The sequence below is a fragment of the Nocardia sp. NPDC056611 genome (assembly GCF_042792755.1).
Taxonomy (GTDB): domain Bacteria; phylum Actinomycetota; class Actinomycetes; order Mycobacteriales; family Mycobacteriaceae; genus Nocardia.
The window spans coordinates 1410870-1465042 of sequence record NZ_JBHTVV010000002.1 but is presented as its reverse complement, the minus strand read 5'-3'; the positions used below and the strand labels follow the sequence as shown (position 1 = coordinate 1465042).

Annotated in this window: 57 protein-coding genes (1 of these 57 only partly in view); 25 read left to right on the top strand and 32 right to left on the bottom strand. The window is 68.4% G+C overall.

Features of this window, described 5'->3' with window-relative positions; genetic code table 11:
- Positions 1–276 precede the first annotated feature (276 nt).
- Positions 277–1257 (bottom strand): terpene synthase family protein, encoded by a 981-nt coding sequence (locus ACFRAQ_RS15520; protein ID WP_379099645.1) that lies wholly within the window; start codon positions 1255–1257, stop codon positions 277–279.
- A 145-nt stretch (positions 1258–1402) separates the two neighbouring features.
- Positions 1403–1966 (bottom strand): TetR/AcrR family transcriptional regulator, encoded by a 564-nt coding sequence (locus tag ACFRAQ_RS15515; protein ID WP_379099642.1) that lies wholly within the window; start codon positions 1964–1966, stop codon positions 1403–1405.
- A gap of 72 nt (positions 1967–2038) precedes the next feature.
- Here ACFRAQ_RS15515 and ACFRAQ_RS15510 point away from each other — a divergent pair, with 72 nt between their 5' ends.
- Positions 2039–3259: an FAD-dependent monooxygenase gene (locus ACFRAQ_RS15510; RefSeq protein WP_379099639.1), complete on the top strand. Its 1221-nt coding sequence runs from the start codon at positions 2039–2041 to the stop codon at positions 3257–3259.
- Between the two features lie 167 nt (positions 3260–3426).
- Positions 3427–3876 (top strand): nuclear transport factor 2 family protein, encoded by a 450-nt coding sequence (locus ACFRAQ_RS15505; protein WP_379099636.1) that lies wholly within the window; start codon positions 3427–3429, stop codon positions 3874–3876.
- Here the strand turns inward: ACFRAQ_RS15505 and ACFRAQ_RS15500 are convergent.
- Complete coding sequence (locus ACFRAQ_RS15500) at positions 3834–4193, bottom strand: hypothetical protein (protein WP_379099633.1); 360 nt, start codon at positions 4191–4193, stop codon at positions 3834–3836. The genes ACFRAQ_RS15505 and ACFRAQ_RS15500 overlap by 43 nt on opposite strands.
- A gap of 15 nt (positions 4194–4208) precedes the next feature.
- Positions 4209–4772, bottom strand: a complete 564-nt coding sequence (locus ACFRAQ_RS15495) for a hypothetical protein (RefSeq protein ID WP_379099630.1) — start codon at positions 4770–4772, stop codon at positions 4209–4211.
- Positions 4773–4978: 206 nt separating this feature from the next.
- On the opposite strand from ACFRAQ_RS15495, the gene ACFRAQ_RS15490 reads away from it, so the two are divergent.
- From ACFRAQ_RS15490 to ACFRAQ_RS15480, 3 genes are all read left to right on the top strand, one after another.
- Positions 4979–6196 (top strand): transcriptional regulator, encoded by a 1218-nt coding sequence (locus ACFRAQ_RS15490; protein WP_379099627.1) that lies wholly within the window; start codon positions 4979–4981, stop codon positions 6194–6196.
- A 182-nt stretch (positions 6197–6378) separates the two neighbouring features.
- Complete coding sequence (locus tag ACFRAQ_RS15485; RefSeq protein WP_379099625.1) at positions 6379–7896, top strand: aldehyde dehydrogenase family protein; 1518 nt, start codon at positions 6379–6381, stop codon at positions 7894–7896.
- A 13-nt stretch (positions 7897–7909) separates the two neighbouring features.
- Positions 7910–8317, top strand: a complete 408-nt coding sequence (locus ACFRAQ_RS15480; protein WP_357276401.1) for a DUF779 domain-containing protein — start codon at positions 7910–7912, stop codon at positions 8315–8317.
- A 61-nt stretch (positions 8318–8378) separates the two neighbouring features.
- Here ACFRAQ_RS15480 and ACFRAQ_RS15475 read toward each other — a convergent pair whose 3' ends face one another.
- Together ACFRAQ_RS15475 and ACFRAQ_RS15470 are read right to left on the bottom strand one after the other, a co-directional pair.
- Complete coding sequence (locus ACFRAQ_RS15475) at positions 8379–9194, bottom strand: class I SAM-dependent methyltransferase (RefSeq protein WP_379099622.1); 816 nt, start codon at positions 9192–9194, stop codon at positions 8379–8381.
- A 59-nt stretch (positions 9195–9253) separates the two neighbouring features.
- Positions 9254–10807, bottom strand: coding sequence for a succinic semialdehyde dehydrogenase (locus ACFRAQ_RS15470; protein WP_379099620.1), 1554 nt, complete (start codon positions 10805–10807; stop codon positions 9254–9256).
- Positions 10808–10974: 167 nt separating this feature from the next.
- Here ACFRAQ_RS15470 and ACFRAQ_RS15465 point away from each other — a divergent pair, with 167 nt between their 5' ends.
- The gene (locus tag ACFRAQ_RS15465; protein ID WP_379099617.1) at positions 10975–11649 is read left to right on the top strand and encodes a cupin domain-containing protein; all 675 of its coding nucleotides are present in this window, start codon (positions 10975–10977) and stop codon (positions 11647–11649) included.
- Positions 11650–11918: 269 nt separating this feature from the next.
- Here ACFRAQ_RS15465 and ACFRAQ_RS15460 read toward each other — a convergent pair whose 3' ends face one another.
- Complete coding sequence (locus ACFRAQ_RS15460; protein WP_379099614.1) at positions 11919–12407, bottom strand: hypothetical protein; 489 nt, start codon at positions 12405–12407, stop codon at positions 11919–11921.
- A complete protein-coding gene (locus ACFRAQ_RS15455; RefSeq protein WP_379099612.1) occupies positions 12404–13903 on the bottom strand; it encodes an alkaline phosphatase in 1500 nt (499 codons plus the stop codon). The genes ACFRAQ_RS15460 and ACFRAQ_RS15455 overlap by 4 nt, the downstream gene beginning before the upstream one ends.
- Positions 13904–14143: 240 nt before the next feature.
- Between ACFRAQ_RS15455 and ACFRAQ_RS15450 the strand changes: the two genes are divergently transcribed.
- The 5 genes from ACFRAQ_RS15450 to ACFRAQ_RS15430 all read left to right on the top strand — a co-directional run bounded on the left by ACFRAQ_RS15450 (position 14144) and on the right by ACFRAQ_RS15430 (position 20340).
- Entirely contained in the window at positions 14144–16123 is a 1980-nt protein-coding gene (locus tag ACFRAQ_RS15450; RefSeq protein WP_379099609.1) for a nitrate- and nitrite sensing domain-containing protein, read from the top strand.
- 166 nt (positions 16124–16289) lie between these two features.
- Positions 16290–18992 carry a nitrate- and nitrite sensing domain-containing protein gene (locus tag ACFRAQ_RS15445; protein WP_379099607.1) on the top strand — a complete coding sequence of 901 codons (2703 nt, stop codon included), beginning with the start codon at positions 16290–16292 and terminating at the stop codon, positions 18990–18992.
- The gene (locus ACFRAQ_RS15440; RefSeq protein ID WP_040857697.1) at positions 18970–19395 is read left to right on the top strand and encodes a roadblock/LC7 domain-containing protein; all 426 of its coding nucleotides are present in this window, start codon (positions 18970–18972) and stop codon (positions 19393–19395) included. The genes ACFRAQ_RS15445 and ACFRAQ_RS15440 overlap by 23 nt, the downstream gene beginning before the upstream one ends.
- Positions 19392–19769, top strand: a complete 378-nt coding sequence (locus ACFRAQ_RS15435; RefSeq protein WP_357081734.1) for a DUF742 domain-containing protein — start codon at positions 19392–19394, stop codon at positions 19767–19769. Before ACFRAQ_RS15440 ends, ACFRAQ_RS15435 begins: the two co-directional genes overlap by 4 nt.
- On the top strand, positions 19750–20340 hold the full coding sequence (locus ACFRAQ_RS15430; protein ID WP_357081736.1) for an ATP/GTP-binding protein: 591 nt from the start codon (positions 19750–19752) through the stop codon (positions 20338–20340). The genes ACFRAQ_RS15435 and ACFRAQ_RS15430 overlap by 20 nt, the downstream gene beginning before the upstream one ends.
- Positions 20341–20435: 95 nt before the next feature.
- Here ACFRAQ_RS15430 and mtnC read toward each other — a convergent pair whose 3' ends face one another.
- The 3 genes from mtnC to mtnA are packed head-to-tail and all read right to left on the bottom strand — an operon-like array spanning position 20436 to position 23395.
- Positions 20436–21119, bottom strand: a complete 684-nt coding sequence (mtnC, locus tag ACFRAQ_RS15425; RefSeq protein ID WP_379099602.1) for an acireductone synthase — start codon at positions 21117–21119, stop codon at positions 20436–20438.
- On the bottom strand, positions 21116–21694 hold the full coding sequence (locus ACFRAQ_RS15420) for an acireductone dioxygenase (RefSeq protein WP_379099600.1): 579 nt from the start codon (positions 21692–21694) through the stop codon (positions 21116–21118). Before ACFRAQ_RS15420 ends, mtnC begins: the two co-directional genes overlap by 4 nt.
- Before the next feature lie 33 nt (positions 21695–21727).
- Positions 21728–23395, bottom strand: a complete 1668-nt coding sequence (gene mtnA / locus ACFRAQ_RS15415; protein WP_379099597.1) for an S-methyl-5-thioribose-1-phosphate isomerase — start codon at positions 23393–23395, stop codon at positions 21728–21730.
- A 213-nt stretch (positions 23396–23608) separates the two neighbouring features.
- On the opposite strand from mtnA, the gene ACFRAQ_RS15410 reads away from it, so the two are divergent.
- Positions 23609–23893, top strand: coding sequence for a hypothetical protein (locus ACFRAQ_RS15410; protein ID WP_379099595.1), 285 nt, complete (start codon positions 23609–23611; stop codon positions 23891–23893).
- Complete coding sequence (locus tag ACFRAQ_RS15405; RefSeq protein ID WP_357081746.1) at positions 23890–24303, top strand: hypothetical protein; 414 nt, start codon at positions 23890–23892, stop codon at positions 24301–24303. The genes ACFRAQ_RS15410 and ACFRAQ_RS15405 overlap by 4 nt, the downstream gene beginning before the upstream one ends.
- 36 nt (positions 24304–24339) lie before the next feature.
- Here the strand turns inward: ACFRAQ_RS15405 and ACFRAQ_RS15400 are convergent, their stop codons facing one another.
- The gene (locus ACFRAQ_RS15400) at positions 24340–25584 is read right to left on the bottom strand and encodes a KasA/KasB family beta-ketoacyl-ACP synthase (RefSeq protein ID WP_379099591.1); all 1245 of its coding nucleotides are present in this window, start codon (positions 25582–25584) and stop codon (positions 24340–24342) included.
- Between the two features lie 39 nt (positions 25585–25623).
- On the opposite strand from ACFRAQ_RS15400, the gene ACFRAQ_RS15395 reads away from it, so the two are divergent.
- Positions 25624–26205, top strand: coding sequence for a TetR/AcrR family transcriptional regulator (locus ACFRAQ_RS15395; protein WP_379099590.1), 582 nt, complete (start codon positions 25624–25626; stop codon positions 26203–26205).
- Between the two features lie 11 nt (positions 26206–26216).
- On the opposite strand, the gene ACFRAQ_RS15390 is transcribed toward ACFRAQ_RS15395, so the two are convergent.
- From ACFRAQ_RS15390 to ACFRAQ_RS15375, 4 genes are all read right to left on the bottom strand, one after another.
- Positions 26217–27443, bottom strand: coding sequence for an RNA polymerase sigma factor (locus ACFRAQ_RS15390; RefSeq protein ID WP_379099587.1), 1227 nt, complete (start codon positions 27441–27443; stop codon positions 26217–26219).
- Positions 27440–27781, bottom strand: coding sequence for a YciI family protein (locus tag ACFRAQ_RS15385; protein ID WP_379099584.1), 342 nt, complete (start codon positions 27779–27781; stop codon positions 27440–27442). The genes ACFRAQ_RS15390 and ACFRAQ_RS15385 overlap by 4 nt, the downstream gene beginning before the upstream one ends.
- Before the next feature lie 11 nt (positions 27782–27792).
- Positions 27793–28377 carry a dihydrofolate reductase family protein gene (locus tag ACFRAQ_RS15380; protein WP_379099581.1) on the bottom strand — a complete coding sequence of 195 codons (585 nt, stop codon included), beginning with the start codon at positions 28375–28377 and terminating at the stop codon, positions 27793–27795.
- 126 nt (positions 28378–28503) lie between these two features.
- Positions 28504–29037, bottom strand: coding sequence for an NUDIX domain-containing protein (locus ACFRAQ_RS15375; protein ID WP_379099578.1), 534 nt, complete (start codon positions 29035–29037; stop codon positions 28504–28506).
- Positions 29038–29227: 190 nt separating this feature from the next.
- Between ACFRAQ_RS15375 and ACFRAQ_RS15370 the strand changes: the two genes are divergently transcribed.
- Positions 29228–29677, top strand: a complete 450-nt coding sequence (locus ACFRAQ_RS15370) for an SRPBCC family protein (protein WP_379099575.1) — start codon at positions 29228–29230, stop codon at positions 29675–29677.
- A gap of 3 nt (positions 29678–29680) precedes the next feature.
- On the opposite strand, the gene ACFRAQ_RS15365 is transcribed toward ACFRAQ_RS15370, so the two are convergent.
- From ACFRAQ_RS15365 to ACFRAQ_RS15345, 5 genes are all read right to left on the bottom strand, one after another.
- On the bottom strand, positions 29681–29905 hold the full coding sequence (locus tag ACFRAQ_RS15365; RefSeq protein ID WP_357081764.1) for a hypothetical protein: 225 nt from the start codon (positions 29903–29905) through the stop codon (positions 29681–29683).
- A gap of 35 nt (positions 29906–29940) precedes the next feature.
- Positions 29941–30765 carry an HNH endonuclease family protein gene (locus ACFRAQ_RS15360; RefSeq protein ID WP_379099570.1) on the bottom strand — a complete coding sequence of 275 codons (825 nt, stop codon included), beginning with the start codon at positions 30763–30765 and terminating at the stop codon, positions 29941–29943.
- A 218-nt stretch (positions 30766–30983) separates the two neighbouring features.
- Entirely contained in the window at positions 30984–32105 is a 1122-nt protein-coding gene (locus ACFRAQ_RS15355; RefSeq protein ID WP_357081768.1) for a nitronate monooxygenase family protein, read from the bottom strand.
- A gap of 139 nt (positions 32106–32244) precedes the next feature.
- A complete protein-coding gene (locus ACFRAQ_RS15350; RefSeq protein ID WP_379099567.1) occupies positions 32245–32655 on the bottom strand; it encodes an NUDIX domain-containing protein in 411 nt (136 codons plus the stop codon).
- 19 nt (positions 32656–32674) lie between these two features.
- Positions 32675–33625 carry a LysR family transcriptional regulator gene (locus tag ACFRAQ_RS15345; RefSeq protein WP_379099564.1) on the bottom strand — a complete coding sequence of 317 codons (951 nt, stop codon included), beginning with the start codon at positions 33623–33625 and terminating at the stop codon, positions 32675–32677.
- 126 nt (positions 33626–33751) lie between these two features.
- Between ACFRAQ_RS15345 and ACFRAQ_RS15340 the strand changes: the two genes are divergently transcribed.
- Positions 33752–35005: an MFS transporter gene (locus tag ACFRAQ_RS15340; RefSeq protein WP_379099561.1), complete on the top strand. Its 1254-nt coding sequence runs from the start codon at positions 33752–33754 to the stop codon at positions 35003–35005.
- Here the strand turns inward: ACFRAQ_RS15340 and ACFRAQ_RS15335 are convergent.
- Positions 35002–36405, bottom strand: coding sequence for an MFS transporter (locus tag ACFRAQ_RS15335; RefSeq protein ID WP_379099558.1), 1404 nt, complete (start codon positions 36403–36405; stop codon positions 35002–35004). The two genes, ACFRAQ_RS15340 and ACFRAQ_RS15335, sit on opposite strands and share 4 nt — an antisense overlap.
- A gap of 101 nt (positions 36406–36506) precedes the next feature.
- On the opposite strand from ACFRAQ_RS15335, the gene ACFRAQ_RS15330 reads away from it, so the two are divergent.
- Both ACFRAQ_RS15330 and ACFRAQ_RS15325 read left to right on the top strand, forming a co-directional pair.
- Positions 36507–36983: a winged helix-turn-helix transcriptional regulator gene (locus tag ACFRAQ_RS15330; protein ID WP_379099555.1), complete on the top strand. Its 477-nt coding sequence runs from the start codon at positions 36507–36509 to the stop codon at positions 36981–36983.
- Between the two features lie 401 nt (positions 36984–37384).
- Positions 37385–37804, top strand: a complete 420-nt coding sequence (locus tag ACFRAQ_RS15325; RefSeq protein ID WP_379099552.1) for a hypothetical protein — start codon at positions 37385–37387, stop codon at positions 37802–37804.
- A gap of 18 nt (positions 37805–37822) precedes the next feature.
- On the opposite strand, the gene ACFRAQ_RS15320 is transcribed toward ACFRAQ_RS15325, so the two are convergent.
- Together ACFRAQ_RS15320 and ACFRAQ_RS15315 are read right to left on the bottom strand one after the other, a co-directional pair.
- Entirely contained in the window at positions 37823–38911 is a 1089-nt protein-coding gene (locus ACFRAQ_RS15320) for a winged helix DNA-binding domain-containing protein (protein WP_379099550.1), read from the bottom strand.
- Positions 38912–39065: 154 nt separating this feature from the next.
- A complete protein-coding gene (locus ACFRAQ_RS15315; protein WP_379099547.1) occupies positions 39066–40232 on the bottom strand; it encodes a thiolase family protein in 1167 nt (388 codons plus the stop codon).
- A 187-nt stretch (positions 40233–40419) separates the two neighbouring features.
- On the opposite strand from ACFRAQ_RS15315, the gene ACFRAQ_RS15310 reads away from it, so the two are divergent.
- Together ACFRAQ_RS15310 and ACFRAQ_RS15305 are read left to right on the top strand one after the other, a co-directional pair.
- Complete coding sequence (locus ACFRAQ_RS15310; RefSeq protein WP_379100278.1) at positions 40420–41091, top strand: YoaK family protein; 672 nt, start codon at positions 40420–40422, stop codon at positions 41089–41091.
- Between the two features lie 84 nt (positions 41092–41175).
- Positions 41176–41763 carry an HdeD family acid-resistance protein gene (locus ACFRAQ_RS15305; protein WP_379099544.1) on the top strand — a complete coding sequence of 196 codons (588 nt, stop codon included), beginning with the start codon at positions 41176–41178 and terminating at the stop codon, positions 41761–41763.
- Between the two features lie 72 nt (positions 41764–41835).
- On the opposite strand, the gene ACFRAQ_RS15300 is transcribed toward ACFRAQ_RS15305, so the two are convergent.
- Genes ACFRAQ_RS15300 through ACFRAQ_RS15280 form a run of 5 tightly spaced genes read right to left on the bottom strand, consistent with a single transcriptional unit; the run spans position 41836 to position 46840 of the window.
- On the bottom strand, positions 41836–42714 hold the full coding sequence (locus ACFRAQ_RS15300) for a phosphoribulokinase (RefSeq protein WP_379099541.1): 879 nt from the start codon (positions 42712–42714) through the stop codon (positions 41836–41838).
- 46 nt (positions 42715–42760) lie between these two features.
- Positions 42761–43837: a class 1 fructose-bisphosphatase gene (locus ACFRAQ_RS15295; RefSeq protein WP_357276474.1), complete on the bottom strand. Its 1077-nt coding sequence runs from the start codon at positions 43835–43837 to the stop codon at positions 42761–42763.
- 16 nt (positions 43838–43853) lie between these two features.
- Positions 43854–44930: an AAA family ATPase gene (locus tag ACFRAQ_RS15290; RefSeq protein ID WP_379099537.1), complete on the bottom strand. Its 1077-nt coding sequence runs from the start codon at positions 44928–44930 to the stop codon at positions 43854–43856.
- 25 nt (positions 44931–44955) lie between these two features.
- Positions 44956–45378, bottom strand: coding sequence for a ribulose bisphosphate carboxylase small subunit (locus ACFRAQ_RS15285; protein ID WP_357081801.1), 423 nt, complete (start codon positions 45376–45378; stop codon positions 44956–44958).
- A 13-nt stretch (positions 45379–45391) separates the two neighbouring features.
- On the bottom strand, positions 45392–46840 hold the full coding sequence (locus tag ACFRAQ_RS15280; protein WP_379099534.1) for a form I ribulose bisphosphate carboxylase large subunit: 1449 nt from the start codon (positions 46838–46840) through the stop codon (positions 45392–45394).
- A 147-nt stretch (positions 46841–46987) separates the two neighbouring features.
- Between ACFRAQ_RS15280 and ACFRAQ_RS15275 the strand changes: the two genes are divergently transcribed.
- Together ACFRAQ_RS15275 and ACFRAQ_RS15270 are read left to right on the top strand one after the other, a co-directional pair.
- A complete protein-coding gene (locus ACFRAQ_RS15275; RefSeq protein WP_379100276.1) occupies positions 46988–47839 on the top strand; it encodes a LysR family transcriptional regulator in 852 nt (283 codons plus the stop codon).
- 101 nt (positions 47840–47940) lie between these two features.
- Entirely contained in the window at positions 47941–48753 is an 813-nt protein-coding gene (locus ACFRAQ_RS15270; protein WP_379099531.1) for a hypothetical protein, read from the top strand.
- Between the two features lie 49 nt (positions 48754–48802).
- On the opposite strand, the gene ACFRAQ_RS15265 is transcribed toward ACFRAQ_RS15270, so the two are convergent.
- Positions 48803–49051, bottom strand: coding sequence for a hypothetical protein (locus ACFRAQ_RS15265; protein ID WP_379099528.1), 249 nt, complete (start codon positions 49049–49051; stop codon positions 48803–48805).
- A gap of 178 nt (positions 49052–49229) precedes the next feature.
- Between ACFRAQ_RS15265 and ACFRAQ_RS15260 the strand changes: the two genes are divergently transcribed.
- Positions 49230–49715: a polyketide cyclase gene (locus ACFRAQ_RS15260; protein WP_379099525.1), complete on the top strand. Its 486-nt coding sequence runs from the start codon at positions 49230–49232 to the stop codon at positions 49713–49715.
- A gap of 24 nt (positions 49716–49739) precedes the next feature.
- Here ACFRAQ_RS15260 and ACFRAQ_RS15255 read toward each other — a convergent pair whose 3' ends face one another.
- Positions 49740–50465, bottom strand: coding sequence for an MspA family porin (locus tag ACFRAQ_RS15255; protein ID WP_379099522.1), 726 nt, complete (start codon positions 50463–50465; stop codon positions 49740–49742).
- 557 nt (positions 50466–51022) lie between these two features.
- Here ACFRAQ_RS15255 and ACFRAQ_RS15250 point away from each other — a divergent pair.
- Complete coding sequence (locus tag ACFRAQ_RS15250; protein ID WP_379099519.1) at positions 51023–52789, top strand: MFS transporter; 1767 nt, start codon at positions 51023–51025, stop codon at positions 52787–52789.
- A gap of 26 nt (positions 52790–52815) precedes the next feature.
- A complete protein-coding gene (locus ACFRAQ_RS15245; RefSeq protein WP_379099516.1) occupies positions 52816–53250 on the top strand; it encodes a MarR family winged helix-turn-helix transcriptional regulator in 435 nt (144 codons plus the stop codon).
- 29 nt (positions 53251–53279) lie between these two features.
- Here the strand turns inward: ACFRAQ_RS15245 and ACFRAQ_RS15240 are convergent, their stop codons facing one another.
- Positions 53280–54173 carry the 3' portion of an FAD-binding oxidoreductase gene (locus ACFRAQ_RS15240; RefSeq protein ID WP_379099514.1) on the bottom strand. 612 nt of this gene lie beyond the right edge of the window, so 894 of the gene's 1506 nt are visible here — the last part of the coding sequence; the start codon falls outside the window, past its right edge; the stop codon is at positions 53280–53282.

Below are 54173 nucleotides of genomic sequence, written 5' to 3'. Positions count from 1 at the left end.
GCTGCCCGGGCACGGGATTCGTCGTGCCCGGCGTGGGCGGCCACGGCGGGGCGGGACAGGCCCCACCGGCGCTTGCCCTCCCCCTGCGCTCCCACGGTGAAACGGATCGGTTTCGACGCTCGCATAATCGGCCCCGCTCTCTCGGACACGGCTACCGCAGCCACCCGGTGGCAGCTGGGTAGCAATGCTCAGAAGAACCCCATCGTCCCATCGGAAACTGAAACCCGGGGGTTGCCTGCGAATTTCAGTTCGGCAACGGTGCGCCGTTGGGCGTGGTCAGGTCAGTGGCAGCCCGTGTTCGAGCGCCTCGGCGGGCGCGCTCGTGTAGCGGGCGGCCTGGTAGTGGTAGTCGTGGTTGGCGCGCACGTAGACGGTGTAATTCGCGGCGGTGGCGAGGGTGTCGGCGCGTTCGCGGCCGGTGATGCCGGCGTCGTCGAGCTCGGTGGGCAGGCGCTCGACCGCGTCGGTCATGCGCGCCACGCACTCGGACAGCATGCCGTTCACCAGTTGCCGGGCCTGAGCTCGATCGTGGCCGTGGTGATACTGGGCCAGCAGCACCGAGTTGTACAGGTAGCCGGACGCCTCGTCGGAGGCGACCGACAGCACGTCGTTGAACAGGCCCATGTGCTCGACGGCCGCGGCGCGCAGACTGCGCATGGCGGGCAGGTGCCGGGTCGCGGGGCTCAGGTCGACGCCTTCGGCGCGCTCGCTGATATCGAGAAACACGAACAGCGCCACGCCGTCTCGCCGATGCGCGCGGTAGTCCTCGAGGTCGGGCAGATTGCCGGAGAGCCGTCCCACGCTCTCGGCGTAGTAGGTCCACAGCCAGTCCCGGATCTCGCCGCGTACGCTCTCTCGCCATGCCGGGGACCGACCCTGGCACAAGCGTTTCCACAGGTCGGCGAACGCGATCGCGAGCACTCCGGACGGCTTGTCGATACCGTCCAGTACGGCTTCGATGGCGAGGATCGCCGCCAAACACCGCTGCGGCTCGGGGATTTCGATATCGAACTGGTCGTCCACGATGAAGGCCCACGCGGTGTACTGGCTCAGCAGTGTGAGCTCCTCGGCGTTCGCGCGCGGGCACCACAGCGCGTACATACGGGCCGGTCGGGTCCGTTCCATGCGCCGCCGAGTGGGCTCGGTCGGAACCAGCGAGTAGGCTTCCAGCCAGGCCCACATTCCCGCTTCCGCCTGCGGCTCCGCGGGATTGAGCCCCGCCGGTTCGAACGGCATGAAGACTTCGAGCGCTTCCATACGAAACTGCCTACCCCCCAACTATTTACTGAGTAGATCGTAACGATAACGGCATTTCGGACGTTTGCACTCGCATCTGGAATCCCAGTCATTAGGAATCTGCGGGCCATCCGACCCGGCGCGGCCCTCGTGCTGTCCGTTTCCGCTAGTCGGGCGTGGCGTCGCGGACCTCGGTGATCCGCCGCAGCCCCTCCGCGAGTTCGCTTCCGCTGGGCGCTGTCTCGCCGTCGATCAGCGATTGTGCGGCGATCCCGATCAGCAGCGCTTGATACAGCGCGCCGACCGACCGTCCGGCCCCGTCCCCCTCGTCGCCCTCGAACAACCGGGCCAGTCCCGCCCGGGCGTCCTCGGTCCGCTCCGCCAGCTGAGCCCGGGTCTCCGGATGCGAGAGCGCGTCGAAGGTCGCGGCCCAGAGCCCGCGATCGGCGGTCACCGATGCGCGAATGGCGTCCCAGTGGGAGGCGAAGCGCCGCAGGGGATCCGGACTCGTGTCCGCCGCCGTCACCGTCCGTGCCAACCGGTCTCCCCACTCCTCGGTGGCCTCTGCCAGCGCGGCCGTGAGCAGCGCTTCCTTGGACCCGAAGTGATAGCCGATGGCGGCCATGCTGACCCCCGAGGCGGTCGCGATATCGCGCACGGTGGTGCGGGCATAGCCCTTGTCGAACAGGCACTGGCGCGCGCCGGCGAGCAGATCCTCACGGTTTCCCATGCCCACACTCTAGCGCAAATGCCTGAGACAAATGTCTTGCGCGTTTGCCCAAATCGGATCTATGGTCGAGATATGCGGCAGACGAGCACCAAGAACGTTCTGATCTCCGGCGCGAGCATCGCGGGCCCCGCCCTCGCGTTCTGGCTGCGGCGCTACGGATTCGAACCGACCGTGGTCGAGAAGGCCCCGGCCCTGCGTCCGGGCGGCCAGGCCATCGATGTCCTGGGCAGCGCCACCGAGGTGGTCCGGCGCATGGGTCTGCTCGAGCAGGTGCACGCTCGCAGTACCGGAAAGCGCGGCACTTCCTATGTCGATGCCAAGGGAAAGGCTCGCGCCTCCATCTCCAGCGAGGTGTTCAATGGCGTCGGGGCCAATGGCGACACCGAGATTCAGCGCGGCGATCTGGCCGAGGTTCTCTACGAGGCGACCCGCGAGAATGTGGAATACCTCTTCGGCGACTCCATCGCCGCGTTGCGTGAGGGCGAATCAGGCGTGCACGTGACGTTCGAGAACTCCCCCGCCCGCACCTTCGATCTGGTCATCGGCGCGGACGGCGTCCACTCCCACACCCGCACGCTGGTTTTCGGCCCGGAATCGGAATTCCTCCGCCACATGGGTTACTACATCTCGATCTTCACGACGCCGAATCTGCTGAGTCTGGACCACTGGGAACTGGACCACAACACCCCCGGAAAGATCGCGGGGTCCTACAGCGCCCGCGAGAACACCGAGGCCAAAGCGATTTTCGCATGGGCGTCCGATCCCCTCGACTACGACTACCGCGACACCGACGCCCAACGACGCATCCTCACCGAGACATTCGCCGACCAGGGCTGGGAGGTGCCACGCCTGCTCGCGGAACTGCCGAACGCCCAGGACTTCTACTTCGACGCCATGGCGCAGATCCGTATGGACCGGTGGTCGAAGGGCCGGATCGCGCTGGTCGGCGACGCCGGATACTGCGCGTCCCCGCTGTCCGGCCAGGGCGCGGACCTGTCGCTGGTCGGGGCGTATGTGCTGGCCGGTGAGTTGGCCGCGGCCGCAGGCGATCACCGCGTCGCCTTCGACCGCTACGAGACACGGATGCGGCCGATGGTGGACGCCTGCCAGAAATTCGCGGAGGGCGTGGGCGGCTGGTACGCCCCGAACAGCAAGGCGATGATCGCCTTCCGCAACCTGAACGTGCGCCTGCTCCCTTACCTGCCTTGGCGCGGACTGATCGGCGGCGCTCCGCAGAAGGTGGCGCGGACAATTACGGTCGAGGACTACCGGATCGGCGACCCCGCCGCCTGACCTGCACCCGGATCGCGCCGCTTGTGGCGTGCTTTGCGGGCGACCGGCCGGCCCGAACGAGATCAATGGCATCCCCTCGTCTTTCGGAAATGGCAAGATCAACGACGACCCTGGGCGTACGGTGGCGCACCGTCCCTGAAGAGTTATCGGCCATACCCGGAGGCAGCATGTTGTCCCTGCAGGAGATTTCGGATCGCATGGAAATAGAGGACCTCATGGTCCGCTATTCCCACGCCGTGGACACCCACCAGTGGGACATGCTGGACGAGATCTTCACCCCGGACGCCCACATCGATTACACCGCCATGGGCGGTCCGGCCGGTGACGTGGAATCCACCAAGAAGTTCCTCGCCACGGTCATGCCCAACTTCTCGGCGTTCCAACACATGATCAGCAATTCGTCCATCCGGGTCGAGGGCGACAACGCCACCGCGCGCACCATGTGTCACAACCCGATGATGGTCGGCGCCGCCGACGGCGAACGGCGGCTCATGCTGTGCGGCCTCTGGTACCACGACACCTTCGTGCGGGTCGGCGGCGAGTGGCGGATCAAGCAGCGCGTCGAGGAGAAGAGCTACATGTTCGTCGCCCCGGACGCGGTGCCGCCCACCAGCTGATCGAACAGGTCGCGATAGCCGCGCAGCGCCGTGCGCAGTGCCTCGGTGTCGGCGGCTTCGCCGCGCGCCCACTCGCTTTCGAGTTGCTCACGGCGGCGCGAGCACTGATCGGTGAGCTGCTCGAGCGCGTCGCCCACGAGCGCGTCCGCGCGGGTCACGGCGTCCTTGGGATCGTCGACGAACCCGGCCTGGATATCGCGCCACTGATCGCGCAGCCGTCCGGGGTCACCGTCGCCGTGGGAACGGCCGTCGCCGTGGAGGTCTTCGCGCTCGGCGGACTCGGTGGCCGGGACGTCCTCGCGCGGGTGTGGATTCATGATCATCTCAATGCCTCACTTCTGGTGGTCGGAGGTGCCGTGGTGATCGCCGCCGACCAGTTCGGCGAACACCTCGCGGTAGTCGACGATGGCCACGCGCATGTCCTCGGTGGACGCCTCGCCGTGTCCGGCGCGCGCGGCGATCTCGTGGGCGGCGCGGAACCGGCCCAGGGGGCGTGAGTGTTCCACCGACAGGTCCGCCACTTGTTGGTCATAGTTCTCGTTCGGGTAGCCGCGGTCGGTCATCGCCTTCGTGACGAGGCGGTCGGCGGCGTCGAGCGCCCCGCCGGGGTCGTCGATGAACTGTTCCTGGATGTGAGTCCAGGCCGCGTCGTAGCGCTGCTTCTCCTCGGGCGACAGATCCCGCAGATCCAGTTCTTCGTGGCGTTTTTCGCGGTCTGTCAGCTCCTGCTCGGCGTCCTTGCGGTTCGGCGCCGCTGCCACGGTGCGGTCGTATTCGGGTCCGAACCGACGCTGCAGCCGTCGGCTGCGTCTGCGCGGCCCGAGCACCGCCGCGATCACCAACACCACGATCACCGCCGCGGCGACGATCACTGCGATCCATGCTCCGCTCGACATTTGATCCTCCTGGTCGAGTCCGTATCCCCGTTGGCGTAATGCCTCGAAATCGGCACTTCAAACCCGGTGGGTCGCCGCCGGCGAAGGATGCGAAGCGACGCCGGACGATTTACTCCGCGGACTGCGGCGAATGCGGCCCGCACGGTGCGACCGCGCGCCATCATGGGATATCGCTCGGTCCGGAGGCACCCCGAGGAGTTTGCGCCATGACACAGCTGCCCGCCGCGTCGCATCAGCGTGCGGAGTTGGAGAAGGCCTGGGAGCGGTGGACCACGTCCACCCCCGGCTGTCCGCCCGCCGCCCAGGTGGCGCTGCGCGGCGAAGTGGCCGCGTCGTGGGAGCGGTCGCTGCGCACGGTGGATCCGACACGGGCCGTGGCCCCGGGAACCGACCGCGACGAATTGGGTTCGCGTTGGGCCGAATCGCCGCTGCGCACCCCGGTCACCGAGATGGCGGGTGAGCTGCGGGCGTTGACCGAGGACTCGGGCATGATCGCGGTGGTCACCGACGAGGCCGGGACCGTGCTCTTCAGTTGTGGCGACCGCTCGGTGCGGCGGCGGGCCGAATCGGTGAACCTCGCCCCCGGCGGCTGCTGGGACGAGCCCTACATGGGCACCAGCGGCATCGCGCTGTCCCTGCACAGCGGCCGCCCCTCCCAGGTGTGGGCCGCCGAGCATCTGGTCGAGGCATTGCACGGCTGGGTCTGCTACTGCGCGCCGATCCGCGCCGCCGACGGTCGCCAATTGGGCGTGCTCGATCTATCGACGTACTGGGACCGCTCGCATCCGCTGATCCTCACCACCGTCCGAGCCCTGGTGACCGCCATCGAATCCCGAGTGCATGCCGAACAGCAACGCCCCGCGGCCACACCCCGCCTCGAAGCGCTGGGTGTCCCCCGGTTGTACCAGCAGGGTCGCCAGGTGCCGATGCGGCCTCGGCAACTCGAGATCCTGACCCTGCTGGCGCTCGAGCCCGAGGGCTTCACGCCGGAACGCTTGCACGAGGCCGTCTATGGCGGCCGGTCGGTGTCGTCGAGCACGCTCAAATCCGACGTCTCCCGTCTGCGCGCCGCCACCGACGGCCGCATCGCCGACCGCCGGTACATGCTCACCGAACCCCTCGCCTGCGACGCCGTCGAACTGCTGGCCGCGCTCGAGGCGGGCGACCTGACCACGGCCGTGCGGCTGTATCGCGGTCCGCTGCTGCCGGATTCGGATGTCCCGGGCATCGTGCAGTGGCGCGAGCACCTCGACGTCTGCCTGCGCACAGCCGTACTGGCCGACCACAATCCCGAGCACGCCCTGCGTTTCGGTCAGCGCTGCCCCGACGACATCGAGATCCACGAGCACGCCCTGCGGCTGCTCCCCCACGGCGACAGCCGCCGAGCCCTGGCGACCGCGCGGTTGCACACCGCGCTGCGCTAGGCCACACACGCATCGCATGCAAGGTTGCACAGCGTGCCTAGCATCCGAATTGTCCGTTACCGCAGCCGATTCCGCAGGTACCGACGCGGCAACGTTTCGCCAACCCCGCGCCAACCTCCCGCCAACCTTCGCGGTTCATAGTGGCCCCCGTCACCGCAGATAATGCGATCAGGAGCCGCGCCATGATCTACGCCAAGCCCGGCACAGAGGGCAGCATCATCAGCTTCAACCGCCGCTACGACAACTTCATCGGCGGCGAGTGGAAAGCGCCGATCGAGGGCCGATACTTCGAGAATCCCTCCCCGATCGACGGCGAGACCTTTTGTGAAGTGGCGCGTTCCAGCGCGGCGGACATCGACATGGCCCTGGAGGTCGCGCACCGGGCGGCCGAAACCTGGGGTGCCACCTCGGTGACGGATCGTGCCAACATCCTCAACAAGATCGCCGACCGGATCGAGGCGAACCTGGAGCGCCTCGCCGTCGCCGAAACCTGGGAGAACGGCAAGCCGGTCCGCGAAACCCTCGCCGCCGACTTGCCTTTGACGGTCGACCACTTCCGCTACTTCGCCGGCGCGGTCCGCGCGCAGGAGGGTCACCTCTCCCAGATCGACGCCGACACCGTCGCCTATCACTTCCAGGAACCCCTGGGCGTGGTCGGGCAGATCATCCCGTGGAACTTCCCGATCCTGATGGCCGCCTGGAAGCTGGCGCCCGCGCTGGCCGCCGGCAACTGTGTCGTCATCAAGCCCGCCGAGCAGACGCCCGCCTCGCTGCTGCTGGTGATCGAGCTCATCGCGGACCTGCTGCCGCCGGGAGTCGTCAATGTGGTCAACGGTTTCGGCGTGGAGGCGGGCAAGCCGCTGGCGTCGAGCCCGCGCGTGGCCAAGATCGCCTTCACCGGCGAGACCACCACCGGGCGGCTGATCATGCAGTACGCCAGCGAGAACATCATCCCGGTGACCCTCGAGCTGGGCGGCAAGAGCCCCAATATCTTCTTCCCCGACGTGCTTTCGGCCGACGACGACTTCCTGGACAAGGCCGTCGAGGGTTTCGTGATGTTCGCGCTGAACCAGGGCGAAGTGTGCACCTGCCCGTCCCGGGCGCTCATCCATTCGTCGATCTACGACGAGTTCATGGCCCGCTGCATCGAGCGGACCAAGGCCATCAAGGGCGGCAATCCGCTCGACGACGCGACCATGATCGGCGCGCAGGCCAGTAACGACCAGTACGAAAAGATCCTCTCCTACATCGATATCGGCCGTCAGGAGGGCGCGAAAGTGCTCACCGGCGGCGAGATGCGCAAGGTGGAGGGTTTCCCCAATGGGTACTACATCGAGCCGACGATCTTCGAGGGCCGCAATGACATGCGGATCTTCCAGGAGGAGATCTTCGGACCGGTGGTAGCGGTGGCCCGCTTCGACAACGAGGTCGAAGCGGTAACCATCGCCAACGACACGCTCTACGGCCTCGGCGCCGGCGTGTGGAGCCGCGACGGCGGCATCGCCTACCGGGTGGGCCGGGCGCTGAAAGCCGGTCGGGTGTGGACGAACTGCTATCACGCCTATCCCGCGCACGCGGCGTTCGGCGGCTACAAGAAGTCCGGCATCGGCCGCGAGAACCATCGCATGATGCTCGACCACTACCAGCAGACGAAAAACCTGCTCGTGTCGTACTCGCCGAAGAAACTCGGATTCTTCTGAACCGGGGGGCGATATGACGGCGGGTCCGGTATCCCGGGTGACCATCACCGAGGCCGCGGCGGCGGTGCTGCAACGGCTCATCGACCACAACGGCCCGGTGATGTTCCACCAGTCGGGCGGCTGCTGCGATGGCAGCTCCCCGATGTGCTATCCCCTGGGCGAGTTCCGGGTGGGCGCGGCCGATGTACTGCTCGGCCGCGTCTTCCCGGACACATCGTTCTGGATGAGCGCCGACCAATTCGAATATTGGCGCCACACCCACCTCACCGTCGACGTGGTCCCCGGCCGCGGCGGCGGCTTCTCCCTCGAAGCGCCCGAGGGTGTCCGATTCGTCATCCGGTCACGCCTGTTCACCGATGCCGAGACAGCGGTGCTGGAAGCGGCTCCTGCCCCGCTCCGCGGCAACGAACTGGCCGGATGAAGGAGGGTGGCGCGGCCGGTTTCTCCGGGTCGGCCGCGCCACCGTACAACCCGCGAATCCGCTAGCGCGCCTTTCGGCCGACGCCGAGCCACGCGGTCGTGGACAGGGCCGAGCCGGGCTCGTAGTGCTCGCGCAGATACTCGATCATGACGCGTTCCCGCTCCGCCCAGGTGGCCTTGTCCGTGCGCCGCCTTGTCGCCTGCAACGGCGCGCTGCCTCGGGTCAGCCGGTCCCACATCTGCTCGGCGCTGTCGTAGCGGAACGATTCGGTGTGCGGGCGCAGGGTTACCTCGGTGAAGCCTGCCGCGTGCAGTTCGCGTTGGAAGGCGATCGGATTCTCCAGGCTGTCCGGATTCGGCTGGGGCGCGGAGAATCCCGGAATCCCGGTCTGGAAGGCCTCGAACAGCAGGGTCATCAGCGGCGAGTCCGCGATCGGAGCCCAGCTCGACACCACGGCGGTGCCGCCGGGTCGCAGCACCCGGCGCAGTTCGGCGAAGCCCGCCGCGCGGTCCGGGAAGAACATGAGCCCGAACATCGAGAAGGCCGCGTCGAAGGTGTTGGTGGCGTAGCGCAATCGCTGGCCGTCGCTGACGCCGGTCAGCACGTTCCCGATTCCGGCCCGCATGATCGTGCCGCGCAATCGCCGGATCATCTCTGTCGAGAAGTCGACCGCGACGACCTCGGCGACCCGGGGTGCGGCCTGCAGGGCCAGCACGCCGGGGCCGGTGGCCACATCGATGATCCGCGACCGGGCGGTCAGTCCGCCCAGCTCGAGCGCGCGAATCGCGAAGGGACGCATCATGTCCGACACGACCTCGGCATAGCCCGCGGCAACGTCGTCCCATGCGCCCGGCGCGGCCAGTGGATTCTCCGCCATTCGACCAACCTTCCGACGGGTACAGTGTACGCATATCGGAAGGTTGGTCTAACGGCACCTCAGCGGCCGGGCAGGAAGCGGAGGCTGCGGGCGATGGTCATCAGGAAGGGCTGCCACTTGTCCTGGGGGACGAAGGGCGGGGCGTCCAGGTTGAGGAATCGGGTGACCACGATGGACTGGGGTTCGGTGAACTTCAGGAGGCCGTCGGGGCCGTGGCGGCGGCCGACGCCGGAGATGCCCATGCCGCCCATGGGAGCGCCCGTGGTGCCCCAGGCGGGGGCGTAGCCCTCGTCGACATTGACTGTGCCCGCGTGCAATTGCCCGGCGATGTGCTCGCCCTCGGCCTTGCTGCCCGCCCAGACGCTGGCATTGAGGCCGTACTCGGTGTCGTTCGCGCGGGTGATGGCCTCGTCGACCGAGTCCACCGGGTAGATGGAGACCAGGGGGCCGAAGGTCTCGTTGCGGCCGCACTCCATCGCGTCGGTGACGTCGGACAGCACCGTCGGTTCGAAGAACAGCGGGCCCAGGTCGGGGCGGGCGTTGCCGCCCGCGAGCACCTTCGCGCCCTTGGAGACCGCGTCGGCGACGTGCTTGGTGACCGTCTCCAGCTGTGATTCGGAGATCAGGCTGCCGATGTCCTTCGAGAAGTCGTACGCCGCACCGAGTTTCGCAGCCCGCGCCGCGGCGGTGAACTTCTCGGTGAACTTCTCGGCGACCGCGCGCTCGACGTACATGCGCTCGATGGAGATGCACAGCTGGCCCGCGTTGGAGAAGCAGGCACGGACCGCGGCCTTGGCGGCCTTGTCCAGGTCGGCGCCCCGCGTGATGATCATCGGGTTCTTGCCGCCCAGTTCGGCGGAGAAGCCGATGAGGCGGCGTCCGCACTGCTCGGCCAGGGTGCGACCGGTGGCGGAGGAGCCGGTGAACATCAGGTAGTCGCAGTCGTCGACGATGGCCGTGCCGACCACCGTGCCAGGACCGGTGACCACGGCGAACAGATCCGTGGGCAGCCCGGCCCGGGCGAACAGCTCGGCATTGGCCAGCGCCGAGTACGGGGTCTGGCTGTCGGGCTTGACCACCACCGCGTTCCCGGCCAGCAGCGCCGGAATCGAGTCGCCGACCGCGAGCAGCATCGGGTAGTTCCACGGCGCGATCACGCCGACCACGCCTTTGGGCACCGGGCGCACCGAGGCCCGGTTCAGGACCGGGAACGCGCCCGGCACACTCTGGGCCGCCAGCAGTTTCGGCGCGACCCGGGAGAAGTAGCGGGCCGCGAGGAACAGGCCCATCACCTCCTCCTGTGCCGCCCAGCGCGCCTTGCCGGTCTCGGCCTGGATGACGTCCATCAGGTATTCGCGGTTCTCGATCACCAGCGCGCGGTAGCGGTCCAGCACCTCGGCCCGCTGCTGGGGCGTGCGCGCGGCCCAGTCCGCCTGGGCGGCACGGGCTTTGGCGATGGCGGTGGCGACATCGGCGGCGGTGCCGACCGGCACCTCGCCCAGGGTGTCACCGGTGAACACCTCGGTGATCGCTCTGGTCGCGTGGTCCTGCGTGGTATCCACGGCCGCGAACGAGCGCAGCCGTTCGAACACCGCGGCAGCCGGCACCGGCATCATCGCCTCCTACTTGCGAGTAACTTTGGGATACACACAATCTACCCCCTGACCTCGGCGCGGGGCCCGGACTCGGAAATCTGGTGATTGCCACAAAATTGCCAATTCACCGAGCGATCCGAGAGTAATGTTCTCGACGGGGTGCCCTTTTCGAAGGAGTGCCCACAATGACCAAGTTCGTTCAGACGATCGAGTTCACGACCACTCACATCGACGAGTTCAACGAGAAACTCGACGCGTGGCTGACCGCGACGGCGGGCAAGCGCACGGCCGTCCGCGGCCTCGAGGCCAAGGATCGCGATCACCCGAACACCTACATGCAGATGGTCGAGTTCCCCTCCTACGAAGAGGCGATGAAGAACTCCGACCTGCCCGAGACCACCCGCTTCGCCGAGGAGATCGCCGCACTGTGCGACGGTCCGGCGGTCTTCCACAACCTGGATCTGCTGCGCGAGGACAATATGGCCGACGGCCAGGGGCGCAGTATGGTCGTGCGCAGCCTCGACAGTCCGGACGAAACCCGCCCCTTCGAGGCGGGAATGGGTCGGATGGACCTGATCGAGACGCCGTTCGGCGCGCTCGGCCGCGCGGTCTTCGAACCGGGCTGGCGCTGGTCCACCCACGTCAAGCCGATCGCCGGCACCGACACCTGCCAGGCCATGCACGTCGGCTACTGCATCTCGGGCCGGCTGCGGATCCGGATGGACGACGGGGCGGAATCCGAGCTCGGCCCCGGCGACTACCTGTTCTGCCCGGCCGGTCACGACGCCTGGGTCCTCGGCGACGAGCCGTGCGTGATGCTCGATTGGGCCGGTGCGGCCCAGTACGCGAAACGCACCTGACGACAAGCCATCGGCGGCCGCCCCGCCGCGGGCACTGCGGCACTCCGTCTCGGACGGAGTGCCGCATTTATTTTGTCCGTATTGTCGGAATTCCAGCATTTTGCTGCGAATTCTGTAACCGATCGTGATCGGCCGGCGAAGAAATAGCCAGTACTACCCCGGGCAGGGAATCTCCCGCCGGTGAAGGCAGCACCGGCGGGTCGGGCCCCGATCCCGCGCACGTACGAGGGGTGCGTGCGCGGGATCACCGAAAGACATGCGGCCCAACTTCATTCGTTCACCAGCACCGGGATCGACAGTACCGCCGCCGAGACCGGAGCGTCGGCCGGAGCCGACACGATGGTGAACGGAATGCCGTTCACGCTGGGCACGTGCGGGCCGCCGCCGGTGGGTTCCTCGTCGGCGTGCTGGAACATCCCCGTACCGACCAGTCGGCCATTGGCGTCGTAGAACGCCGCACTCACCTCCAGCGCCAGCACATCGCTGACATCGGAGGTGATCGCCAGAGTGCCACGCACGGAAGACCCTTCGAGCCGGGTGCCGCTGAGCCGCACCCGATCGGTGAACGGGCCGGCCGCCAGCCGCACCTCCCCCGCCGGGATCGCGAGCGTCGCGGCCGGGGGCTCGGTCGTGCGCGGGGCGGCCACCGGAGCGGCCGCGGGCGCCGGGGTCGCGGGCTGCGGCGCGGAGGAACATCCCGTGCCCAGGCCCGCCACCGCCAGCAGGCCCGCGATCACCGCTCCGGTTCGCCGCGTCACGGCAGCAGCGCCTTGTGCATCTTGGTGTACAGCGAGGTGTTGTCCTGGCTGGTCGCGAACACCTGCGCACCCGGGCCGTAGGCGTAGATCTGCACATCGGCGCCGGTGTGGTTGCCCGAGAGGTAGGTCAGCCACAGGCTTGCCTCGGGCGTGCCGTCCTTCACCTCGGCCGGGTCGTCGGGGGTGCGGAAGGTGGCGGGGGCGAAGTTGCGCGGATCCTGTTGTCCCGCACCGTTGACCAGGCCGGGCGAGCGGACCGGGTCCTTCACGTTGTCCTTGCCGTCACGGCCGGGCTTGCTGTTGTTGGCCGGGTTGGTGGCGTCCACGTTCGTCGGCGGCGCGACGGCCTCGGCGTTGGTGAAGGTGTTCTTCTCGATGATGTTGAAGCCCGCGCACTCGTGGTCCGCGGTCACGATCACCATGGTGTGACCGTCCTTCTTCGCGAAGTCCATGGCCGCGGCGACCGCGTCGTCGAACGCCTTGACCTCGTCGAGGGTCTGGGCGGCGTCGTTGGCGTGCGAGCGCTTGTCGATGAGGGCGCCCTCGATCTGGAGCAGGAAGCCCTTGCCCTTGCGCGCCGACAGCAGGTCGATCGCCTTGGTGGTCATGTCCTTCAGCGTCGGTTCCTGCTTCTGCGGAGCCGAATCCGGGAGCGCGTTGCGGGCATTGGTGACGGTCAGGTTCCCGCGGTTGAACAGGCCGATCACCTTCTGCGCGGTCACCGACTTCAGGTCGGCGGCGGTGGCCACCTTCTGGCTCTCGGCGGTCTGCGCCTTCAGCGCGGGATCACCCATGGAGCCCAGCACCTGATACCCGTTGTCCAGCAAGGCCTTCTGGTCATCGGGCTCGAAGCGGGCCAGGCCGCCGCCGAAGATGACGTCGGCGGTGTTGTTGCGCGCGATCTGCTCCGCGATCGGGGTGACCAGCGTCTTGTCCGCCGGCTGCGCCTCGTAGCTGCCGTCGGCCTTCTTGGGCAGGCAGGTCGAATCGCTGAAGGTCGGGCCCTGGCATCCGCGCAGCAGCGCGTGGCTGAACATGCCCGCCGGGGTGGCGTCGGTGATCTCGGCGGTGCTGACATTGCCGGTCGCGAAGCCCGCGGCCTTGGCCTGCTCCATGAGCGTCGGCACCGACTTGCCGTAGGCGTCCACGCCGATGGCGGCGTTGTAGGTCTTCACACCCGACGACCACGCGGTGGCCGCGGACGCGGAGTCGGTCACCAGCGACGGCTTGGCGCTGTTCGGCTCCACGGCGTAGGTCGCGACCGCGCCCACATACGGCAGCTTCTCGAGCTGCAACTGCCCGCCCGCGCCCTCGAACCGCTGGCGCGCGGCGGTGACATGGGTGCGCCCCATACCGTCACCGAGCAGGTAGATGATGTTGTGGACCTCGTTGTCGCCCTTGCTGTCCGACCCGCATCCGGCCACCAGCGTCGCGGCCGACATCGCGGCGGTCGCCGTCGCCATCGCGACCCACCACGCGCGTTTCCTGTGCTGCACTTCGTCTCCTCCGTCGTCGCGTCCCCGAGGTCCGGCGGCGCGGCTCATGTCCCGGGCGCGGCTGAACGTAGTGCTGCAGGTTAGCCCGTTCCCGACTCGCAGTAATCTCCCAGTTGGCGCGCAGGTTAACGGATGCCCCACGACCAGGGCCTACGGGACGCGCCGGAGCGCTGTCAAACACCATCCCGCACAAAAGGACTCGTGCCGAACGCGCATCTGGCGCCCGGCTAGGTTGCGGCGATGCGTTTTCCGAAGCTCGGCGTCCGTACCCGGGTCCTGGCCATCGCGCTGGTCCCGAGCCTGGCGCTGGCGGTCAGCGGTAATAGTGCGGCCGGCGTCCTGGTGGACCGTGCATCCCGTGCTCGAACCTGGGCGGGTGAGATGCAGGCCGGGATCGCACCCACCCGTGAGTTGATCGAGGCCGTGCAGGCCGAACGGCAGCTGACGTTGTGGCGGTTGGCCGGGGTGGATGTCGAGGTGCGGCAGTTGACGACCGCGCGGCAGCGGCTGGATACGGCGGTGCGGCTGCTCGCGCCCGCGCAGTCGGAGTTGTCGCGGATCGGGCCCGATTCCATGGGGCAGGCCACGACGGCGCTCGGCGAAACGAGCAAGCGGCTGGCGGGGATTCGGACCGGGATCGACGCGGGGACCGTCCCGGCCGCCGACGCCTATGCCTTCTACAACCGCATTCCACAGTCGGTGATGGCGGGCGTGGAGGTCGCTCAGCGCTCCGCGCCGGACTCGGCCACCGCTGTGGAACTGGCCCAGGCGGCGGACGTGTTGCACTGCCTGGAGGCGATGAGCCGCGCCAACGCGCTGGCGGTGTCACTGCTCGACGGCAACCACCTCTCCCCCGAGCTCGGGGCCGAATATCTCAGCCTGGTCGGTTATTACCGCACCGCGGTGGCGGCCATCGTGGCCGCACCCGACGAGCAGCAGGCCGCCGCGGCGCGCGCCCTGGTGTGGAGCGCCGCCTGGGTGCATCTGGGCCAGGTGGAACCGGTCCTGGCCCAGCGCACCCTGGCCGTGCCGGAGGGGTCGTTCAAACGGTCCGCGCCGCAACCGCTTCCGGTCCCTGTCGACCAGTGGCAGCGCAGCGCCACGGAGGTGGCTCACGGGCTGGCCGAACTCTGGCAGGCCGAGAACGAGGAGGCCCAGCGGCTGGCGGTGGCCGCGGCCTCCGACACCACCCGCAAATCGGTGTGGGCCGGGGCGGGCATGGTCGGGCTGGGAGCGATCTCGATCCTGGTCGCGCTGGCGCTGGCCAACCAGATCATCCGCCGGCTGCGGCGGCTGCGGGACCGCACCCTCGCCCTCGCCGACGACGAACTGCCCGAGACCATGCGACGCCTCGCCGCGGGCGAGCACCTCGAGATGGAGGCCGCCGCACCGGTCCTCGACTTCGGGCACGACGAGATCGGGCAGGTGGCGCGGGCGTTCGGGCACGCGCACGCCGCGGCCGTCGGCGCCGCGCTCACCGAGGCCCGCACCCGCGAGGGCGTGAAGTCGGTATTCCTCAATATCGCGCACCGCAGCCAGGTCGTCGTGCACCGCCAGCTGGAGATTCTCGACGCCGCGCAGGCGCGACAGGAGAATCCGGCGCTGCTGGACATCTACTTCCGCCTCGACCACCTGGCCACCCGCGAACGCCGCAATGCCGAGAACCTGATCATCCTGGCGGGTGGCCGCCCCGGCAGACAATGGCGCAACCCGGTCCCCCTGCTGGAACTGGTGCGTTCCTCCGCCGGGGAGACGGCCGACTATCAGCGGGTTCGAATCGGTCGTCTGCCAGCGGTTTTCCTGGCCGGCGCGGCGGTCGCCGATGTGGTGCACCTGCTGGCCGAACTGGTCGACAACGCCGCCTCCTTCTCCCCGCCGCAGTCCTGGGTGGAGATCACCGGCACGGCGGTGGCCCGCGGCGTGGTCGTGGAGATCAGCGATCAGGGCATGGGGATGCCCGCCGAGGATCTGGACCGCCGCAACGAGCTGCTGAGCGCCGCACCGGACTTCGCGGTCACCAGGCTGTCCGAGGACTCGCGACTGGGCCTGTTCGTGGTGTCGCGACTGGCCGCCCGTCACGGCATCTCGGTGCGTTTGTCCGATTCCGATCATGGCGGCGTGCGCGCGATCGTGTTGTTGCCCACGGTCCTGATCGAGCGCGAACCGCCGGACGCCACGCCGGATTCGTCCCATGCCGTCGATTCGCGGCGACACGCCTGAGCGGTGCGAATCGCCCTGTGCCGCCGTCTATTAGGGTAGCTATCAGATTGCTGTTTAACGGCTTCCTATGCGATGCACCGTCATGTATGACCCGGTCTGTCAAACGCACTCCCGCCCAACGGGATCGATGCGGCATTTGTGACCTACGTCCCGTTACCTTTGCCCGATGTTCAGAGCAAGGCTCGGGGTCCGCACCCGCGTGCTTGCCATCGCACTCGTCCCGAGCTTGGCGCTGCTCGCGATCGGCGTGGGTGGCGCGGGGTACCTGGTGGTCGAGAGCAAGCAGGCGCGGGAATGGGCGGACGCGTTGTCCGCCGCCGGAGCGCCCACCGGAGAATTGATCGCCGCGGTCGAGCAGGAGCGCCAGCTCTCGCTGGCCCAGATGGCCGGTGGCGACGACGCCAACCCGAAGGCCCTCGCGCAGGCGCGGACCCGGCTCGACAACGCGTTGCTGGGGATGGCGCCGGTATCGGCCTCCATGCGCGAATCCGGTCCGGAATCGGTCACCGGTGACGTCGGCGGGTTCCTGACCCTCACCCGCCAGCTCGCCGGACTGCGCACCGGAATCGACACCAACGGCGTATCGGTGTCGGACACCTATTACTTCTACGGCAAGGTGCTCGAGTTCATCTGGATCGGCACCCGCATCGTCGCCGACCGCGCGCCCAATGCCGCGGTCGCCATGGAGATGATCAACGGCCTGCAGATCGTGCAGTCCGCCGAAATGCTCTCCCGTGAAGCCGCGGTGGCCGAGGTGCTGCTGGCGGGCGGTGCGCTGCCGCCCGAGCTGGCCATCGAATTCTCCCGTGTGGCAGGCACCTACCGCGTCAACCTCGGCGTGCTCGCCGGTGGTGACGGCGGCGCCGGCAATGCCGACATGCAGGCCCTGATGAACGACCCGGACTGGACGAAGGTCGTCATGATGGAGAACGTCCTGCTGTCGCGGGCGCTCGACCCCATGACGCTGCCTCCGGTCAAGCCCGGCACCCCGCCGGTGGTCGCGCCGCTGACCTTCACCCCGCAGGAATGGCGGGACACGGTGTCGCGCCTCAACGCCCAGGTCCTCAAGCTGTGGGACAAGAACAGCAAGCACAACGAGCGCGCCGCGGCCGACGTGGCCGACACCGACGCCCGGAACTCCGCGCTCGTCGGTGGCGCCATGGTGGCGGTGTCGGCGCTGGCCTTCCTGGTCTCGCTCATCCTCGCCAACCGGATCATCCGCCGCCTCAAGGGCTTGCGTGACGAGACGCTGGTGCTCGCCGACGAGCGGCTGCCCGAGATCATGGCCAAGCTGCGCGAGGGCCGCCCGCTGGACCCCGCCGACGAGAAGGCGATCCTGGACTTCGGCCACGACGAGATCGGCCAGGTGGCCAAGGCGTTCACCCACGCCCACGCCTCCGCCGTGTCGGCCGCCATCACCGAGGCCCGCACCCGTGAGGGCGTCAAGGCGATGTTCCTCAATATCGCCCACCGCAGCCAGGTCATCGTGCACCGCCAGCTGGAGATCCTCGACGCCGCGGAGTCGCAGCAGGAGGATCCGGCGCTGCTGGACATCTACTTCCGCCTCGACCACCTCGCCACCCGCGAACGCCGCAACGCCGAGAACCTGATCATTCTCGCGGGCGGTCAGCCTGGCCGGCAGTGGCGAAACCCGGTGCAGCTGCTCGAGATCGTGCGCTCCAGCGTCGGCGAGACCGCCGACTACACCCGCGTCAAGATCGCCCGGCTGCCGGAGGTGTCGATCGTCGGCAGCGCCGTGGCCGACCTCGTGCACCTGCTCGCCGAGCTGGTCGACAACGCCGCCCACTTCTCGCCGCCGCAGTCGCAGGTCGAGGTGCGCGGCAATGTGGTCGGCAAGGGTGTCGCCATCGAGATCATCGACCAGGGCATGGGTATGCCCGAGGAAGAGCTCGCGCGGATCAACGCGGTGCTGCGCGAGGCCCCGGATTTCGGTGTCGCCATGCTGCCCGACGACTTCCGCCTCGGCCGCTTCGTGGTCGCCCAGCTGGCCTCGCGCCACGGAATCACGGTGCGGCTCACCGAGTCCGACTACGGCGGCGTCCGCGCCATCGTGCTCGTGCCCACCGTCCTGACCGTGCAGGCCTCCGGCCGCACCGGTGAGATCCCGGCGGCGCCGCGCCAGCTCGAGACGGGCGGACTGTCCGCCGCCTCGGCCGCGGTGGCCGCGCTGCCGCAGCTGCCCGCAGCTCCGGCGGTCCCGCCGTCGATGACCTCGAGCTACGACCTGCCGCTGCTGAACTACGATGCGCCGCTGACGACTCCGTCCGAGCCGCCGGTCACCCCGGCCGAGCCGGAGCCGGAGCCCTTCGGTCCGTCGACGGGTTCGTTCGCCCCGCAGACCGGCTCGTTCGCCCCGCCCACGACGTCCTTCGCCCCGCCTGCCAGTACGTTCGGCCCCGGGACCGACTCGGCCGTGCCGCCGGTCATGTCCTTCGGCGCGGCGACGCCGTTCGACCCGCCCACCTCGCCGCCGCGGCCCGAACCGCCGCAGCAGCCGCGACTGGACCTGCAGAACGGCGCGGTCCCGCCGTCCGAAAACGGCTTCCGTGCTCGCGAACACGATCGGTCCCATTACACTGGCTCCGACACCCGGCCCGCGCTTCCGCGACGGCACCGGCAGGCAAGTCTCGCACCGGAATTGGCGAAGGAGCAGTCGACCCCCGAGTCGGCGGTCCAGGCCACCCGCACGGCCGAGCAGGCCCGAGACCTTTTCTCCGCCATCGAAAACGGAACCAGGCAGGGCCGCCAGGCCGATCCCGGTTCGTTCGGGCCTGAGTCCCAGGCCTTCTTCGAAGGCACCCAGCAGGAACGACAGGAAGGCGACGGTGACCACCTCAAACGCTGGTGATCTCAACTGGCTACTCGATGATCTCGTCGACCGGCTAGCGGGCGTCCGTCACGCGGTGGTGCACTCCACCGACGGACTGCTGCTGGGCCGCTCATCCGCCATGAGCCGCGAGGACGCGGAGCACTTCGGTGCCATGTCTTCCACTCTCTACGGGCTGGCGCGCAGCGCCGGTGGCCGTTTCGACGGCGGCGGCGTCCGCCAGGCGGTCATCGAACTCGAGCGTGCGGTGCTGTTCGTGACCGCCGCCGGCAGCCACGCCTGCCTCGCGCTGCAGGCCACCGAACAGGCCAACCTCGGCATGGTCGCCTACGAGATGAACCTGACCGTGCAGCGGGTCGGCAACTACCTGTCCACCACGCCGCGCCACAACCTGGCCGGACAAGGCAACCCGCGGCTGTCATGAGCGCGGGGCCGGGGGAACAGTGGTTCGATGACGCGGCCGGTCCGCTCGTGCGCCCCTACGCACGGACCGGTGGCCGAACCATGGGCGCGGGGCACGATCTGGACATGCTGACAGTGGTGGTGGTGCCGAACGCGGCGCCACCGCTGCGGCGTGCCGAGCCGGAATACACGGAAATCGTGCGGTTGTGCCGGCTTCCGCTGACAGTGGCCGAGGTCTCGGCCGCCCTGCGGTTGCCATTGGCGGTGACGAAGATTCTGGTGGGGGACCTGATTTCCGACAACATCCTCAAGTTCCGGGCCCCGGCCTCCCCCGAAGCCGCGCCCGGTGACCTCAACATTCTGCGAGCGGTACTCGATGGCATCCGAAAACTTTGATTCCGCCGCGCCCATGGCCGCCTCGGTGAAGATTCTCATCGCGGGCGGTTTCGGCGTGGGCAAGACCACGATGGTCGGGGCGATCAGTGAGATCACTCCGCTGCGCACCGAAGAACTCATTACCGAGTTGTCCGCGGGCGTAGACGATTTGCGCGGGGTGGAGGGTAAGACCACCACCACGGTCGCGCTGGACTTCGGCCGCATCACCATCGACCAGAACCTGGTCCTCTACTTGTTCGGCACCCCCGGACAGGATCGCTTCTGGTTCCTGTGGGACGAGCTGGCTCGCGGCGCCCTGGGCGCGGTCGTGCTGGCCGACACCCGCCGGCTCGAGGGCTCGTTCGCTGCGATCGACTTCTTCGAGCGTCGCGGCGTCGCCTTCACGGTGGCCGTGAACTGCTTCGAGGGCGCACCGCTCTACACCCCGGCCGAGGTGCGCGACGCCCTCGACCTGGACGAGCGAATCCCGGTGCTGCTCTGTGACGCTCGTGATCGCGGCTCGGCCAAGAACGTGCTGATGACGCTCGTCGAGTACCTCATCGAGCGAGCCGCCACGGCCGGGGTGCGCTGAGCGGTTCTCCGGCGAAGACGAATCGAGCCCGTCCGGCGCGTGCCGGGCGGGCTCGATCTCTGTCGTCGTTGCGACCAGTGCCGGTGCGGCGCCGGTCAGTTGGGGACGACGTCCGCGAAATCGCTGATCCAGCGGTGCGGGCCGCGCGGGCTGTTCGGCTCGCCCGGGCGGGTCACCCCGACGGCCTGCCAGCCCGCGGCCGCCGCGGCGTCCACCTCGTCCGGGTGGTCGGACAGGAACAGGATCTGTTCGGGCGGAACGCCGATGGCGCTCGCGATCTTCTCGTAGGACGCGGCCTCGCGCTTCGGGCCCGCGGTCGACAGGTCGAAATGCCCGCTGATGAGCGGGGACAGATCGCCGCCGCGCGCGAATTCGAACCAATCCTTCTGATTGCGCACCGAACCCGACGAATAGATGTAGAGCTCCAGCCCCGCGTCACGCCAGGCCCGCAGGACCGGGGCGACATCGGGGAAGAACTCGCCGTACAGCGCGCCGTTGCGGAACCCCTCGGCACAGATGATGCCCTGGGCGGCCTTGAGCGGCTCGGACTTCACATCGGTATTGAGCCACTCGATGAGAATCCGGGCCACCTCGGCCGCGTCGGCGTCCGGGCGGTCCGCCTGGGCGCGGGTGGCCTCGATGATGGGATCGGCGTCGCCACCGGTGTTCTCGGCCAGCCAGCCCGGCAGCCGTTCCCGGGTGTAGCCGTAGAGCTCCTCCCGCACCGAACTGGTCGGGCTGGTAGTCCCCTCGATATCGAGCACGACCACCTTGATCATGCCGGGGCCAGCAATTCGTCCAGGGTCGGGAAGCCCGCGGAGATCTTGTCGCCGCTGAAATCGCCGATCCAGCCGTCCTCTTCCTCGAAGAAGCGCACGGCCACGAACTCCGGGCGGGTGCCCATGTCGAACCAGTGCAGCGTGCCCGCGGGCACCGACACCAGATCGCCCGCGGTGCACACGGTCGCCAGCACCTCGTTGCCCAGGTGCAGGTAGAAGCAGCCCGCGCCGGCGGCGAAGAAACGGACCTCGTCCTCGGCGTGCCGGTGCTCGTCGAGGAACTTGGTGCGCGCGGCGACCGCCTTGGCGGGCCACTCCGGGTCGGCGTCGTCGGGGTGGATACGGGCCACGTCGATGAACTTGTAGCGGCTGTCGGCGTTCAATTCGTCGATGCGGCCCTGGTATTCGGCCAGCAGCTGCTCGGTCGTGGTGGCGGCGCTGAAGCCCTCCAGCAGCGGCCAGCGCTCGAAGGTGATGCCGCGCTTGCCCAGCTCGGCGGCGATCACCGCGTCGTCATCGGTGCGCAGGACGACCTCACCGGCATCGGCGTCGGACATGATCTGCAACAGGGTCATCGGAGGTTCCCTTCTCGGAACGCGGTATTCGTTTCACACATGGTCGCGCACCGGGAGCTCCTGGTGCCCGGTCAGAGTGGTCAGTTCGCACATCGCCTCGAGGCACTCGGCGCGGTCGCGGGCCTGGGCCAGCGACGCGCCCCAGGTGGTGATGCCGTGCCCGGCGATGAACAGCACCGGCGGGGCCTCCGGGTGCTCGGTCAGATACTTCTCGATGTCCGCGCCGATCCGCGGGACATCGGCGTGGTTCTGGAACACCGGGATGTCGATGAGATCGGGGCGGGCCGAGCCCAGGCCCTTGATCAGCTCGTATCCGGCGAAACGTGCGGTGGTGACGCCGTTTCCGCCGGTCCGGATCGACACGGCCGTGGCGTGCGGCGGGTGCACGTGCACCACGGCGTCCGCGCCGCGAGTGCGGTAGACGGCGGTGTGGATGGTGGTCTCCGCCGACGGCTTCCGGCCGGAGTCGTCCACGGGCCGGGAGTCGACCACGGCGACCGTGACCATGTCAGAGGCGGTGAGCTCGCCCTTGGACAGCCCGCTCGCGGTGATGACGGCCGTATCGCCCTGGCGCACAGAGATATTGCCCGCGGTGCCCGGCATCCAGCCGCTCGCGTACAGGTCGCGCGCGATGTCCGCGATCTCGGCGCCGACGGCCGCGGCCGATCCGGGTGTGGTCGCCGTTCCGGCGGTGGTGCGGGCGGCGGACGGGTCCTCGAGTACGCCGAACTCGGTGACCACGGCGGTGACCAGTTCAGCGGGGGTGACGTCGAAGGCCGGATTGAAGGTGGCCGTGCCCGCGGGAGCCGTTGCGACGCCACCGAATCCGGTCACCTCGGCGGCCGCGCGCTGCTCCACCACGATGTCGGAACCCCGTGCCGTGGAGATGTCGCGCGTCGATTCCGGCGCGACGACGATGAACGGAATGCCGTGGTGCGCGGCCGCGATGGCCAGCATGTAGGTGCCGATCTTGTTGGCCACGGCTCCGTCGGCGGTGATCCGGTCCGCGCCCACGACCACCGCGTCCACACCCTCGGTGGCCATGGCCCAGGCCGCCGCCGAATCGATGGTGAGCCGGTGCGGGATCCGGGCCTCGGCCATCTCCCACGCGGTCAGGCGCGCGCCCTGCAACAGCGGGCGGGTCTCGTCGACGATCACCTCGGCCAGCGCGCCACGCTGATGCAGCACCCGCAGCGCGCCGATGGCCGTCCCCCACGCGGTGGTGGCCAGGCGGCCGGTATTGCAGTGGGTGAGCAGCCGCAGCGGGCGGTCCCCGCACAGCCGCTGGATCAGATCGGCCGCCTCGGTGGCGGCGGCCAGGTTCACCCGGCCGTCCTCGGCCAGCAGCTCCAGCGCCTCGGCCTCGAGCGCCTCGACGCCCCCGGCCAGCTTGGACAGCGTCCGCTGCACACCCCACGCCAGGTTCACCGCGGTCGGGCGGGCGTCCGCGATGCGGGCGGCCTCGGCCTCGACCCGGGCGGTGTCGAGGATGCCGTCGGTGGTGGCGGCCCGGGCCGCGATCACCACCCCGAACGCACCGCACACGCCGATGGCGGGCGCGCCGCGCACGGCCAGCGTCTTGATGGCGTCGATGACCTCGTCGACCGTCGTGATCCGCAGCTCCCGCACCTGGTGCGGCAGGGCTCGCTGGTCGATGGTGACCATGGCACCGTCGGCCCACACGATCGAACTCTGATCCATCGAGTTATGTCCTCTTGACTGGAGATTTGCGGCGATGCCCACGGGGGTGGGCACACTCCACCGTATCGAACCCGCCCCCGCGCCTGACCGGCAGGTTTCCGATCAGGCCGATCCGAATAGCCCGATTTCGTGCGGGATTGCGCCCCTGCGGTTCCGGCGCTCGGCGCGGGTGTCAGCTTTTGTCCGCCGCACATACCGCTCTACTATCGCGGTATGGCGAGACCGCGTCGCACCCGCAAGATAACCGTGACGATGCCCGAGGACATCGCCGCCACTCTCGATGACTGGCGCACCTCCGGACGCATCGCCTCGATCTCCGCGTTCGTCGCCGAGTCCGTGAAGGCGCGCGTCGACCGCGCCGACTCACTGGCCCGCCTGGAGAACGCCCTCGGTGGCCGACCGCCGCTGGATCTGATCAATCGCGCCCGGGCGGTGCAGGGGTTGCCACCTTTATCCGATGACGAGGAGGCCCCCGGCGATCACGCCGGCGCGGCATGAGCCCCGCCGCCCCGACCCTGGGCGGCGTCGTCTTCGACACCGCCGCGCTGACCGCCTGGGCCCACCGCGTGGCCTACGTGCAATCGGTGGTGTGGGCGACCGCGGATGCCGGGCACACCATCATCGTTCCGGCCACCGCGCTGGCCGCCGCCCGCGCCCTGATCCCGCCCGGCCGGTGGGACATCCTCACCGTGCTGCTGGACCTGCCCAACACCGTCATCCAGCCGCTGGACCGCCCCGCCAGTGATCAACTGGGCGACACTCTGGCCGATCGGCCCGACGCCGACGCCCTCATTCCCGCCGGGCACGCCACTCTCGAAGCGGTGAGCCGGGATTGGCCCTGCCTGACCGACCGGCCCGACACCCTGCGCAAACTGGACCCGCGCGTCCAGACCGACAAACTGCCCTGACCTGCCTGAATCGCCTTGTGTCGAGCGAATTTCCGCTCAGGCGGGCGCGAGGGCCAGCGTGACGTTGTGGCCGCCGAAGCCGAACGAATTGCTCAAGGCGTACCGCAGCCGCTGCTCGCGCGGCTTGTCGGCGACCACGTCGAGCTCGATCCCCGGGTCCGGATTCTCGAAATTCATGGTGGGCGGCACGATCTGCTCCGACAGGGTGCGTAGCGTGAGGATCGCCTCCAGCGCACCTACCGCGCCGATCGAATGTCCCAGCGCCGATTTGGGCGCGTACACCGACGCGTGCGGCGTCACCGCCATGATGGCCTTCGCCTCCGAGGCGTCACCGACCGGAGTGCCGGTGGCGTGCGCGTTGACGTGGTCGACGTCCGCGCCCGTCAGCCCGGCCGTCGCGAGCGCCTTGCGCATGGCGCGGGCGGCGCCGTCGCCGTCGGGCGAGGTGCCGGTGATGTGATAGCCGTCCGAGGTGATGCCCGCGCCCAGCACCCGGCCGAGTGCCCGCGCACCCCGCGCCCGCGCGTGCTCGGCCGACTCCATCACCAGCAGCGCCCCCGCCTCGCCGAAGACGAAGCCGTCCCGGTCCCGGTCGAAAGGCCGTGAGGCGCGCTCGGGTTCGTCATTGCGGGTGCTCATGGCCCGCATCATGGCGAAACTGGCGATCGGGACCGCGTCGATATGACCCTCCACGCCGCCCGCGACCGCCACGTCCGCCTCGCCGGTGGCGATCAGCCGCCACGCGTGGGCGATGGCCTCCGCGCCCGACGCACACGCCGAAACAGGCGCGTACACACCGCCTTTCGCGCCGATCTCCAGGCCGACCGTGGCAGCCGGGCCGTTCGGCATGACCATCGGCACCGTCATGGGCGGCACCTTCCGGTAGCCCCCGGTCTTCATCAGGTCCACGGCATTGATGAGTGCCTCTCCGCCGCCGAGCCCGGTGCCCACGGCGACCGCCAGCCGTTCCGCCGCGACCCGCGGCGTTCCCGCGTCCTGCCACACCTGCCGTGCCAGCACCAGCGCGAACTGCTGCACGAACGACATCCGCCGCTGCTCGATCCGGGTCAGCCGCTCCCCCGGCTGTGTCACCAGCCGTCCGCCGATCCGCACCGGCAGCTGATTCGCGGTGACGAAATCGTCGGTGAGCGTGCCGATCCCACTGTCCCCCGCCAGTAGCCGCGACCAGGTGGCGTCGAGGTCGGCCCCCAGGCAGGTGGTCGCCGCCATCGCCGTCACCACCACGTCCCGTCGAGTTTCTGTACCAATCGCTACACTCATGGAGACATGAATACCTGTAGCACCCGCTACAGTCAACCGGTGCCCCGCCCACTCGACCACGCCCGCCGCGCCCAGCTCCTCGAAGGCGTCATCGCCTACATCGCCGACCACGGCCTCACCGAACTCTCCCTGCGCCCCCTGGCCGAATACCTGGGCACCAGCTCCCGCATGCTCATCCACTACTTCGGCACCAAGGAGGCAATGCTGGTCGCCGCCTTGGAATCCCACCGCCCCGACATCGGCGCCATGTTCTCCGGCATCGACGACACGGCCACCCTCGCCGCCCGCCTGACCAGCTCGTTCGACCGCAATACCGCCGGAGACAGCGCGGTGAGCCTGCGCGCTCTGCTCCAAGTCCTCGGCGCCGCAACCGTTCCCGGCAGCCCCTTCCGGCCCTACGCGACCGACGCGATCACGGCGGTGGTCACCCCGATGGCCGAGTCCTTGCACCGCATCGACCCGAGGCTGCCCGACCCCGAAGCCTCGGCGACGCTGCTCGTCTCCGGCATCCGCGGCCTGATCATGGACTGGTGGATCACCGGCGACACCGACCGTGTCGAACGCTCTGTCGCCCTTCTCGTAGCCGGGGTAGTGACGCAGCCGACTGAAGCCGGAAGCTGAGAATTTGTCGGTCAGTCTTCGCGGGGGCGGTCGGTTCGGCCCAGTTGATCGCGGCGGGTGAGTAGGAAGGTGCGTTCCGAATGGTTCCCGGTGAGCTGCGCCGCGGCGTCGAAGGCCTGACCGGCTTCCACTGTTCGCCCGAGGCGGGCGAGCAGGTCACCTCGGATCGCGTGAAACAGGTAGTAGTGCGCGAGATTCAGATCATCCACCACACGTAACGCCGCTGCCGGGCCCTGGACCTCGGCGACCGCGACAGCACGGTGGAGTGCGACCACCGGGCCGGTGTCGAAGTGCACGAGTTGGTCGTAGAGCGCGAGGATCTGCGTCCAGTCGGTGACGGGGTCGGTGTGCACGGCATTGATCGCGGCCAGAATCTGGTACCGGCCCGGCTGATTACGGCGCAGGCAGGCGCGGGTGACCGCGCGACCCTCGGTCACCAGGTCGGCGTTCCAGCGGGAGCGGTCCTGGTCGGCGAGTCGGACCAGGCAGCCGTCGAGGTCGGTGCGGGCGTCGCGCCGGGCCTCGATCAGCAGCATCAGCGCGAGCAAACCCGCGGCCTCCGGTTCGTCGGGCATGAGCTCGACCAGCAGCCGGGCCAGGCGGATCGCCTCGGCACAGAGTTCGGCGCGAGCGAGTTCGGCGCCGGAGGTGGCGACGTAGCCTTCGTTGAAGATCAGGTAGAGCACCGCGAGGACCGCGCCGAGCCGGGCGGGCAGATCGGCGTCGCGGGGCACCCGGTAGGGGATCTTGGCGTCACGGATCTTGGCCTTGGCTCGGACGAGGCGCTGCGCCATCGTCGGTTCGGGCACGAGGAAGGCGTGGGCGATCTCGGTCGTGGTGAGCCCGCCGAGGAGCCGCAGTGTGAGCGCCACCTGCGCGGGGAGAGCCAGGGCCGGGTGGCAGCAGGTGAAGATCAGCCGCAGACGGTCGTCGCGCACCGGGCCCTCCTCGTCGGCTTCGTCCGGGCCGTGGAGGCGCTGAGCCTCGGCGTGCTTGTGCGCGCGAACCGATTCGCGACGCAGCTCGTCGACGGCCCGGTTGCGGGCGGTGGTGATGATCCAGCCGGCCGGGCTGGGCGGCATGCCATCGACCGGCCAGCGTTGCAGCGCCGTGGTGAACGCGTGGGCGACGGCGTCCTCGGCCGCGCTGATATCGCCGAGTCCGCGCACGAGTACAGCGACGGCTCTGCCGTACTCGGCGCGGAACACGGCCGCGATCCCCTCCGGTGTCGGACTCAATACGGTTCGACGTCCTGGAACGGGCGGACTTCGATCGGCAGCGTGGTCGCGGCGGCCGCCTTGCGGCCCCACTCCAGTGCGACGTCCAGGTCGGGTGCGGTGATCACCCAGATCCCGCCGACGTGTTCTTTGCCCTCGACGTAGGGACCGTCGGTGAGCATGCCGTCGGCGCGCACGACGGTAGCCGTGCCGGGCGCGTGCAGGCCGCCGGTGAACACCCACGAGCCGCTCTCGCGCAGTTCCTCGTTGAACCGGTGCAGATCGGCCACGATTCGGACCATGGCCGCGGGATCCGCCTCGCCCTCGGGCTGGTAGATCGACAGCAGGTACTTCTGCATGGATTCCTACCTCACAGGCGGGTGTAGTGGGCGATGATCACGCCCTTGGTGGTGGTGACGCTGCCGGTGAGCTCGAATTCGGTCAGCGGGGCGCTGCCCTCGAACAGTCGCCTGCCGGTGCCGAGGGTGAGCGGATGGATCAGCAGCGTGTAGCTGTCGACCAGGCCGGCGGCGTGCAGGTCGCGAACCAGCGAGACGCTACCGATGATCGTCAGGTCCCTGCCATCCTCGGTCACGAGCTTGGCCACCGTTTCGGCGGCATCGCCCGACAACAGGATCGAGTTCTGCCAGGCGTCCGCGTTCTCCAGAGTCCTGGAACAGACGTACTTGGTGGCCGTGTTCATGCGCGTGGTGAACGGGTTGTCGTCGATGCGGGTGGCCCAGACGGTGATGAAGTCCGTCCAGGTCCGGCGGCCGAACAGCATGTCCGTGGGGTTCGACATGCTCTTGCTCATCTCCGCGGCCATGACGTCGTCGTTGTACTTGCCGCCCCAGCCCCCGTGGGTGAAGCCACCGCGGGTGTCCTCGTCCGGACGGCCGAGGCCCTGGACGACTCCGTCGAGAGTGATGGACAAAGTGGCGTTGACCTTGCGCATGAGATGCTCCTTCGCTCAGGCGGACCGCTCTTCCGCGACCGTTCACCTCCTACACGAAAAGCCACGGGCTAAATCGACACCGGCGCCGAACTTTTTCCCAGCCAGGGTATTCGGCTGTGGTGCCGCTCAGGCGTTCGGGCGCGTGAGTTCCACTGCCAGCTTCAGGAGTTCGGGGAGGTGATGGCCGTCCGGGCGTGCTCGGCCCACGGCTTCCGGGAGAGTGAACAGTCCGACCTCCTGGATCTGTTCGGCGTCCTCGGGATTGGTCGGTGCGCCCGTCAGCCGCACCTCGGCGGTGCACCACAGCCAGGCCTTGTACGGATGGGGCTGCCAGGGGCGATACGGCTCGGGACGGTCAGTCGTCGCGTAGTGCGCACCGAATTGCCGGATGGGCCCGGCCAGTTCGGCGCCGGCCTCCTCCGCGAGTTCCCGGATGACGCAGGACTCGATCGATTCTCCGGCCTCGCGGGTGCCGCCGGGCAGGATCCAGACATCGCGGTCGTCACGACACAGGACGATGCGGTCGCCGACGAAACAGACGACATGGATGTTGGTGACGAGGTCATCGGGTGGCAGCTCGGTCGAGAACTGGACGTCGAGCCCGCCCCACTCCCAGCGGGCGGGGGCGTGCAGGAGTGGGTAGCGCTCGGCGAGAGTCATGAGTCGACGGTACGGGGGCTGGGGCGTAAGTGGCCGGGGCCGTAGGTGATTGCGCGGAGCCTCAACCTTCATGCCCGGACCGTAGGGGCGCCTCCCGGTCACCGGGATCCCCCGTCGGAGCGAGATCCGGGTGGCTCCACGGAGTGAGACCCACCCCACCCTCTAGAACTGGTTTCAGTATTGTTCCCCCATGGCCTTCGTCATCGACAAAAGCGTGGAGATCGACGCACCCGCCGAGCTGGTCTGGCAGGTGCTCACCGATGTGGACGCGTACGGGGAATGGAATCCCTTCGTCCTGGAGTGCAAGACCACCCTGGAACCCGGCTCCCCCATCGACATGCGCGTGCAGCTGGTCGGCCAGCCCAAGCAGCAGCGCGAGTTCGTCCGCTCCTGCACCCCGGGGCGCGAGTTCAGCTACAACATGAAGCCCGCGCCGCTCGGCGTGCTCAGCAGCGAACGTTCGCACCTGATCACCGATCTCGGCGACGGCCGCACCCGCTACGACTCGCACTTCCAGCTCAACGGCCCGCTGTCGGTGGTCGTGGGCGGCCTGCTCGGCGGCGCGCTGCGCAAAGGCTTCACCGGCATGACCGAAGCCGTCAAGACCCGCGCCGAGGCCCTGAAAGCCGTGCGCGACTAGCGTTCACGCCTCGAACGGCGTCACATTGCCCGCGGCGTCGCGGCCACCGCTCTCGTGTTCGATGGCGGTGGCCAGGTCCTGCACGCTGGTCCAGCTGCGCGGCTCCTCGTCCTCCAGATTTCCGATGGTGTACCAGGTGGCGGTACCGCGATAGCGCACGAGCCCGTGGCCCGAGTAGTCCAGCGTCACATCGAGATCCCCGGAGACCGTTCCCTCTTCCCGGGTCATGACGGCTGCCTCGCTCTGGATTTCGACGATGGCGACTATGTGAACTCTCCCTTGCTGATGCAGTCCTTCACTGCTGTCTGCAATGCGGACTGTTCCTTGGTGTCGACGTTCAATCCGTACTTTAGTTTCACCTGGATGTAGTGCCCGATATAGGCGCACCGGAAGTTTCCGGGTGGCAGGTAACTGGACGGATCCTGGTCGCCCTTGGAACGGTTGGCGGTGGGATCGGAAATCACCAGGTTCAACGCGTCATTGGCGATATGGCGGCGGGTGTCGTCGTCGAGCTTCGCCGCGCCCGACCGCCACGCCTCGGCCAGCGCCACGATGTGGTCGATGTCCAGGCCCGACGAATCGGTGGTCCACTTGTAGGGCTTGAGGGCATTGGTCTTCTTGTCCATGACCCCGTACTGGTCGCGCCAGCCCGCAGTGGCGCCGAGGCCGCTGAATTTGCAGCTGCTCGGATCCAGTTTCACCGGTCCGGTCGCGTCGCGTATCAGCACCACCTCGCGGGTGGTGCAGCGGCTGTATTGCGCGAAGCTGTCACCGAATCCGTGCTCGGGCTTCTCGGTGTCCCAGTGCGGGAAGCGCTCGCGCGCGTAACCGGTCATCGGCAGTTCGTCGGCCACCTTGAGTTTGCCCAGCAGCGCGTTGATCTCCTTGGCGGATCCGGCCGGTTGCGCGCCGCGATCGGGAATCGGCGGCCCACTCGACTCCGGTTTGTCTGTGCCGCCGCGTTTTTCGAGGATGGTGAAAGCGACGGCCAGTGCGACCACGATCAATAGCGAGACGACCGCTTGCAGCAGGCGGCGCTGGGCCGGGGACAGGCGATCCGACAGGCGTAATGGATTTGTGCGCAACATATCCCGCAAACCTTCGCAATCGGCGACCCGAATCGGCAAGTCGCACCCGAGGTTCGGAGACCTGCGTCACACCCACCGTGACTCCATGGTGGGTCCCGCGAAGATCGAAAACAATGGCGGCGCAGCCCGTCCCGCGCCACCACCTGCGGATATGCGACGGCGCGCCGGGTAGTAGCTACCCGGCGCGCCGAATTGTCCTGAGAATCAGGCGGTGTCGATCAGGCGTTGTTCAGCTTGTTCAGGCGCTCGCACGCCTCGAGGTACTCGCTGATGAGGCGCTGCACCACGTCCGCGGAACGCTCCATCTTGTTCATCATGCCGACGACCTGGCCGACCGGGTTGAAGTTCACGTCCTTGGCCTGCTCGGGGTAGCGGTGGCCGCGCTTGACGCCGTCGAGGGCGACCATCATCTGCAGCGGCATGCCGAGCGGGTTCGGGGTGTCCTCGGCCTCCCAGGCTTCGGTCCAGTCGTTCTTGAGCATGCGGCACGGCTTGCCGGTCCACGAGCGCGAACGCACGGTGTCGGAGCTGGTGGCGTCGATGTAGGTCTGCATCTGCGCGGGCGGCACATTGGCCTCCTCGACGGTCAGCCACAGCGAGCCGGTCCACGCGCCCGCCGCACCCATGGCCAGGGCCGCCGCGACCTGACGGCCGTCGCCGATACCGCCGGCCGCGAGCGCCGGCATGTCGCCGATCGCGTCGATGACCTGCGGCCACAGCACCACCGAGGAGATCTCGCCGCAGTGGCCGCCACCCTCGGTGCCCTGCATGACCACGAAGTCCAGTCCGGCGTTCTTGTGGTTCATGGCGTGCTTGACCGAACCGCACAGCGCGCCGATGAGGCGACCGGAGTCCTGGATCTGCTTGATCACGTCGTCGGGCGGGGTGCCCAGCGCGTTGGCGACCAGCTTGGCCTTGGGGTGGTTGAGGATGACCTCGATCTGCGGGGCGACCGTCGTGGCGGTCCAGCCCAGCAGCTGGTTGTGCTTCTCCTCCGGCGGCAGGTGCGGCACGCCGTGGTCGTTGAGAATCTTCTCCGCGAAGTCGCGGTGGCCCTGCGGAACCAGCTTGGCCAGCTGGGCTTCCAGCTCCTCGGGGCTCAGGCCCTCGACGCCCTTGCCCTCGTACTTGGACGGGATGACCAGGTCGACGCCGTAGACGCCCTGCACGTGCTCGTCCAGCCACTGCAGCTCGACCTCGAGCTGCTCGGCGGTGAACCCGACCGCACCGAGCACGCCGAGACCGCCCGCATTGCTGACCGCGGCGGCCACGTCCCGGCAGTGGGTGAAGGCGAAGATGGGCACATCGATGCCGAGGCGATCGCAGATCTCGGTACGCATGGTGTGGTGGGCTCCTCTGAACTTTCCGACACTGGAAATGTTGTGCCCACCACACTAGAACATGTTCTACATTCGGACCAGTCTCTCGATGCCTACCCGTAGGTCACTGTCAACAACATGTTCTAGTTGCCGGGAATGGTCAGCCGTGCGCGAGCAGCCCGTCGGCATGCAGATCATCGAAAAGGAGCTGGTCCACGGGCGGCACGTGCGGCCGGTCCATGTAGCTGAACCAGGCGATCTCCTCGATCTCGCTGCTGACCGCGATGTTGCCGGAGTATTCGGCCGTATAGCAGGCCATGCGCACGACCGCGTCGGGAATCAAAGCCTCGTAGGTGCCCACGTGAGCGACCGTCTCCGGGGCGATCTCCACGGTCAGCTCCTCGCGGATCTCGCGCACGAGCGTCTGCAGATCGGTCTCGTCCCCCTCACGTTTCCCGCCCGGGATATAGAAGACGTCCTTGCCGCTCGGCCGCGCGCACAGAATCCTCCCGCCTTCGATCCGCACCCACGCCACCGTGTCGATCAGCCGCTGCTCCCGCTCCGTCCGCATTCGCGCAGCCTAGCGGGCGTCAGCGCGTGGTCCGTGGGATGCGTTGCGCCCATGTCGGCAGCCAGATCTCGTCCTCGGGCTCGGCTGTCCGCCGCGCGTCGAGATGGCCCCGGAGTTCGGGGAGCGCTGGATGCGCGTTGTCGGTACGCCAGATCAGGGACAGCGGGTAGACCAGCGAGGGGCCGCGCACGGGGATGCGCCGCAGGTCGAAGCTGTCCGGCCACAGGTACCGGGTGCCTCGGCCGACCAGGGTCGCCAGGTCCGCCGAGTCGGCGATCTCCTCGAGCAGGGCCTCTTTCGAGAAGACCAGGCCGAGGCGGTCGATGGTGAACCCGAAGGTCTCGGTGAGTTCGGCGAAGTAGTCGGCGATCTCGCCGTGCGTGGGCAGACCGGGCATCCAGATGCGGTGCCCGGCCAGTTGCCCGGGCGTCACGGCCCGGGCGTTGGCGAAAGGATGGCCCGGGCCGACCAGCAGCTCGTGCGGCTCGTCGATGACCCGGGCCGTGCTGATCCCGCGGGGCAGCTGCTGCCGTACTCGGATGGCATGGAAGGTGGCGTCGATCGTCCCCGCCTCGACGGCCGCGATCGCGGCCTCGGCATCGCCTTCCAGGGTGACGATGTCGAGCGCGATATCGGGGTGAGCGCGATGGAAGTCCTGGAGCAGCGATGCCATGACTACGCGCCTGTTCACCACATCCACACGCAACGCGCGCCGGCCGGGCCGCACCGAGGCGTCGGCGCGGTCGGCCACCCGCAGCAGTTCCCGTGCGTGCGGCAGGAACGACCGCCCGTCGATGGTCAGCTCGGCCCCACGCGCGGTGCGGGCGAACAAACGCACATCCAAGTACTTCTCCAGCGCCGCAATGCGTTTGGAAACTGCCTGCTGGGTGATCGATAACGCGTGGGCGGCTTCCTGGAACTGGCCCGCGTCCGCGACCGCGACGAAGGTGCGCACACCGGTGAGATCCACGCGAACACCGTACTCCCACAACGCACAGTTGTGGCTCGCCGATGGAACGGTTGTTTGATCTCGCCTTTCCTCGATTGATTGGATCACCTCCGTCAACAGTGAGTTGTTCGGGAGGTAGGCAGCGTGATGGCCAGACGAGCACTGGGCCGCGAGTTCGGATGGCTGTGGGCGTCCTACGCGGTCAGCGCCTACGGCTCCGGCCTGGGCTTCGGCGCCCTCCCGCTGATCGCCGTCACCGTATTGCACGCCAGCCCCATTCAGGTCTCCACGCTGGCGGCCGTCGGGCCCGCGGTCGGCGCGCTGATCGCCCTGCCGCTCGGCCCCTGGGTGGAGTTCCAGCCCAAGCGCCCGGTGATGATCGCGATGGACCTGCTGCGATTCGCGATCATGCTGAGCATCCCGATCGCCTACGCCCTCGGGCATCTCGGCTTCGCCCAGTTGCTGCTCGTTTCGGCCGTCGTCGCCGCGGCCAAGATCGTCTTCGGCGCCGCGAGTGGCGCATACCTGAAGTCACTCGTCCGCCCGGACGACCTGCTGGTCGCCAACGCACGATTCGAATCGACCAACTGGAGTTCCATCGCCCTCGGACCCCCGCTGGGCGGCGCGGCGATCGGCGTATTCGGTCCGGTCGTCACCGTGATCGCCGACGCGGTCAGCTACCTGCTGTCGGCCTTCGCAGTCACCGCGATCGGCGGCAATGAGCAACGCCCCCACCAGAAAACCGTGAGCACCCCCCGAACCGCTGACCTCCTGGAAGGCTGGCGGCACCTGCTGAGCCACCCCGGCCTCCGGTCCCTCTATCTCAACCAGCTTCTCGTCAACGGCCTGATCATGACGACCGAGCCCCTGCTCGCCGTCCTCCTGCTCCGCGAACTCCACTTCAGCCCTTGGCAATACGGCCTGGCCTTCGCCGCCCCCTGCCTCGGCGGCCTCATCGGCTCCCGCCTGGCGGCCCGGGTGGTGGCTCGCCATGGCCAGTTCCGCGTGCTCCGCACGGTCGGCACCCTGCGCGCCATCTGGCTGATCGGCCTCGTCTTCGTCCAGCCCGGCGTCCTCGGCCTCGTGACTGTGATCGTGGTAGAGCTCGCGATCATCATCAATATGAGCCTCTACACCCCGGTGCTGGCCACCTACCGCCTCGAACACACGCCGAAAGACCTTGTCGCCCGCACCCTCTCGGCGTGGTCGATCAGCAGCGGTCTCGCCATCGCCGGACTCAGTGCCCTCGGCGGACTCCTCGCGAGCGTCACCAGCCCCCGCGCGGCCATCGCGGTCGCGGGCCTGCTGATCCTGGCCAGCCCACTGCTCCTCCCCCGCGAGGAGCGCCCGGGCGGCGCCACCGGCCCGGGCCTCTCCGAAACCGCGCGGTCGCGGGCCTAGCCGGAGGTGGCGGCAGGCTTGGGCATTCGTACCGCCAGGCCCAATGCTCCCGCGGCGACGGACGCGGCGGCGATCACGTACCAGCCGTGGCGGAAGGCGTCCAGGGTTGCCGGTCCGCCGTGCGGTGAGCCCAGTACCGCCACGAGAACCGCTACGCCTACGGCCATTCCGAGCTGGCGGGCCATGGTGAGGACGGCCGAGCCGGTCGCGAATTGCTGGGGCGGCAGGCCCGATGTGCCGGCGGCGGTGCCGGTCGGCAGGGTCAGGCCGACGCCGAGGCCGGTCAGCAGCATCCCAGCGAGGAGCCCGGCCGCGTAGTTGGCGTGCAGGGCGACGGCCTGGGCCCACCAGATGATTCCGGCCGCGAAGGCGATTCCGCCGAGGGCGAGGACTCGGCCGACGCCGACCCGGGCGATGAAGGGGCCCGCCGCGATCGCGACGACCGGCACGACCAGGGGGCCGGGTGCGATGCCGAGGCCGGTCTTCAATGCGGACCAGCCCCAGACGTTCTGCATCCAGAGCACCGCCGAGAGCAGCATGCCCGCGAAGGCGAAGTTGAACAGCAGGGAATTGCCGAGCACGACAGTGAAGTTCGGGACGCGCAGCAGGCCCGGATCGACGACGGGGCTGTGGTGGCGGCGTGAAGAGAACACGAAGACTGCCGCGAAGACGATGGTCGCCGCGACCGCACCGAGCACTCCCGCGGATCCCCAGCCCCAGTCCTGTCCCTTCACCACGGCCAGGATGAGCGAACCCACCGAGGCGATCAGCGAGAGCGCGCCGACCCCATCGGGCAGGGGGCCGCCCGTGCCCGCGGGTCGCGGCAGCAACCGGACGCCGACCAGCAGGGCGATGATTCCCAGCGGCACGTTCACCAGAAACACCCAGCGCCAATGCAGTTCGACGAGCAGTCCGCCGAGCACGGGGCCCAGCGCAGCGCCCAGACCGCCGAAGGCTACCCACAGTCGCACCGCCGTCGCCCGCCGCTCGGCCGGTGTCGCGGCCAGCAGCAGGCCGAGCGAGGACGGGGTGAGCAGTGCCGCGCCGGCGGCCTGGACCACCCGGAACGCGACCAGTGCTCCCGTGTTCGGGGCCACCGCGCACAACGCCGACCCGAGCACGAAGACGCCGAGCCCGGTCAGGAAGGTCGTCTTGTGCCCATTGCGGTCACCGAGCCGTCCCGCGGGCACCAGCAGGGCCGCGTAGACGATCGCATACGCGTTGAGCACCCACGAGAGCCCGGAGATCCGCGCACCCGAGAAATCCTCGGCTATCCGCGGCAGCGCCACATTGACGATGAACAGGTCCAGGCTGGACAGCAGCACCGCCACCGCGACGATGCCGAGCACCACCCGCGAATCGACTGCCCGCCGCTCCTCCTGTGTGACAACGGCATTCATCGCTCTCCCCCATGTCTCGGGGCATCGAGCCCAGTGAGTTGCATCATGCGACTGACCATAAGGTAGTGAGTCTCTTCAAGCAACCGACTATGCTGTGGGATATGCGGCGAACCAGCTTCGAGGACATGAACTGCTCCATCGCCCAATGCCTGGAGGTGGTCGGCGAGTGGTGGACGTTGCTGATCGTGCGGGACGCCCTGTTCGGGGTGACCCGCTTCGACGACTTCCGCACCCGCCTCGGCATCGCCCGCAATGTGCTCACCCAGCGCCTGGAACACCTGGTCGAGCAAGGAGTCCTGGAGAAGACCCCCTATCAGGACAACCCGGTCCGCTACGACTACCGCCTCACCGACAAGGGCCGCTCCCTGTGGACGATCCTCGCCGCCATGCGGCAATGGGGCGACGAATGGGCGGCCCCCGACGGTCCGCCGATCGAAGCCGTGCACACCGGCTGCGGCCACACCATGACCGTCCAGCCCGCCTGCTCCGAATGCGGTGAGCCCGTCGCCTCGAAAGACCTGCGCCTGCAATTGGGCCCGGGCGCCCATGACCCGGACCTGCTGCCCGCTCGCGGCTGAGCCATGAACCCTCCGACCCCGGGGTGCCGCCCGCACCCCGGCGTTGCTGCCCGGCCGCTGATGATCGCGTCCAGCCCGTGCCACGCGCGGGAGCACCCACGGGCCGCGAACCGATCGGTGCCCTAGAATCCGTGGAGTGGCGCGCTGTCGAAGCGGGTCGCGCACAACGGATTCGGGGGGATCTCGACAGGCCTGACAGTCGCCGGACCCGGTGGGACCGGAAGCATATCGTCGCGCTGGTCATCTCCGCGGGCCTGGTGCTCTCCGGAGGGGCAGCTTGATCGTGATCTGGGCCTCCCGGACAATTCGACCAGGTATCTCGCGCAGGCGGTCCTCGCCTGCTCCGCGGTGCCCTGGTTTCTCAGCTGGTTTCCGCGGCATGCGGAAGAAAGGTGGTGGCGGTGCGTCCCGCTGAACCGAGTGAGTCCACCCGGCCGAGCCCGGAGACCGTCCTGGCGGTCGGCGGCTGGCATCCGCGGCATTCGCGCGTGCTGGCGCTGGCGAGCAACGGCGCGTACGCGTTCGCGCTCGTCGACACCAACGGCGACGGTTCCGAGATCGACCTCGACGAGCTGATCCTCGACGACGGCGAATGGCGGGCCGGGATGAGTGTCGGCGCGGGCGAGTTCATCGCGGTGGGCAGTCGCGGCTCGGTCTACGTGCTCGGCTACGGCTCGAACGTGAGCGGCGTGCGATGGGCCTATGGTCGCGCCGACCGCCCCGGCACCGCCGAGGTCGAGGTGGACGGACGCGCGATCGCCGTCACCATCGCCGACACCGGGTGGTGGGTGTGGGTCGATCCGGTCGTCGAATCGAACTGAACCGCACCACTATCGGAGTCAGGCGGCCCGGACGCCCGTGAGCTGGTGTCCGGTGGCCTTGGCGACCGTCGGCAGCTGAGCGGTGATCTCGGCGGTCGGCACGGGCGCGCCGTCGAACATGGACACGACCAGTGTGCCGTCCTCGGCCTCCCACGTACCGGCGATCCGGCCGCCGACCAGCACCAGCGGCGAGATCCAGCCCGCGGTGCGGCTGACCTTAGCGCGATGGTCGCCCGGCAGCAGCACGGTGTCGCCGGTGCCCGGGCCCAGCACGTACTGGTCGAACTGACCGAGTAGATGAACCGCGGAGGTCGGCTTCGTCTGCGCCAGCTCGTCGAGGTGCTCGGTCAGGAAGTAGCCGCGGCGGCCCTCGACGTCGATCTCCGTCAGTTCGTTTCCCAGTGCCGAGAACCAGCGGCGCACAGTCGTTTTGCTGAGGAATCCGCGAGTCAGCCAGGTATTGAAGATCTCCGGCGACCCCGGGCCGTGCGCGCCGAGGTAGGCGCGGACGATCGTGGGCGCGGCGTCATCGGGTTCCGGAATGCCGGCCCACCCGGGCACGACGTGCGCGGGATTGGTGAAGGTGACCGAGGTGCCGCGCGCCGGGCCGTAGCAGAGCGCCCCTTGCCAGGCCAGCGGCTTGAGCATCGACCCCCACCCCGAGCGCAGGTGCTGCTCCAGCGGCTGGAAGCGCGGTTCGGCGATCAGGGCCGACACCAGCTCGTCCCGCGTGAGCACCTGCCCGTCGAGAATCCCGCCGACCGCTTTCACCAGCGCGGCGACATCCTCGGGTGTCGCCCCGGAGGCCTTGGTCCACGCCGGTTTCTCCCAGGTCCGCGCCGAGGCCATGAGCGAGAGCGCGGCCGCGCCCTGCTCCGGCGTCATGGCGTGCAGCGTCCCGCGCATGGCCCAGGTCTTGAGCAGTGTCCCCTCCCCCAGCGCGTCGACGACCGCGCCGGGCTTCCCCGTTGAACGCCGCAGCGCCACAGCCGTTTCCGCGGCCGAGGTGACCTGTGCCTGCACCCCGCACAGCCGTTCGGCCACGGCCGCCGCGTTCGAGTGGGTCCGCTGATCCACGAACTGCCGCCGCACTCGCCAGGCGAACATCTGATCCCACGAAACCCGCACCACGCCTCCAGAACCCGCTCGACCGCAACGGCCAGAGCATACGACCGAGGACCGACGCGGGCCGTGATCCAGTGGGTGCGCCGACGTGCCGTCCATCGCGTCCGGCGCGGGTTCCCGTGTCAGGCGCGCATTGTCAGAGGCGTTCGATGATGGTGGCGTTGGCCAGGCCACCGGCCTCGCACATGGTCATCAGGCCGTAGCGACCGCCGGTCTGCTCGAGGTGGTTGAGCATGGTGGACAGGATGCGGCCGCCGGACGCGCCGAGCGGGTGGCCCAGGGCGATCGCGCCGCCGCGCGGGTTGAGCTTGGCAGGGTCGGCGCCGAGCTCCCGCGCCCACACCAGCGGCACCGGCGCGAAGGCCTCGTTCACCTCGTAGACGTCGATATCGTCGATGGACAGCCCGGCGCGAGCCAGCACCTTGCGGGTGGCGGGGATGACGGCGGTGAGCATGAGCAGCGGGTCGTCGCCGGTGACGGCGAAGGAGTGGAAGCGGGCGCGCGGCTTCAGGCCGAGCTGGGCGGCCTTCTCCTCGCTCATGATGAGCGCGGCGGAGGCGCCGTCGGTCAGCGGCGAGGAGTTGCCCGGGGTGATCGACCATTCGATCTCCGGGAAGCGGGCCTTGAATTCGGCGTCGGTGAAGGCGGGCTTCAGTCCGGCCAGGCCCTCGACGGTGGTGGTGGCCCGAATGGTCTCGTCGGCGCTGATCGTGCCCGCCGGCACCAGTTCGTTGTCGAAGCCCCCGACCGCGGCGGTGGCGGCGGCCGATCGGTGCGAGCGGGCGGCGAACTCGTCCAGGGCGGTCCGGTCCAGCTTCCAGCGCGCGGCCAGCACCTCGGCCGCGATGCCCTGCTGCACCAGGCCGTCCGGGTAGCGGTGCGCGATCGGGCCGCGGTTGGCGTCCTGGCCCTGGGCATTGGAGAACATGGGCACTCGCGACATGGACTCGACGCCGCACGCGATGGCGATGTCATAGGCCCCGGCGATGACGCCCTGGGCGGCGAAATGGGCGGCTTGCTGTGAGGATCCGCACTGTCGGTCCACTGTCGTGGCGGGCACCGCTTCCGGGAAGCCTGCCGCGAGCACCGCGGTGCGGGAGATATTGAACGCCTGCTCACCACTCTGGGTGACGCAACCGCCGATCACATCGTCGACGAGCGCGGGGTCGATTCCGGTGCGTTCGATCAGGCTGCCCAGTACTCCCGCGAGCAGGGTGGCCGGATGGACTTCGGACAGGCCGCCACCGGCTTTCCCCTTTCCGGACGGGGTGCGAATGGCGTCGACGATGACGGCGGAAGTCATGACTTCTCCCTGTTCCCAGCGGACGATCCGGATGCGAATTTCGGTTAACATAGGAACTGTACCCCACGACCGGTGGCGCCGTCAGCACCCGGATTTCCAGTCTCCCTGTCGCCCTGATTCCGATTGCTAACCTGTTGCTGTGACCGCCACCAGCAATCGAACCCACGCCCCCTTCTGGGACCTCGAGATGCGGCTGTCCGCTGTACTGTCGGTGCTCGCCGGATTCATCGGCGCGGCCGCCTACGCCCACTCCGAGGGCTACTTCGTCACCTTCATGACCGGCAATACCGAACGCGCGATTCTCGGCAACTTCGCCGGCGACTACACCCTGGCCCTGGGCGCGGCCTCGATCATCGCCTGCTTCCTGGCCGGCGTCTTCGTCGCCTCGATCTGCCGGCGGTACTGGTGGACCAATCACCCGCACGGCGCGACCATGCTCACCACCGTCGCGTTGGCGTGCGCGGCCATCGTCGACAACATCCTCGACGAGCGCGGCATCGGCCTGGTCCCCATTCTTTTCGTCGCCTTCGGCATGGGCGCGCTGAACACCTCGTTCGTGAAGAACGGCGAGGTGTCGATCCCGGTCAGTTACGTCACCGGCACGATGGTGAAACTCGCACAGGGCATCGAGCGGCATGCCTTCGGCGGCGGCAGCGCCCGCGACTGGTTGGGCTATGCGACGCAATACTTTTCGTTCGGTACGGGCGCGCTCATCGGCGGCCTGGTCGCGGTGGTGGTCGACGGCGCCTACATGCTCAACGCCGCCGTCGCTGGGTCGCTGCTGGTGGCCTCCTACACCTGGCGAGCCGACATCCGCTGGGTGCGGCGCACGGTCCGACGGGCGATAGACGAGAGCTGAACCGCGCGACACGGGCAGGTCACAGCCAGGCAACACATGGCTAATTGACCGCAAATGCGGCGAACTGGTCATATTCTGCACAACATGACAACCAGCAAAGAGGGAGTTTTCGAGGGGCCGGTTCAAACACTGGCCCGCAGCGCGTGGCAGTCGATCCTGGTCACCGGCATTCTCTCGGTGGTGCTGGGCATCCTGATCCTGGTGTGGCCCGGACCGACCCTGGTGGTCGCGGGTGTCCTGTTCGGTATCTACCTGCTCGTCTCCGGCGTCTTCCAGCTGATCGCGGCGTTCGGTCTGCATGTCAGCGCCTGGATGCGGGTGCTGTCGTTCATCACCGCCATCCTGTCGTTCATCCTGGGCTTCTTCTGCTTCCGCAACGAGTTCCAGGCGATCGGCCTGCTGGCGTTGTGGATCGGTATCACCTGGATCTTCCGCGGCACCGCGGTGCTGGTGGCCGCGATGTCGGACTCCGCGGTTCCGGGCCGGGGCTGGCAGATCCTGTTCGGCATCCTGCTGATCGTCGGTGGCGGCCTGCTGATCGTGGAGCCGTTCCGCTCCATCACCACTCTGGTCGTCGTGGTCGGCTGCTGGCTGATCGTGATCGGCATCTTCGAGGTCATCTCGGCGTTCCAGGTCAAGCGCACGGCCAAGCACGTCGCCGCGAACCTATAGTCTTCCGACAACCGACATGGCGGTCGCCCCACAATCGGGGTGGCCGCCATTCTCGTTGAGGCGCGGATATTCTCAGCGCAGCCGCTTCGGCCGCTTGTCCATGAGCCGCAGGATCAGCGGCGTGAAGATGAGCTGCATGGCCAGATCCATCTTCCCGCCCGGCACCACGATGCTGTTGGGCCGCGACATGAACGAGTCGTGCAGCATGGACAGCAGATACGGGAAGTCGATCACCTTCGGGTCGGCGAAGCGGATCACCACGAAACTCTCGTCCGCGGTCGGAATCGTCCGGGCGGTGAAGGGATTCGAGGTGTCGACCGTCGGCACCCGCTGGAAGTTCACATAGGTCCGCGAGAACTGCGGGCAGATGTGTTTCACGTAGTCGGGCATGCGCCGCAGAATGGTGTCGATGATGGCCTCGCTGGAATAGCCGCGTTCGGTCTTGTCGCGGTGCACCTTCTGAATCCACTCCAGATTGATGATCGGCACCACGCCCACCAGCAGGTCGGTGTACCGCCCGACATCGACGTCCTCGCCGACCGCGGCCCCGTGCAGGCCCTCGTAGAACAACAGGTCGCTGCCCGGTGGCAGCTCCACCCACGGCGTGAAGGTGCCCGCGGGCTGCCCGTAGGGTTTGGCCTCCTCGTCGTCGTGCAGATAGCGGCGTACCGCCCCGACTCCGGTTTCCCCGTAATCGCGGAACAGCGTCTCGAGTTCGGGCAGCAGATTCGCCTCCGGCCCGAAATGCGAGAACGTGAGATTGCGCTGCTGTTCGGCCTCGGCCATGGCCAGTTTCATCTCGTTGCGGTCGTAGCGATGGAACGAATCCCCTTCCACGATGGCCGCGTTGATTCCCTCGCGGCGGAATATCTCCTGGAAGGTTCGCGTGACGCTGGTCGTCCCCGCACCGGACGACCCGGTGATCGCGACCACGGGATGTTTGACCGACATGGCACCTCCTCGATTGCCGGACAGCAGGTTTCGCGCGCCCGGCCGTTCAATGACGGGCCGCGCGGAACAGTGAGCGGGAACCGAAGAGCGAGGCGTCGAAGCTGGGCCCCTCCTCCGGTTCGCGGTGATAGCGCTCGATCCGCTCGACCTCGTTGCGGGAGCCGAAGATGAACGGCACCCGCTGATGCAGTTCCTCGGGACGTACGTCCAGCACGCGTTCGTGCCCTGTGGAGGCCGCTCCCCCGGCCTGCTCGACCACGAAGGCGATCGGATTGGCCCCGTACAGCAGCGAGACCCGGCCCGGCCGTTCGGGATTGCGGGTGTCGCGCGGATACATGTAGAGCCCGCCGCGGGTGAGGATGTGGAAGGTGTCGGCCACCAGCGAGGCGACCCAGCGCATATTGAAGTCGCGCCCGCGCGGCCCGTCCACGCCTTCGAGGCATTCGTGGACGTAGCGGCGCACCGGGCGCTCCCAGAACCGTTCGTTGGCGGCGTTGATCGCGAATCCGGAGGTGTCGTCCGGGATGCGCATGCGCGGATGGGTGAGCACGAACGCGCCGACCTCGCGGTCGAGGGTGAACCCGTCCACGCCGTTGCCGGTGGTCAGCACCAGCATGGTCGCGGGCCCGTACAGGGTGAAGCCCGCGCAGACCTGCTGCACGCCCGGTTGCAGGAAGTCGTGCCCGGCCGGGACGCGCCCGTCCTCGGGTGCGCGCAGCACGCTGAAGATCGTGCCGACCGGCAGGTTCACGTCGATATTGCTCGACCCGTCGAGCGGGTCGAAGGCGAGCAGGTACTTGCCGCGCCGGATCTCGGTGGGCACCTGATGGCATTCGCGCATCTGCTCCGACACCAGGGCGGCCAGCGGTCCGGTCCACTGGCTTTCCGACACCATGATGTCGTTGGCGATGGCATCCATCTTGCGATGCACCGTGACCGGCAGGTGGCCGGCATCGGAGGCGCCCAGGGAGCCTACGATGGCGCCCCGGGTCACCTGATTCGCGATGATCTTGGTGGCGGTGGCGAGCACGTTCAGCAGCGCCGAGAACTCCCCGGAGGAGCCGGGATGCTTGTGCTCCTGCTCGATGGTGTACCGGGTCAGGGTCTTCAATCCTTCGGGCACAGTCCCTCTCATTCCCTCATGGAGATGCCCCCTCGTCGGCGAGGGCGTCCGTGAACACACTGCTGCCGAGGACGTCGCTGTCCGTCAGGGTGATCAGATCGGTGCGGCCGACCGGCCGATGCAGTTCGACCAGGCGTTTGGCCTGCCGCAGCCGGCAGCGGTCGAGGGCATTGCGCACGCTGCGGGCATTGGCGAAGCGGGGGCGGGCCATGCGCAGCTCTAGGTAGCGCGAGAAGGATTGCGCGGCTTCGGGATCGAAGCGGAAGTTCTCCTGGCGCACCATGAGCTCGCCGATGGCCATCAGCTCGTCGTGGGTGTAGTCGGGGAACTCGATGTGGTGGGCCACCCGCGAGGACAGGCCGGGGTTGGCGGAGAAGAAGGTGTCCATCCGGTCCGGATAGCCGGCGAAGATGACCACCAGGCTGGTGCGCTCGTTCTCCATCTCCTGCAACAGGATCTCGATGACCTCCTGTCCGTAGTCGCGCTCGTTCTCGGGGCGGAACAGGTAGTAGGCCTCGTCGATGAACAGCACTCCCCCGGCGGCCTTGGCCAGCGCCTCCTTGGTCTTGGGCGCGGTGTGGCCGATGAACTGGCCGACCAGGTCGTCGCGGGTGACGGTGTGCACCTTGGGTTTCCGGATGTACCCGAGGGCGTGCAGCATCTCGGCCATGCGCAGCGCCACGGTGGTCTTGCCGGTGCCGGGGCCGCCGGTGAAGCTCATGTGCATGGTCGGGCGGGTGGCCTGCAGGCCGAAGCGCTGGCGGGCCCGATCGATGAGCAGCAGGGCCGCGATCTCGCGCACCCGGCGTTTGACATTGGCCAGGCCCACCAGTTCGGCGTCCAGGCGGGTGAGGGTGTCCTCGACGTCCTTGCCCGCGACGTCGGTCGACAGATCCAGGACGGCGTCGTCGGCCAGCGGTTCCAGTAGGTGGCCGGCCGCCACGGTGTCCTCTGGTCGGGGAGACGCGTCGGCGGCCGGACCGCGCAGCGGGCCGGGGCTCGTGGCCCCGGGCCGATGCATCTGGAACCCGCCCGCCGGGCGGCCGGCTGCAGGCTGCCGACCGTCCGATGCCGCGGGGTGTTCCGAGCTCACGATAACCTCCTGATCCGAAAGGTGTTCAGCCGCCGTATCTTTGGCCGGATCGCTGATCCGACGAGTAGGCGTGGAAGCCGTAGCGCTGGCTGCGGTCCGCGCCCTCGGTGCGGTCGAGGCGGAAACCGGGTTCGTCGGCCGGGCGCTGCACGATGAAGCTCAGCGCCGTGGTCTGGCGGCCGTAGGAGGCGTCGTAGGCATTGACGCGGATGTAGTGCCGCGGGAACGTGGCCCGGCAGGCGTTGATCTCGGCGAGCACGCCGTCGGGCTCGTCCAGATCGAACAGGGGCAGGCCCCACATCTCCCAGTAGTTGTTGCGCGGGTGCGGATCGTCGGTGTACTCGATCGACACCGGCCAGTTGTTGAGCAGGGCGTAGCGGACCTGGGCGGCGATCTCGGTGTCGTCGAAGTCCGGCAGGTGCGAGAAGGTGCCTTGGCGCAGATGCATGGTGGCTCGACTTTCAGCGGGAGGCCGTGGGGACGGCGTCGGGGGCGTCGGTGGAGGTGTATTCGAAGGTGACGTCACCCCAGGTCTGCAGGGCGACCTCGAGCGGGCGGCAGCTCTCGGCGGAGCGGCGCAGCACGTCCGGGCCCTCCTTGAGCAGATCGCGACCCTCGTTGCGTGCCTTGACCACCGCTTCGAGCGCGACCCGGTTGGCCTCCGCGCCCGCGGCGATGCCCATCGGGTGGCCGATGGTGCCGCCGCCGAACTGCAGGATGGCGTCGTCGCCGAACAGGTCCAGCAGCTGGTGCATCTGGCCGGCGTGGATGCCTCCGGAGGCGACCGGCATGACGCCGGGCAGGCTGGCCCAGTCCTGGTCGAAGAAGATGCCGTTGACCGGGTTCGTGGGGATGTGGTTGTCGCGCAGGGTGTCGTAGAAGCCGCGCACGGTGTGCGGGTCGCCCTCGAGCTTGCCGATGACCGTGCCCGCGTGCAGGTGGTCGACGCCGATCAGCCGGCACCACTTGGCCAGGACCCGGAAGCTGACGCCGTGCGTCTTCTGGCGGGTGAAGGTGGAGTGCCCGGCCCGGTGCAGATGCAGCAGCATGCCGTTGGTGCGCGCCCACTTCGAGATGGACTGCATGGCGGTGTAGCCGACCGTCAGGTCGATCATGATGATGCAGCTGCCGAGCGATTTCGCGAACTCCGCGCGCTCGTACATGTCCTCCATGGTGGCGGCGGTGACATTGAGGTAATGGCCCTTCAATTCACCGGTTTCGGCGATGGCGCGGTTGACGCCCTCCATGGCGAACAGGTAGCGGTCACGCCAGCGCATGAACGGCTGCGAGTTGATGTTCTCGTCGTCCTTGGTGAAATCGAGTCCGCCCTTGCAGGCCTCGTACACCACACGGCCGTAGTTGCGCGCGGAGAGCCCGAGTTTCGGTTTCACCGTCGCGCCCAGCAGGGGGCGGCCGTATTTGTTGAGATACTCGCGCTCCATCACGATTCCGTGCGGCGGTCCCTGGAAGGTCTTGACATACGCCACGGGAATACGCATATCCTCCAGCCGCAATGCCTTCAGCGGTTTGAAACCGAATACATTGCCGATCACCGAGGACGTGAGGTTCGTGATGGAACCCTCCTCGAAGAGGTCCAGATCGTAGGCGACGTAGGCGAAGTACTCGCCCGGGCGACCCGGCACCTCCTCGACGCGGTAGCACTTGGCCTGGTACCGGTTGTGCGCGGTGAGACGGTCGGTCCAGACGACTGTCCAAGTGGCGGTGGAGGATTCACCGGCGACGGCCGCCGACGCCTCGATCGGGTCGACGCCGTCCTGGGGCGTCACCCGGAAGACCGCGAGGACGTCGGTGTCCTTCGGCTCGTAGTCCGGGTTGTAGTATCCCATCGACGCGTACGACTGCACGCCCGGATCCCACCGGCTGCGCTGATCATCGTCAGATCCGGCCATCTTTCCTCCTGCGAACCGGGTTGGGTCACTTGCGATTCCCAGGATGACGGGCCCGTTAACGACAAACAATTCGATTGTTTCTGTTCTCGCTCAACCTTTTCGTCGGGTTTGCTACCGTTGAGTATGGGTACGGTGAGCGCGGTGCGTATGGAAACCTTTCTCGCCGTTGCCAAGCACTCCAGCATTCGCCGCGCCGCCGCCCAGTTGCACATCACCGAGGCCGCCGCCTCCGCGGCCGTAGCACACATCGAGAAACAACTCGGCGCGAAACTCGTGACCAAATCCGGGCGCGGCATCGCGCTCACCGAAGCCGGACGGGTGTATGCGGATTACTGCCGCAGCATCCTCGGTCTGATGAAGGAGGCGCACGCCGCCGTCCGGGAAGCCGAGACCGGCCGGCTACGCATCGGTGTCGTCGCCACCGCGGGCGAATACGTCCTGCTCCACCTGCTGGCGTCGTTCCGAACCCGGTATCCCGATATCGAATTGGGTCTGTCGATCCACCCCCGCGACGTCCTCTTCCTCGAACTCACCCACCACGAAACCGACCTCGTGGTCGCCGGTCGCCCGCCTCGCGACACCGGCCTCATCACCCGTGCCCGCCGCCCCTGCCAACTCGTCGTCGTCGGCGCGCCCTCCCGCTGGCCCGACCCCTGTGACGCCACCTGGCTCCTGCGCGGCAAAGGTTCGGGCACCCGAGACACCACCCTCGCCCTCTTCGACCGCCTCCAGATCCACCCGCCCACACTGACTCTCGGCACCCACGGCGCCGCCCTGGCCGCCGCGCGCGAGGGTCTCGGCATCACCCTCATCCACTCCGACGCCGTCGCCGCCGACCTCGCCACCGGCCGCCTGGAGATCCTCCCCGTCGAGGGAACCCCCCTCACCCGCCCGTGGCACGCGGTCACCACCCGCACCCCCACCCCCGCCGCGCGCCTGTTCCTCTCCCATATCACGGACCCGGATCGAGTCGGCGACAAAGCATTTCGTGGTGTCTGAGGTCGTCGGCGATCCCCTGACAGGACACTGTGGAGGCTGTACTCTCCTCGCAAACGGAGCTTACGTACTCCGTTTTTCGGCCCAGCCGGGGGAGATGAGTCATGGCTGGCGTACTTGATGGTGCCCGCTTCCATACGACGGTGGTCGTCGCGCTGCGACTCGCGGCGGTCGCCAGGGCACCGGCTCCCATCGACACGGGTGACCTGCTGGTGGCGTTGCTGCGGGCGGACGGATCGGGTGACTGGTCACGGATCTGCTTGGACACCGGAGATGCCGACGCGATCGAGCGCAAGGGCATGATCGATCGGCCGAGCCGGGGCGCAGGGCGGTGGGAGAACGTGCGGCTCACCGATCAGTGTGCGATCGCCCTTGAGGTGTCCGGGCGGTTGGCGACCCGGTACCGCCTCTGGCCGATCCCGGTCGGGCTGGTCGTTCTCGGGCTGATCGCCGATGAGTCCGCGGCGGCCGCCCGGGCACTGCACGCCGGTCTGCAGCGCCGCGAGTTGCTGGACCGCGTGCAGTCGGATGTGCTGGGTTCGATGCTCGACAGGATCGAGCACACGCTGCCGACGGTGCTGCGCGAGGCGGGCGTGGCATCCTATCAGGCCCAACCGGTTCGCCGCCCGGCGGTGCCGCGCGCACCATCCGCCCCTCGAACGAGGAACGTCCCCCAACGGCAAGCGCCCTCCGCCGAGCCGGGAAAGCGGGAATCCACCCTGATCATGGTGGCGGCGGTGGCCATCGCAGGCGTATTCGTGTTCGTGCTCGCCATGGCGTTACGTGCGCCCCACACGGATCCGCCGGCGCGACAGCCCAATTTCACGCTCGTCCGGCCCAGTTTCGTCCAGCCCACGTTCTCCTACTCTCCCCTACCGTCGTTCGTCCCCCCGGTCCTGCCGACCCGGCCACGCTGACCGCGGCATCGGTTGCGACGCGGTCAGGTGCCGGTGGCCTGGGCAGGTGTCAGTGGTGGAACATGCGAATCTCGGTGCGCGCGAGGGTGATCCGGTGTTCGCGGCAGGCGGCGATGATGGCGTCGGCGCGCAGGGCTCCGGCGGGTTCGACGATCGCGGTGACGCCGTGGGCGGCGGCGACGTCGACATTGTCACGGAAGGGCAGATAGCCGTCGGACACGAGCGTGAGGCCCGAGAGCTGACGCGGCCACACGGAGAGGTTCGGGTCGGCGGTCGGCTCGGTCAGCAGGTCCGCCAATTCGCGGTGCTGCGTGGCGGTGAGTGTGCCTGCGGCGAGGGCGATCCGCCAGTTCAGGCGCTCCTGCCGGGGTAAGGCCGCGGACAGCGGCAGGGCGCGGTAGCCCGCGTCGCCGCGGTTTCAGGATCGGGCGTGCACCGGGTCGCGCGGTCTCGGTACGCGTGCGTAGAATCCTGTTGTGTCAGAACAATTTCGAGTGCAGCGGGCCGTTGCCGCGTCGGCGGCCGACATCTTCAGCATCCTGAGCGATCCGCAAGGTCACGTCTCCATCGACAGCTCCGGCATGCTGATGGGGGCCAGCGGAGACCCCGTCAGCGCCACCGGTGACACTTTCGTCGTCCACATGGACCGCGAGGCCCTCAACGACTACCCGCTGGGGCTGTACGACGTGACCGTCGAAATCGTCGCATTCGAACAGGACAAGCAGATCGCCTGGACCGTTCGCGGCCGAGTCGAACCGGGCCACGTCTACGGCTATCTCCTCGAGCCCATCGAAGCGGGCACCCTCGTGACGTCCTACTACGACTGGTCCGCGGTTCCCCAGGAATTCAAGGACGCCGATATCTTCCCGGTCATCCCCGAAAGCGCTCTCCGCGCCACCCTCGGCATCCTCGCCCGCACCGTCGCCCCGGGAAAGCCCCGGCCGGAACTGCCTTCGCCGTAGGGCGGCCCAGGCGACCGGCCGGGTTCAGAAGGTGAACTGGTCGCCGTAGGCGGTGGTCTGCACCACACCCTTCGAGGTGGCGACCGTGGTGGTGACGAAGGGGACCGCCGACACCGGCGAAGCACATTGGGCGACGTTCAACGCGGCGTTGTTGAACGCGATCTGGTACGGCCACTCGGTGGCGCTGTCCAGGGCCGCGGTCGCCGTGGTCGCGGTGGTGACCTGGCCGGGCCCCATGGTGGCCGTCAAGACTTCCGTCACGCCCAGCGCCCCGCCCACGCTGGGTCCGAGACTGATGTCGGGCGGGGTGACCGAGGCGCTGGGCGCGACCGTCCCACTCGGCGGGCTGACGGAGACGCTCCCGGGGGTCACCGACGGGGCGATGGCGGCGGCCAAGCCTTGGTTGGGTTCGATACCGACGGTGACGCCGCCGGCCACACTGATCCCGCAGCCGAGGATGAACCCCGCGACGGCCTGACCGGACGTGATCGGGCCACCGTCCACGGTGACCGAGTAGCTGCCCGACATCTGCGCGGCATGCGAGAACGTCATCAGGAAGTTCGGCGTCCGGTTGCCGGGCGGATTCACCTCGACGGTGTCGACCGACGCCACGACATGCACGCCCGCGGATGACATGTCCCCGCCGGGCGGCTGAGCCCGGACCGTATCGGCACCCCAGGCCCAGAGGCTCGCCAGGGTCACACCGGCCACGGCTGTTCCTGCCGCGGCGGCCATGAGCGCATGTCGCATAACCGGATCCTGTTCTCGTTCTCGAAAAGGTGTACGAGCTCGATACCGTTGGCGCAGGTCCCGAATAGCAGCGTAACTGCAAATCGTGCCGAACCGGTGCGCTGCGACACGCGTGTCGACCGGCCCGAATCGATGGTGTCGGATCTGCGATCAGGCCGGGAATCCTTGCCGCACAGGAGAAGCCGGCTTGATGTGCATTCCGGTTGCTCCCCGCGGAGTCCGAGGCTCGACGGATTCGGGTACGCGTCCGCGCGGCGAGAAGGCCGGCCAGTTGCCCGGTGGGCAGGCGTCGCCGGAGTCGGCCGGGTCGAGGGCGCTTTCGACCAGATGGTCGACGGTGGGCGACCGCGGAAGGATGCCGTGGTCGAAAGTGTTTGCGAGGCACGGTAATTCCCCTCCCTGAACCCGCGCTCGCCGCCGCGGCCCTTCGCGAAAACCATGCAATGCTCTGTTTTCAGCCGCGAGGCATTCCACTGAGTGAGGCAAACCCGATTTCATTAGTTAGCAACATGCAACTATATTGGGGAAGTTCGTTCGTAGACTCGCGGGAGGCTCTGATGGCTGCGGCCCCTACCACCGGATTGGATGCCGGTGACGTCCAGACCATTCGGAGACGACTCCGGATCGAGCACGATCACCCCAGGTACAAGTGGGTGGCCCTGTCGAATACGACGCTGGGCATGCTCATGGTCACCATCAACTCCTCGATCGTGACGATCTCGCTGCCCGATATCTTCCGCGGCATCGGGCTCAACCCCCTGGAACCGGCCAATGTCAGCTACCTGCTGTGGCTGATGATGGGCTTCCTGCTCTCCTCGGCCGTGCTGGTGGTCATGTTCGGGCGGCTCGGCGACATGGTCGGGCGGGTGAAGATCTACAACTACGGGTTCGTGGTGTTCAGCCTCGCGGCCGTCGCGTTGTCGTTCGATCCGTTCACGCACGGCAGCGGCGCGGTATGGCTGATCGCCTGGCGCGTGATCCAGGGCGTCGGCGGCGCCATGCTGATGGCCAATGCCAGCGCGATCCTCACCGACGCCTTCCCGGCCGACGAGCGCGGGTTCGCGCTCGGGATCAATCAGGTCGCGGCGGTGGCCGGTTCCTTCCTCGGCCTGCTCATGGGTGGCGTACTGGCGCAGTGGGATTGGAAGGCCATCTTCTGGGTGAGCGTGCCGTTCGGCATCATCGGCACCATCTGGTCGTACCGCTCGCTGCACGACAATGGCCAGCGCAATCCGGGATCACTGGACCTGCCGGGCACCATCACGTTCGCGCTGGGCTTGACCGCGCTGCTGACCGGCATCACCTACGGCATTCAGCCGCACGGGGATTCGAAGACCGGCTGGACCAACCCGTGGGTGCTGGGCGCGGTGATCGGCGGCATCGTCCTGCTGGCCGTGTTCTGCGTGATCGAATCCAAGGTCGCGCAGCCGATGTTCAATATGTCGCTGTTCAAGAACCGGGCGTTCGCGCTGGGCAATATCGCCGGGCTGATGTCCTCGCTGGGCCGCGGCGGTCTGCAGTTCATGCTGATCATCTGGCTGCAGGGCATCTGGCTGCCGCTGCACGGGTTCTCCTTCGAGCAGACGCCGCTGTGGGCGGGCATCTACCTGCTGCCGCTGACCGTCGGATTCCTCATCGCGGGCCCGGTTTCGGGCAAGCTGTCGGACCGGTACGGTGCGCGGTTGTTCGCCACCGTCGGCATGCTGATCACCGCGCTGACCTTCGTGCTGCTCGTCGTGCTGCCGGTCGACTTCGACTACTGGGTGTTCGCGCTCGTCATCGCCCTCAACGGCCTCGGGTCGGGCATGTTCGCGTCGCCGAACACCGCCGAGGTGATGTCCTCGGTGCCCGCAGCGCAGCGCGGTGTGGCCTCCGGTATGCGCGGCACGCTGTTCAACGGCGGTATGGCGTTGTCGATCGGTCTGTTCTTCTCGCTGATGATCATCGGCCTGTCGAATACGCTGCCCGACGCCATGAATTCGGGCCTGCAGGAGCAGGGCGTGCCCGCGCCCGCCGCCGAGGCGATCTCGGACATGCCGCCGGTGGGCAGCCTGTTCGCGGCCTTCCTCGGCTACAACCCGATCAAGGAATTGCTCGGCCCCACCGGCACTCTCGACCACCCGGGCGTGCACGGCGATGTGCTCACCGGTCAGGAGTTCTTCCCGCACTTGATCTCCGGCCCGTTCCACTCGGGTCTGGTCGTGGTCTTCCTGGGAGCCGCGATTATGATGCTGATCGGCGCGGCGGCCTCCTGGTTCGCCGGTAGCCCGACTGTCACGGACGAGGCGGCCGAATTGCGTGAAGCCGCCCGCGAGGGAATCTGACGGAGGAGATCACGCTGTCCGAGCCTATGGGTGTCGCCGACCCCGACCAGCTCACCGAGGCCGCCGAGCTGTACCACTCGATCGGCCGCCTGCTGCGCTTGTTGCGTACCTCCGGCGACCTCGGGGCGCTGAGCCCCGGCGCGGCGTCCGCCCTCGCGACGGTCGCCCGCTCGGGCCCGCTCCGCCTGGGCGACCTGGCCTCGATCGAGCGGGTCAGCGCCCCCACGATGTCCCGCATCGTGACGGGCCTGGAAAAGGGCGGCTTCCTCACCCGCGACGCCGATCCCGAGGATGGCCGGGCCCAGCTGCTGACCGCCACCGAGGCGGCCCACAACCTGGTCACCGGCCTCACCTCGGCCCGCATCCAGCGTTTCGCTCTCGCCCTGGAGTCCCTCACGCCCGCCCAGCGCGAATCGGTCAGTTCCGGCCTCGACACCCTCATCCAGGCCCTCGACCAGTAGTGAGGGCTCCCCCGCCCCGAGGGGCGGGGTCAGGCGGTCAGGACCGAGCGGATGCGGTTGTCGGGGTCCACCAGACCGCGGAGGTTCGCCAGGCGGGGGTAGTTGGTGCCGTAGTAACGAGACAGTGGGTCGCCCGGCTCGAGATAGTTGATGTAGGCGCCGACGGAGTCGGGAGCCATGATGGCGTGCGCGTCGGCGATCCAGGCCAGGGCTGATTCGTGCGGGATGGGTTCGTACGCACCCCATTCGACCAGAGCGGCGTGGTTGCGCCAGGGGAACGCGGTGGCGTCGGGGGCCAGGTCGCTGATCGCGCCGTCGAGGGCGTTGATCTGGACCCAGCCGGTACCGCCGACGCTGGAGTAGCGGGTGACGACCTCGAGGATACGTCCGATGGTGTCGGGGGTGAGGTCGGCGACGATATCGGAGCCGTTGGTGAAGGCGGCGCGCGGCTGATCGGCGGTGCCGCCCGCCAGGTAGAGGACCGCTTCCAGGTGGGACAGGGTGCGGGGTTCGACGATGCTGGGGGCGACGCCGATGGCGTCGACCAGTTCGGCGGTCGCGGTTTCGCCGGTACCCGCGGGACAGACCAGCTGCATCCAGCAGTGCATACCGCCCTGGCCGTCGGCATCGACGCTGACATCGGCCCACTGCTCGCGCGGGGCCGAGCGCAGCCACTGCTGCCAGCCCGCGATGACGATCGCGGCTTCCTCGCCCTGGAAGGTCAGGCGCACTACGTCTTTCGGCGTCGCCGGGATGGTCTCGAAGGTGAACGAGGTGACGACGCCGAAGTGCGGGCCGCCGCCGCGCAAGGCCCAGAACAGATCCGGGCGGGTGGTGGCGGAGACCTCGGTGATGGTGCCGTCGGGCAGGACCAGGGTGGCGGCGGTGAGCCGGTCACCGGTGAGGCCGTGGGCGCGGGACTC

Coding starts and splice junctions, on each gene's coding strand:
- ACFRAQ_RS15520 (WP_379099645.1), bottom strand. CDS start 1,257: ATGGAAGCGCTCGAAGTCTTCATGCCGTTCGAACCGGCGGGGCTCAAT.
- ACFRAQ_RS15515 (WP_379099642.1), bottom strand. CDS start 1,966: ATGGGAAACCGTGAGGATCTGCTCGCCGGCGCGCGCCAGTGCCTGTTC.
- ACFRAQ_RS15510 (WP_379099639.1), top strand. CDS start 2,039: ATGCGGCAGACGAGCACCAAGAACGTTCTGATCTCCGGCGCGAGCATC.
- ACFRAQ_RS15505 (WP_379099636.1), top strand. CDS start 3,427: ATGTTGTCCCTGCAGGAGATTTCGGATCGCATGGAAATAGAGGACCTC.
- ACFRAQ_RS15500 (WP_379099633.1), bottom strand. CDS start 4,193: ATGAATCCACACCCGCGCGAGGACGTCCCGGCCACCGAGTCCGCCGAG.
- ACFRAQ_RS15495 (WP_379099630.1), bottom strand. CDS start 4,772: ATGTCGAGCGGAGCATGGATCGCAGTGATCGTCGCCGCGGCGGTGATC.
- ACFRAQ_RS15490 (WP_379099627.1), top strand. CDS start 4,979: ATGACACAGCTGCCCGCCGCGTCGCATCAGCGTGCGGAGTTGGAGAAG.
- ACFRAQ_RS15485 (WP_379099625.1), top strand. CDS start 6,379: ATGATCTACGCCAAGCCCGGCACAGAGGGCAGCATCATCAGCTTCAAC.
- ACFRAQ_RS15480 (WP_357276401.1), top strand. CDS start 7,910: ATGACGGCGGGTCCGGTATCCCGGGTGACCATCACCGAGGCCGCGGCG.
- ACFRAQ_RS15475 (WP_379099622.1), bottom strand. CDS start 9,194: ATGGCGGAGAATCCACTGGCCGCGCCGGGCGCATGGGACGACGTTGCC.
- ACFRAQ_RS15470 (WP_379099620.1), bottom strand. CDS start 10,807: ATGCCGGTGCCGGCTGCCGCGGTGTTCGAACGGCTGCGCTCGTTCGCG.
- ACFRAQ_RS15465 (WP_379099617.1), top strand. CDS start 10,975: ATGACCAAGTTCGTTCAGACGATCGAGTTCACGACCACTCACATCGAC.
- ACFRAQ_RS15450 (WP_379099609.1), top strand. CDS start 14,144: ATGCGTTTTCCGAAGCTCGGCGTCCGTACCCGGGTCCTGGCCATCGCG.
- ACFRAQ_RS15445 (WP_379099607.1), top strand. CDS start 16,290: ATGTTCAGAGCAAGGCTCGGGGTCCGCACCCGCGTGCTTGCCATCGCA.
- ACFRAQ_RS15435 (WP_357081734.1), top strand. CDS start 19,392: ATGAGCGCGGGGCCGGGGGAACAGTGGTTCGATGACGCGGCCGGTCCG.
- ACFRAQ_RS15430 (WP_357081736.1), top strand. CDS start 19,750: ATGGCATCCGAAAACTTTGATTCCGCCGCGCCCATGGCCGCCTCGGTG.
- mtnC (WP_379099602.1), bottom strand. CDS start 21,119: ATGATCAAGGTGGTCGTGCTCGATATCGAGGGGACTACCAGCCCGACC.
- ACFRAQ_RS15420 (WP_379099600.1), bottom strand. CDS start 21,694: ATGACCCTGTTGCAGATCATGTCCGACGCCGATGCCGGTGAGGTCGTC.
- mtnA (WP_379099597.1), bottom strand. CDS start 23,395: ATGGATCAGAGTTCGATCGTGTGGGCCGACGGTGCCATGGTCACCATC.
- ACFRAQ_RS15410 (WP_379099595.1), top strand. CDS start 23,609: ATGGCGAGACCGCGTCGCACCCGCAAGATAACCGTGACGATGCCCGAG.
- ACFRAQ_RS15405 (WP_357081746.1), top strand. CDS start 23,890: ATGAGCCCCGCCGCCCCGACCCTGGGCGGCGTCGTCTTCGACACCGCC.
- ACFRAQ_RS15400 (WP_379099591.1), bottom strand. CDS start 25,584: ATGAGTGTAGCGATTGGTACAGAAACTCGACGGGACGTGGTGGTGACG.
- ACFRAQ_RS15385 (WP_379099584.1), bottom strand. CDS start 27,781: ATGCAGAAGTACCTGCTGTCGATCTACCAGCCCGAGGGCGAGGCGGAT.
- ACFRAQ_RS15380 (WP_379099581.1), bottom strand. CDS start 28,377: ATGCGCAAGGTCAACGCCACTTTGTCCATCACTCTCGACGGAGTCGTC.
- ACFRAQ_RS15375 (WP_379099578.1), bottom strand. CDS start 29,037: ATGACTCTCGCCGAGCGCTACCCACTCCTGCACGCCCCCGCCCGCTGG.
- ACFRAQ_RS15370 (WP_379099575.1), top strand. CDS start 29,228: ATGGCCTTCGTCATCGACAAAAGCGTGGAGATCGACGCACCCGCCGAG.
- ACFRAQ_RS15365 (WP_357081764.1), bottom strand. CDS start 29,905: ATGACCCGGGAAGAGGGAACGGTCTCCGGGGATCTCGATGTGACGCTG.
- ACFRAQ_RS15360 (WP_379099570.1), bottom strand. CDS start 30,765: ATGTTGCGCACAAATCCATTACGCCTGTCGGATCGCCTGTCCCCGGCC.
- ACFRAQ_RS15355 (WP_357081768.1), bottom strand. CDS start 32,105: ATGCGTACCGAGATCTGCGATCGCCTCGGCATCGATGTGCCCATCTTC.
- ACFRAQ_RS15350 (WP_379099567.1), bottom strand. CDS start 32,655: ATGCGGACGGAGCGGGAGCAGCGGCTGATCGACACGGTGGCGTGGGTG.
- ACFRAQ_RS15340 (WP_379099561.1), top strand. CDS start 33,752: ATGGCCAGACGAGCACTGGGCCGCGAGTTCGGATGGCTGTGGGCGTCC.
- ACFRAQ_RS15335 (WP_379099558.1), bottom strand. CDS start 36,405: ATGAATGCCGTTGTCACACAGGAGGAGCGGCGGGCAGTCGATTCGCGG.
- ACFRAQ_RS15330 (WP_379099555.1), top strand. CDS start 36,507: ATGCGGCGAACCAGCTTCGAGGACATGAACTGCTCCATCGCCCAATGC.
- ACFRAQ_RS15320 (WP_379099550.1), bottom strand. CDS start 38,911: ATGTTCGCCTGGCGAGTGCGGCGGCAGTTCGTGGATCAGCGGACCCAC.
- ACFRAQ_RS15315 (WP_379099547.1), bottom strand. CDS start 40,232: ATGACTTCCGCCGTCATCGTCGACGCCATTCGCACCCCGTCCGGAAAG.
- ACFRAQ_RS15310 (WP_379100278.1), top strand. CDS start 40,420: ATGCGGCTGTCCGCTGTACTGTCGGTGCTCGCCGGATTCATCGGCGCG.
- ACFRAQ_RS15305 (WP_379099544.1), top strand. CDS start 41,176: ATGACAACCAGCAAAGAGGGAGTTTTCGAGGGGCCGGTTCAAACACTG.
- ACFRAQ_RS15300 (WP_379099541.1), bottom strand. CDS start 42,714: ATGTCGGTCAAACATCCCGTGGTCGCGATCACCGGGTCGTCCGGTGCG.
- ACFRAQ_RS15285 (WP_357081801.1), bottom strand. CDS start 45,378: ATGCATCTGCGCCAAGGCACCTTCTCGCACCTGCCGGACTTCGACGAC.
- ACFRAQ_RS15280 (WP_379099534.1), bottom strand. CDS start 46,840: ATGGCCGGATCTGACGATGATCAGCGCAGCCGGTGGGATCCGGGCGTG.
- ACFRAQ_RS15275 (WP_379100276.1), top strand. CDS start 46,988: ATGGAAACCTTTCTCGCCGTTGCCAAGCACTCCAGCATTCGCCGCGCC.
- ACFRAQ_RS15270 (WP_379099531.1), top strand. CDS start 47,941: ATGGCTGGCGTACTTGATGGTGCCCGCTTCCATACGACGGTGGTCGTC.
- ACFRAQ_RS15255 (WP_379099522.1), bottom strand. CDS start 50,465: ATGCGACATGCGCTCATGGCCGCCGCGGCAGGAACAGCCGTGGCCGGT.
- ACFRAQ_RS15250 (WP_379099519.1), top strand. CDS start 51,023: ATGGCTGCGGCCCCTACCACCGGATTGGATGCCGGTGACGTCCAGACC.
- ACFRAQ_RS15245 (WP_379099516.1), top strand. CDS start 52,816: ATGGGTGTCGCCGACCCCGACCAGCTCACCGAGGCCGCCGAGCTGTAC.